Here is a 55,871-nt window from a genome sequence, read left to right on the forward strand (position 1 = left end):
CGTGGCGCGCCCGGGCGCGAGTAGGTGGAACCCGACGGCGGGCGGCCACGCGCGGATCGACGGAGGAAGCGTCGCGAACGGCCGCGGCTGGTCGAGGAAGTACGACCACACCGGGTACCCGCCGATCCCGCCGTCGGCGCCGAGCGTCACGAATCCCCAGAGGCTCACCAGCGTCGCGGTTCCGTCGCCGCCGGGCACGACCGCCATCGGGACCGCGAGCAACGCGGCGGCGAGGAGCCATTCGACGCGCCCGCTGGTCGACGGGCCGTCCGACTTCGACGCGGGTCGGGGCCTCGATTTCGCCTCCGGCCGTGCGGTCGATTCGGCCGACGACTGCGACCCCGACCCTGCCCCCGACCCCGAAGCGCCGTCCGGTCTCTCCATGCGAGCGGTTCGACGCCCGGAAGTAAGTATGGTCGGGGCGTCGGGGCGGCGGTGCGTCGGGTCGGCGGTGCGTCGGCGCCGCCGCGCGAGCGGTCCCCGTCAAGCGTAACTCATCGCCGCCCGTAAGCAGGGTGTGAACACTGACGACGGCGGCCACCACGACGCGGCGGTCGACGCGCTGGCGGCGCGAGCGTACGAGCGGGCGGGCGACCGCTACACCCGCGGGGGGCGACGCGTGCTGGCCGACCCGCGGCCGGAGGTCGACCCCTTCGAGCCCGACGAGAAGGGGTGGATCGGACAGGGGCTCCAACAGCTGCTCGCCGCGGCGGTCGCGTACCGCGTCGCGGGCGCCGACGGTCGCGCGACCCAGCGCGCGGTCGAGGGGATCGCCGCGAGCCGCGACTTCGGACGCGTCCTCGACGAGCCGGGGCAGGGGGCCTGCCTGAGCGAGTTCGTCGCAGACTTCCGGGTCGCCGGCGGGCTGGGCGGCGCCGACGACGCGTACGACGACGCGGCGGCGCGCTACGAGGCGGCGGGCGACGGCGTCGACGCGCCGCAGGCGCTCGCGACGACGCCGCTCTTCGAGGCCGCGGCCGCGACGATCAAGCAGGTCGCGCGGGGGCAGGCGGACGGCGAGATCGCGATCAAGTGGGAGGACCTCCACGGCGCCGACCCCGACCGCCCGGGCGATTTCCTCGCGCACCGCGCCCGATTCAAGAAGCAGCGGTTCCGCGGCCTGATCGAGCGCGCGGTTGATGACGGCCACCTCGCCGCGCCCCGAGGGACGACCGAGTACAACAACGACGGGAACCGCTGTCCGAACTGCGGGTCGACCCACGTGAACTGGGCCGGCACCGGGATCCTCTGTCTGCGGTGTTCGACGCCGACCGAGAGCATTTAACGGTCGGAGTCGAACCGGCCGATCGACACCGATGTCGCCCTCCATTCCCTCGTTCGGGAGCGACGAGCGGTCGGACCTCCCGTCCGACCACCTGGCGGTCGACGCGACGGGAGCGTACGTCGCGGAGAACTCGGGCGGATTCAACGATCCCACCCGGGGGCGCATGGTCGCGCTCGGTTCCGGCGGGTCCATGCGGTGGGAGGCGCCGTTTCCCGACGAGATCGAACCGCGGGCCCTGTTCGCCATCGGCGGCCGACTGGTCGCCGTCGAGCGCGAGAGCGCGTACGCGTTCCGCGCGGCCCCGGGCGAGCGCTGGTCGCCGCTGTGAGGACTGTGAGTTCGGGGCGTCGTCCGGCTACGCGGTGAGCGCGTCGAGCACATCCGGCACGTTGAACGTCGCGTTGGGCTGCCGTAGTCGGTCGATCGGAACCCACCGCGAGACGTGTTCGGTCCCTCGCTCCGGTTCAACGAGCGCGAACGAATCGCGGGCATACGGCCATTCCTCAGCGATTCGACCCTCGTAGACGCGCCACACCTCGTGGGCAGGCTCCCCGCCGCGCTCGAAGACGCGCTCGAAGGTACCGACCGCCGTCGGGTCGAGCGGCTCCACGCCGAGCATCTCGTCGAACTCGCGGACGACCCCCTCGCGGCTGTGTTCGTCGAACGGCGCCGAGCGCGACGAAGCGAACGCCGTCGGTCATCACACGCGATACGCCGTCCGCCCGGAGGGTGACCGTGTCGGATACGCCCGCCGCGGGACGGCGGCGTCGGCGAGGTCGCTACGACAGCAGGCTCTCGCCGTCGAACTCGGCGTCGGCGTCGACGTCGAGCAGGTCGAGCACCGTCGGCGTCACGTCGAAGAGGTTCGCGTCGGCCAGGTCGAGGTCTGGATCGGTCGCGTACAGCAGCGAGTTCTCGAACTTGTGCATCCCGTTGCGCGGTCCCTCGGTGAACACCGCCTCCTTGCCGGAGAAGCCCGACTTGAGGTCGAACCCGTCCGCGGGGATGACGACCAGGTCGGGGGCGATGTCGTCGTGGGCGCCGTCGAAGGCGTCCTCGCCTTTCACGATCCGCTTACACACCTGTCGGCCGTCGGGGCCGGTGAGCGATTCGAGGTCGTCGATGAGCTCCTCGCGCGTCGCCTCGTACTCGTCCTCGGGCACGACGCCGTTCGGCTCGCGGCCCTCCACGTTGAGGTAGAAGCGCCCGGGAATGAGCGAGTACGCGCGCGCCTCGTCGTCGATGTCGGTCAGCGAATCGTGGTCGTCGTCCTCGTATGAGAGCCACCCCTCGTCGGCGAGGAACTGGTTACAGTTCACCTCCCACTCCAGCCGAGTGAAGCCGTGGTCGGAGGCGACGACCAGGGTGGTGTCGTCGTCGAGCGAGTCGCGGATCGCGCCGATGTACTCGTCGAGCGTGCGGTAGAACTCGAGGAACTCCTCGGCGTACTCGCCGTCCGTCGCGTAGTCGCCGAAGAGGAAGTGGTTCACGCGGTCGGTGCTCATGAACACGCCGAAGAAGAGGTCCCCGTCGTCCTCGGCGAGGTAGTGGTCGAACGCCTCGTACCGGGCGTCGAGGGTCGCGTGCGCGTCTTCGATGAACTCCGTCTTGTCGTCGTCGTGGCCGAGCTTGGCGTTGACGTCGATCTTGTAGTCGAAGCCGTCGAGCGTCTCGCGGAGCGACTCGTCGCTCGTAGCCGACTCGAGGTCGGGCGAGAGGAAGCCGGAGGCCATCCGCTGGATCCGCGTCGAGGGCGGGAAGGTGACCGGGACGTTGAGGACGGTCGCGTCGCGCCCGGCGTCGGTGACGCGGTCCCACAGCCGGGTCGCCTGTACGTGGCGCCCGAGCGGGACGTACGTCTCGTAGGAGTCGACCTCGCGGTCCTGGAAGCCGTACACGCCCGTTTCGCCGGGGTTCACGCCGGTCGTGAGGCTCGGCCAGCAGGCGCTCGACTCCGGCGGCACGATGCTCTCCAACCGCCCGCCGGAGCCGGTCTCGGCGATGTCGGTCAGGTTCTCGAAGACTTCCGGGTGGTCCTCGACGAGGTCGAGCGGTACGCCGTCGATGCCGAGGAAGACGACGCGGTCGTCGTCCTCGCCGCGGAGCCGGTCGAACAGACCCATGACCGACGATTCCGGGGCGGTCGGCATATCCCTTGTGTTCCGCGAGGGCGCGGCGACGACGGCCCGGCAACGGACCGGCGGCCCCCGGCCGCGATTCAGAAGGCCTATCTCCTTTCGCGGCGACATCTCGGGCGTATGAGCGACGACTTCCCGGCGAGCGTCGACGTCGATTACGCCGACGGCGAGGGGGAGACCCCCGACGACTACCCGTCGATCCAGCACAAAATCGAGAAGGCGGTCGAGGTCACGCGCCGCGGGCTCGAACAGTACGACAACCCCGCCGTGATGTGGACGGGCGGGAAAGACTCCACGCTGACGCTGTACTTCATCAATCAGGTGGCCGAGGAGTACGGCTACGAGAAGCCGACGGCCGTGTTCATCGACCACTTCCAGCACTTCGACTCGATCACCGACTTCGTCGAGCACTGGGCGGACGAGTGGGAGATCGACCTCGTGTACGCCCGCAACGACGACGTGGGCGCGTACGTCGAGGAACACGGCCTCGAACCCGGCGACGACATCCCCGTCGACGCGCTCTCGGAGCACAACCAGCACCACATCCGGGAGATCCTCGAGTTCGAGGAGGACACGTTCCCGTTCCTGCTCGACACCTACGTCGGCAACCACCTGCTGAAGACGGTCGCGCTCAACGACGCCCTCGAGGAGTACGATATCGACGGCGTCATCTCCGGCGTCCGCTGGGACGAGCAGGAGGCCCGCGCCGACGAGACGTTCTTCTCGCCGCGCCACGACCCCGACCTGTTCCCGCCGCACGACCGCATCCAGCCTATCCTCCAGTTCGCCGAGGCCGACGTGTGGGACGCCTTCTGGAACTTCGTCGTCCCCGACACCGTCGAGGCGTTCCCCGACGAGGGGTACATCCCGCAGGCCGACGACGACCTGCCGGAGGGTGTCACGCAGGAGGACATCCCGATCTCGCCGAAGTACTTCGCCGGGTTCCGCTCGCTCGGCAGCGAGGTTTCGACCGAGAAGACGACCGAGGAGCCCGCCTGGCTCCAGAACCTCGAAGGCACGACCGAGCGCGCCGGCCGCGCCCAGGACAAGGAGGACCTGATGGAGCGCCTGCGCGACCTCGGCTACATGTAATCGACGGGCGGGAGCGGTCCGCCCGATACGCTTCTTTTACGACTCGCCGACCGCTGCGGTGAACCCCACGTCGCGGAGTCGCTCCGCGAGCGGGAGCCCGATCCCCGACGCCGGCGTCAACACGCCACCGTCGAACGGGGAGTCGACGTCGTCGCGCGCCAGACAGACGGCCGACTCGCCGAGCATCCGCGCCGTCGCGCCGTAGCCGGGGTCTCGGTCGGCCCCGAACTCGGCCTCGACGGTGAACGGCCCGTCAGCGCCCGTCCCGCGGCCCAACACCCGGATCAGGAAGCTCCCCGCTTCCGCCTCCTCCCGCGTCGGCCCCTCGCCGGGGTCGGGGAAGACGTAGCGCCGCAGCGCGTCGCGCACCGGCCCGACCGACATGGCCGCGGAGAACAGCCCGAGTCCGCCGGCGGCGGCGGTCGCGGTCGCCGCGCCGACCGGTCCCGACCCGGTCGGCACGACCTCTCCGCACTTGAACTCGCGGCCCCACGGGTAGCCGAGCAGGGCGTTGCTCCGCCGGACCACGCGCTCGTTCACCGGCGCCATCGGCGACGGGGCGGTCCACTCGCCCCGGAGCGGATCGCGCCGCGGCCAGCGCTGCTCGCCGGGGTCGACGCCGCTCCGCTCGCCGCGGGGGGCCAGCGAGTACGGGTTCCGGAGCGCCTCGCGGGCGAGCGGGTCGGTCGCGGCCGCCTCGAACAGCTCGCCGAAGCTCGCAAGCGTGCCGCCGCTGACGCTCCCGCTCCCGCCGTCGAGGTAGATCCGGACTGACTCGCAGGGCGCGCCGTGGGCCTCCGCCGCGAACGACTGGACGAGCAGCGTCCCGATGTCCGCCGGCACGGAGTCGAACCCGCAGCTGTGGACGATCCGCGCCTCGTTCTCGACGGCGGCCTCGTGGAACCGGTCGACCGTCTCGCGCACCCAGTTCACCTCGCCCGTGAGGTCGCAGTAGTCCGTCCCGGTCTCGACGCAGGCCTCGACCAGCGGCGTTCCGTACGCCGTGTACGGGCCGACCGTCGTACAGACGACCTCGGTGTCGCGGGCGATGGCGCGCAGGCTCTCCGGGTCGGTCGCGTCGCCGACGACGACGGGCACGTCGTCCCACGCGTCGCTCCGCCGCGTGAGGTCGTCGACGAGCGCGTCGAGCCGCTCTCGACTCCGCCCGCCGACGGCGAGCGAGAGGGCTTCGGGGTCGTATCGCTCGGTCAGGTACTCGGCCGCGAAGCGCCCGGCGACGCCGGTCGCGCCCCACACCACCACGTCGTGTTTCCGATCCGCGTTCGTCATCCGTGAGCGCGTACGGGCCGGCCGCCTAAACCAACGGGGGTACGCGTCGCCGGAACCGGGACGCCGCCGAACCCGACGCGGCAGGACGCTGTGACGCGCTACCTCTTTACACTGGCAGCCGCAACGGATCGCATGGCCGTTGGCACTCGGTTATCACTACAGCTCGCCGACTTCGGCACCCGATCGCTCGTCACCCACGCGCTCATGGCGGTGGGGTTCGTCGGCGCGGTCGTCACGGGGTTGTTCGTCGACGGACAGCTCGGCGTCGTCTCGATGGCGGCGTTCATCAACTTCACCGCCGGCTTGTGGATCTGCCAGTCGATCCACTCGCTCGGCAACGCCGCCACCGAGGACGAGTATCAGGGCGTGCTCAAGGAGATATTAAATCGTGTCTAGCGAGCCCGGCATCGACACGGGCCGTTTCGGGCGAACGCTCGTGCTCATCGGCTTCGTCACGACCGTCTTCCTGTTTCTCATCGCCGAGCGCCTCTCCGGCGACACGTTCCGGATCGGCGCTATCGCGATCGGGACGGTGGCGCTGATCACCGCGATCACCGGATTCCTGATCGCCGCTGGCAGCGCGGTCGAGGGGCACTAGCCCGGCCGCGACCCGCGACGCGCCCGTCTCGACAGGAGCAGCCCCCGCGCGCTCGCGTCGCCGCACGCGTCGGCCCGCATCGCCGTGCGCGTCGGGCCGCGCCGGAAATTGTCGGATCACCCGCGTTCTGCCCGAAATATTATTGTGTAGTGACCACAATAATATACACGATGATACGGCGGTTCCTCACAGGGATCAAGTCGAACCTGATCTACGTCGTGGTCGGGTCGCTGGCGGCGGGGCTGATCGTCGGGCAGTTCACCGGGGCGTCGTTCAAGCGACTCCTCCAGTCCGCGGTGGTCCCCGTGCTGTTCCTGATGATCTACCCGATGATGATCAACATCGACCTCAGGGAGGTGGTGAACGTCCGCAGCCACGCGCGGGTCGTCGCGCTCAGTCTCCTCGTCAACTTCGGGGTCGCCCCGCTACTCGCGGTCGGGCTCGCGCGGCTGTTCTTCGACGGGAGCGTCGGCTACGCGTTCGGGCTCTACTTCATCGCGCTCATCCCGACCTCCGGAATGACCGCCGCTTGGACCGGGCTCGCCAACGGCGACTTGGAGTCCGCGCTCGTGGCGATGGCGGTGAACCTGCTGGTCGCCGTCGCGGTCCTGCCGACGTACCTCGCCGCGCTGATCCCGGCGAGCGTCGGCTTCGACGCCGCCGCGCTGTACGGGCAGCTCGCCCGCGTGGTCGTCCTCCCGATGATCGCCGGCACGCTCACGCGGCGGGTGCTGCTCGGTCGGCTGGGCGCGGACGGGTTCAGGCGACTGAAGCCGACGCTCGGCGGGCTCAGCTCCTTCGGCGTCATGCTGATCGTGTTCATCGCCATGGCGATGCGATCCGAGAGCATTCTCGCCGACCCCGTCGCATCGGGGGCCACGATCGTCCCCATCGTGGCGTTCTACGCGCTCCTGCTCGCCGTCGGGTCGGGGCTCGGACGCGCGCTCCGGGACGCCGCCAGCGGCGTCGCGCTCGTGTACGCCACGAGCATGCGCAACCTCTCGATCGCGGTGGCGGTCGTCGTCGCCGCGCCGGCGGTCCCCGAGACCGCCGTGCTGCCGATCACGTTGGCCTACGTCGTCCAACCGCCGCTGGGCGCGGTGTATATGCACTACCGCCGCGACGTCGCCGACGGCGACGCGTCGCTCTCCGACGCGGTCGCCTCGATCATCTGAGCCGTCGAGCGGCCGGTCGTCGCCGGAGGCCGCGGCCCTCCCTACCGGGCCGTCGTCGCGCTACTGATACGGTTCGCAGACCCTCTCGACGCCCTCCTCGAAGCCGATCTCGGGCTCCCAGCCGGTGGCCTCGTGGAACGTCGAGTAGTCGGCCATCGTGTCGTGGACGTAGCCGTCGAACGGGCACTCGATGTACTCGGGGTCGACGTCCGTCCCGAGCACGTCGTTGATCATCGCGACCATCTCGTTGAACGTGTACGCCTCCTGGGTGCCGACGTTGTACACGCCCGTCAGCTCGTGGTCGGCGGCGAGTTCGCAGGCGCGGGCCACGTCCGAGACGTGCGTGAAGTCTCGGGTCTGGCTCCCGTCGCCGAACAGCTCGGGCGCCTCGCCGGAGGCGATCGCGTCCGCGAACTGCGCGACCGTGTTCGCGTACTCGCCCTTGTGCTCCTCGTTGCCGCCGAAGCCCTGGTACACCGAGAAGAAGCGCAGGCCGGCCACGTTCATGTCGTGGTGGTTGGCGAAGTACTCGGCGTAGCGTTCGCGGGCGAGCTTCGAGGCCTCGTAGGCGGTGTGCGCCTCCACGTCCATGTCGACGGGCGAGGGCTCGGTGCGGCTCCCGTAGATCGAGGAGGTGGAGGCGTAGACGACCGTCTCACAGCCCGCTTCGCGGGCACGCTCGACAGCGTTGACGAACCCCTCGACGTTGACGCGGCAGCCGCGCTGGGGGTCGTTCTCGTGCATGTTCCGCGAGGAGAGCGCGGCGAGGTGGAAGACGACGTCGACGTCGACGGGGTAGTCGTCGTCGACCACGGAGGCCTCGACGAACTCGACGGCGTCGTCGAGGTTCTCGGCGGCGCCGAGGTAGAGGTCGTCGACGGCGATCACGTCGTTATCGACCGCGAGGCGGTTCGCGAGGTTCGAGCCGATGAACCCGGCGCCGCCCGTGACGAGGACGCGTTTGCCTTGCATGATCGAGTGTCCTCGGAGGCGACAATTCAGCGCTTCGGTTTCGCGCGGGAGCGCAGGTCGCCGCTGTCGACAACGGCGACGCCGACGGCTCACGCCCGGATCGTGATGTCGCCGTCGCGGGTCCGGGCTGTCACCGCGGCGTCGCCGCCGTTGACGGCCGCTCGGAGCCGAGACTCCGTCCGCTCGCGGACGCTGACCGCGCCGCCGCCGTCCGTGACGACGAACTCCCCGTCGTCGGTTCTCGCGGTCAGGGTCGCGCTCAGATCGTCGCCGAGCCGGAGCAGGAGGTCGCCGTCGGTCGACGCGACGACCGCGTCAGACGCCGCGGCGGGCACGTCCGCGACGACATCGCCGTCCCGCGTCCGCAGGGCGTCGACGCGGGCGGGGTCCCGCGCGCGTATCTCGCCGTCCACGGTCGTCGCCGAGAGCGTTCCGTCGGTCCCGTCGACGAGAACGTCGCCGTCGCGGGACTCGGCGCGCACGTCGCCGCGGGCGTCGGTGACCGACACGTCGCCGTCCGTCGTCGCCAGCGTCGCGCCGTCGGGGACCGACTCCGCCCGCACGTCGCCGTCGGCGGTGCGGACCTCGTCGACCGCGACGCTCGGCGGCGCGCGGATCTCGAGGTCGACGCGGCCGCCGCCGAACCCGACGACCCGCGGCTCGTCCGTCGTCACTTCGAGGCGGTCGCCGACGGTCCGCACGGTCACGCCGAGTTCGTCGAACGAGACGCGGCCGAGGGCGCGCTTCCGGGCGACGACCGCGATGTCGTCGCGGGACTCCGCGCGGAAGTCGATATCGCCGGTGGCCTCCGTCACGGCGAGCGTCGAGACCGTCGAGGGGTCGACGCTGCGCCGCTCCGTCTCCGTCCGGCGGTCGACGTCGACGACGCCGCTACAGCCGGCGAGGGTCGTTCCCAGTCCAACACCGACCGCGCCGAGCAGTCGCCGCCGCGTCGACGACCCGTCGGCTGCCGAACGGTCACGCATCGGCCGCCTCCGCGGACCGCGCCGCGCCGCCGAGCAGCGCGTCGGTGAGGAAGCCGCCGAACCGGGCGACGCCGTTGGTCACGTGGAGCGACACGAGGACGAGGAGGACGCCGAGGCCGCCCCCGGCGACCGCCTCGCCCAGCGTGTCGACCACGTACGGGCCGAACGTGTAGGTGACGCCGGGCGCGTCGTAGAGCGCCGGCGCGGCGAGCAGCGTCGCAGACACCGCGAACGCGGTGACGAGCGCGGTGAACGCGACGACGCCGTAAACGAACTTGAGCCCGACGAGCAGCAGCCCGGTCCACGCCGCCGGCGCGGTGAGGACCCGCTTCGTCGTGCCGATCGCCTCCTCGACCGACCCGAAGGCGAGTTCGATCCCTCCGTCGTCGCCGTCGACCTCGACGTCGAGGAGGTGGTCGGCGAGCCGGCGCTCGAACGAGCTGATACCGAGCGTCACGACCAGCGTCGCGAGGACGATCGGGACGCCGGCGAACGTGACGAGGAGCCCGAGTCCCGTCGAGAGGCCCGTCGTGACGACGGTGAAGTAGGCGATGCCCAGCGGGAACGCTAACAGGAGGTACGCTAGGTTGCGATACGTCTGCGCGTCGAACGGCACACCGACGAAGCGCGCGAGCGCCGCGACCGGTGAGCGTGGGGACCAGCGGTGATCGCTCATGCTGTACCTACCGCTTGCGACCGAGCTCACATATAAAGAATCGAACGCTGCTCAGCGGGCAACGCCACCAAAAATATAAGTACGATGTTTTTCGCAGCGGGCGAACGCCGGGTCAGTCGTCGCTCACCGGCGAGGTGCCAGCGCCGAGCGCGAACTCTGCCCACCGCGCGCAGAGCCAGCCGGCGGCGCTCACGACGTTCAGCCCGACGAGGGCCGCCAGCACGCCGAACAGAGACATGAGGAGCGCGCCCGGCAACGTCGACACCTCCCACGACGTGAGTCGGACGATGAACGAGACGCCGACCTCGAACTGCTCCCACGGGACGACGACCGACAGCTCCCGACGGATCGGCTCCGGGAGGATGAGCCCGACGGACGCGCCGGGCGCGTCGTAGTACAGCGGCGCCGCCAGCAGCGACGCGCCGACGCTGAGCACGACCGTGAGGAGCGTGAAGCCGGCGACGCCGATGATCAGCTTCGACAGGACGAACAGGAGGGCGCCCCACACGGCGAGGTCGGTCGCCGCGGCGAGGGCCCGGTCGGCGATGCCCGACGCCTCCGTCACCTTCCACGACGGGTCGGCGATGTCGGCGCCGAGGAGCCGACGAGCGAGCACGCGTTCGCCGATCGACACCAGCACCACGCCGCCCAGCGTCGCCGCGAGGATCGGTACGCCGACGAGGAGTACGGAGAGGCTGACACCGAGCGACAGCCCGACCACGGTACAGACGAAGTACGCGATCCCGAGGGGAAACGACAGCGCCAGGTACGCCGCAGCGGCGTAGGTCCGAATCCGGAACGGCGCTGAGAGCACCGCTTCGGCGACCCGTCTGTTCGCGGGGGGATCCGAGAGCGCGTCCGAGAGGGCCATCGGCTGAGTGGAGCGTCGGCCAGCAGCCGTAAGAAATCTCGGTCTCGTCAGCGATCCGACGGTTCTCGTGACGCGGACCGACGCTGCGCGCCGGACTGCGGCGCGACCGAACTCAGTCCTCGGCGGGAAGACTAAGTTTCCCGATTACGAGGTTCGACCGAATGGGCACGGAGGCGTCGGTCGATCCGCGGGAAGTGTACTCGCTGCTCGACGACGAGTACGCCCGGCAGATCCTCATCGAGACCTACGAGGAGACGCGGTCGGCGAGCGCGCTCAGCGAGGCCTGCGACGCCTCCGAGGCGACCGTCTACCGCCGGCTCGAACGCCTCCGCGAACAGGACCTCGTCGAGACGGTACAGGAGGTCGACCCGGACCGCGGTCCCCAGCAGGTGTACGCCGCTCGGCTCAACCGCGTCTCCGTCGACCTGACCGCGAGCGGGTTCGAAGTGAGCGTCGACTACGTCGAGGAGACGGCCGCCGACCGACTGACGCGGCTCTACGAGGAGCTTTCGGGATGATCGGAACGTGGCCCGTGGCGACGGCGCTTGCGGCGGTCACGGAGCAGAGCGTCTCGGTAATCGGGCGACAGAGTCTCCCGATTCAGGTCGACGTGGTCGGCGGCGGCGGTGGGCTCGCCGCGATCACGATCGCCGCGTTCTTCCTCTCGGTGCTGCTCGCGGTGTTCGTCACCTACCGCTTCGCGCGTGGATACCTGCGAACGCGCCGCCGGCCGCTGCTGTTCCTGACGCTCGGGCTACTGCTGTTGGCGCCCCTCCCGATGTTCCTCCGGCTGGCGTCCGGCAACGTCGCGTGGGTGACCGCCACCGAGCGGACCGTGGTCGTGACCGCGAGCAAGCTCTGCGGGCTCCTGCTGATCCTCGGGGTGGTCTACCGGTGACGCTCTCCGTCGTCGCGACCGCGGGCGGGGTCGCCACCGCCTGCCTCGGGGCGTACGTGTCGTACCTCGCCTACGACGGCTGGCGCCGGAACGAGAGCCGGACGATGCTGCTTCTGGCCGTCGGCGTCGCCTGTATCGCGGTCCTCCCGTACGTCGTCGCGTACGGCCTGACGCCGCTGTTGGGGCTCTCCGACGCGGCGACCGTGTTCGGCGTCACCGTGGCGCACCTAATTGGACTCGGCGCGCTGGCGCGGTCGGTGACCGACTGACGCGGTCGGGCGTGCCGGCGGCCCGTCGCCCCCTCGACGGCCGGAGCGCCGCGGCCGATCAGTCGGGGTCGAGAATCGCGTCCCGTAGCGGCGGGAACGCCTCTAATTTGGCGCGCCCGACCAGCGCGTAGAGGTACGCCTCCAACCGTTCGCGCCACATCGGCCGGTCGCGGCCGCCGCCGAACCCGACCTCCGCGACCTGGAGGTCCTCGACCGCGCGGCCGATCTGCGTGACGAGCAGGGGTTCAGGGGCGGAGCCGACGACCGACTCGTAGGTCGCCTGCGCCCGGCGCTTCGCGGCGAGGGTGTGGCCCGAGTCGAACGCGGTGTCGTCCGGCTCGACGACGAGCCGGTCGACTGCCGTCCCGTGGGCACGACGGCGCGCTACCCCGATCGAGAGCGCGACGGTCCGCAACGCGAGCAGGTCCGTGTCGATCGGCGTCCGCCACGGAACGGGCGCGGTCGATCCGAGACACCACCGCGCCAGCCGCGAGTGCGCGAACTCCCACGGCCCGTACTCGTCGACCTCCCCGACGTACCGGTCCCGGACATCGTCCCGGGACGGGTACTCGCGGAGGTCGGCGCGGAAGCGCTCGGCGGCCGCGCGCAGCGCCTCCGCGTGCGGGCCCGTGTCGCTCCCGAGGCGGTCGAAGAGGGTGTCGCGGTACCGCTCCGCGGTCATGGCGTCGACCTCGCCTCGGAGCAGCGCGGCCGTCACCTCACCTGCGACTTCCGGGTCGACCGCGTCGGCGGAGGCGTCGCTTTCGCCCCCAGAATCGGCGTTTTGCCCTGAGTCGGAATCGTCCGTGAGCGCGCGGGCCGCCAGCGCGCTCGCCGACTGCACCTCGCCCTCGATGCGGACGTACCCCCCGAGGTCGCGCGCGGGATCCGTCGTCGGGTAGGGCTTCAGGTCGTCCGCGACCGCCCGCGCGCGGTCCGTCAGTACGGCGGCGCGGTCGCGGAGCGTCGCCCGGTCGACCGCGTCCTGCTCGGCGCGGGCGTACCCCAGCGCCTCGCCCGCGAACTGGAGGCCGTACCGCGCTCGGAACAGGGCCGTGTCGTGGTCGGCCTCGTCGAGCGCCTCGCGGGCGTCCTCGAGCCAGCCGCCCGCATCCGTCGTGATCGGCGCGGCGTCGTCCCCGACGGAGTCCATCTCGGCCCACCGGCGCCGGCTCTCCGCGACCGTTTCCGCGAGCGTCTCGACGGCCTCGCGGGCGTGCGCCTCGGTCACCGGCGGCCGCCAGAGGGCGCCGACCTCCGGCGGGGTCGGGTAATGCGTCGTCGCCGCGTCCGTGATCGAGTCCGGCAGCGCGGTCGGTTCCGTCACGCCGACGACCGCGGTGCCGCCGGCGAGTACCGCGGCGCCGCCGCCGAGCGTCGCCAAAACCGTCCGTCTGCTAACCGAGGAGGGGTCGGGGACCATGCGCGAGGCTGCGGGGTTCGATCGGTAAAAGCCTTGGAGCGATTCCGTTCTGGCCGCCGTCCCGAACCGTCTTTGCGGTGGCCGGCGATCGCCTCGGTATGTTCGGCACCAGCGGCGTTCGCGGCCCGGTCGGCGACGAGGTCACGGCGGCCCTCGCGCTCGACGTGGGGCGCGCGCTCGCGACGGACGGCGCGGAGACGGTCGTGATCGGGCGCGACGCCCGGGACAGCGGCGCGATGCTCACGCGGGCGCTCGCCGCGGGACTCACCGAGTGCGGGAGCGACGTGATCGACGTCGGCGTCGAGGCGACCCCGACGGTTGCGCGCGCGGTCGCCCGGGAGGGCGCGAACGCCGGCGCCGTCGTCACGGCCTCGCACAACCCCGCGCCCGACAACGGTATCAAGCTCTGGACGGCGTCCGGGCGCGCCTTCGACGAGGACCGGAACGATCGGGTCGCCGAGATCATCGGGACGGAGGCGTTCGATCTCGCGGGCCACGACGGGATCGGCACGGTCGAGACGCGCGACGCGGTCGCGGGCGGCGACGCGCGACGACGCCACGAGCGCGCGCTGCGCGAGACCGTTCCGCTGCCGGACGACCTCTCTGTCGTCGTCGACCTCGGCAACGGCGTCGGGCGCGTCACCGCCGACGCGCTCCACGCCGCGGGCTGCGACGTCGAGACGCTCAACGGGCAGCGCGACGGTCGGTTCCCGGGGCGACCGAGCGAGCCGACCGCGGCGAACTGCGAGACCGCCTGCGAGGTGGTCGCCGCGACCGACGCCGACCTCGGGCTGGTCCACGACGGCGACGCCGATCGCCTGATGGCGGTCGACGAGCGCGGGCGGTTCGTCGCCGGCGACGCGCTACTCGCGCTGTTCGCCCGCCGCGAGGCCGGCGCGGGCGACCGCGTCGCGGTCCCGGTCGACACGAGCCTCCTCGTCGCGGACGCGCTGAGCGAAGTCGACGCCGCGGTCACGTACACGCCCGTCGGCGACGCGTACGTGGCCGCGGAGGCGGCGAAGCCCGGCGTCGCCTTCGGCGGCGAGCCGAGCGGCGCGTGGATCTGGCCGGACCGGACGCTGTGTCCCGACGGCCCGCTCGCGGCCTGTATCCTGACCGCGCTCGTCGGCGCGGAGGGATCGCTGGCGGCGCTCGTCGACGGCCTCCCCGAGTACCCGATCCGCCGCGACTCCGTGCGCACGGGCCGGAAGTCCGAGACCGTCGAGCGCGTCGGCGAGGCCGCGGCCGCCGAGTACGACGACGTGTCGACCCTCGACGGCGTCCGTGTCGAGACGGACGCGGGCTGGTTCCTCGTGCGCGCGAGCGGAACCGAGCCGCTGGTGCGGATCACGGCCGAAGCGCGCGACGAGGCCGACGCAGACGCGCTGTTCGAGACGGCGCGCGGGCTCATCGATCGAGCGGACGCGCGCCTCGACTGACGCCCCGGATCCGACCGCAGTCAATAAACCTCGGCCCGCCGTCGGCTCCGCACATGTACGGAGTCGTGCTCGCGGCCGGCCGCGGGACTCGGATGCGACCGCTGACGGACCGCCGCCCGAAACCGCTGCTGCCGGTCGGGGACCGCTCGCTGCTCGAACGGGTGTTCGACACGGCCCGCGACGTGGTCGACGAGTTCGTCGTCGTGACGGGGTACCGCGGCGACGCGATCCGCGATGCCGTTGGCGAGTCGTACCGCGGCCGCCCGGTCCACTACGTCGAGCAGGCCGAGGCGCTGGGGACGGCCCACGCCGTCGCGCAGGCCGAACCGGTCGTCGACGACGACTTCCTCGTGCTCAACGGCGACGTGGTCGTCGACGCGTCGCTCCCGGACGCGCTCGCCGAGGCCGGCGCCCCCGCTATCGCCGCCACCGAGGTCGAGGACCCACGGGCGTACGGCGTGCTCTCGGTCGGCGACGACGGAGCGCTCGCCGGGATCGTCGAGAAGCCTGACGACCCGCCGACGACCCTCGCGAACGTCGGCTGTTACGCGTTCGAACCGGAGGTGTTCGAGTACATCGAGGACACCCCGGAGAGCGAGCGCGGCGAGTACGAGATCACGACGACGATCGACCGATTGCTCGGTGACGGTCGGCGGATCGCGGTCGCGACCTACGACGGGACGTGGCTCGACGTGGGGCGCCCGTGGGAGCTGTTGGAAGCGAACGAGCTGGCGCTGGCGGCACTCGACGACGGAACGGCGATCGGCGGTACCGTCGAGGACGGCGTCGAGCTCCGCGGCCCGGTCGTCGTCGAAGACGGCGCGCGCGTCCGCTCGGGGGCGTACGTCGAGGGGCCGGCGCTGATCCGCGAGGGCGCGGACGTGGGGCCGAACGCCTACCTGCGCGGGGCCACCGTTGTTGGACCGGACGCCCACGTCGGCCACGCCGTCGAGGTGAAGAACTCGGTGCTAATGGCCGGCGCGTCGGTCGGGCACCTCTCGTACGTCGGCGACTCCGTGCTGGGCCGCGGCGTCAACTTCGGCGCGGGAACGAACGTCGCCAACCTCCGCCACGACGGCGAGAACGTGCGGCTGACGGTGAAAGGCGAGCGCGTCGACACCGGGCGCCGCAAGCTGGGCGCGATCGTCGGCGGCGGTGCGAAGACCGGCATCAACACCGCCCTGAACGCCGGCGTCCAACTGGGGGCCGGCGAGACCACCGGGCCGGGTGAGTCGCTGACGCGGGACCGGCTCTCCGAATAGGGGGCTCGGGTCGCGCTCGGCGACGCGTGAACCGGGGTCGGCCGCTCGGGACGCCTGCGCGGCGACCGCTCGCGTTATTCTCCGTTCGCGTAGCGCCCGAACACGTCGCCCACGATCCGACCGGACTCCTTGAGCCGTTCCGTGTACGCCGGTCGGTCCCACGTCGGCGGCTCGAACCGGAGGGAGCGCAGGCTCCCGTCAGGGACGCCCGGAACCGCGTGCGTCAGGTTCGTCTCGGCGTCGAGTTCGGCCGCGGTCCCGTCTGCGTCGACCGGGACGTAGGAGGCCGCGGCGACGTCGATCGCCTCGAACGTCTCGTAGTCGTCGAGTCCCTCGCTCCAGAAGTCGCCCAGCCGACGGCGGCGACTCGGGTCGGCGACGTTGAGCAGCTGCCAGGGGAGCCTGACCTCGATCGCGTCGTTCGACGGCGAGACGTGGACGTCAGCGAGCGAGTCGTACCGGTCGGAGTCCGGGTTCCCGTTACCGTAGCGGAGCCGTCCGGTCTCCACCGACTCGAACGGAACGCGCTCGCCGGTCTTCGGAACCGTGTAGCCGCGATTGATCACCAGCCGCAGCGGCGAGAAGACGCCCGGGTCCGGCTCCCGGTAGCGGTCGAGGTCGAGCCCGGCCTCTGCGCCGTACTCGTACGCGAAGGCGTCGTAGCGGGGACGGACGGTCACTCGAGAGGCATCGGGACCGCCGAGGCGGACGACGAAGTCGGCCGGTGCCGCCGCACCGAGACCGTGCGGGAGCGCTCGCTCGCCCCGGTCGGTGAGCCCGATCGCGAGGAGGTAGTTGGTCGCGTCCCAGTCGACCCCGCCGCCGAGGGCGTCCGCTTCGATCCTGACAGAGAGGTACGCCGCGTCGCTCGTGACGCGGAGCCCGGTCAGTTCGCGGCTCGCGTCCGCGCCGTCGCCGAGCCGGACGGGGTCGCGCTCGGGCGTCGCGGTGGCCGCGTCCGCCCACGCGTCGGCCGACCCGTCGAGCGGAACGGCGCCCGCGGGGTCGAACGCGAGCAGGCCGAACCGCTGTTCGGGCGTCTGGACGTTCGACCAGAACGGCCGACGGTCGGAGTCGGAGAACGGGGCGAGGTTCCACGTCCGCTTGAACCACTCGTCGTGCCAGCTGAAGGCGATCCCGCCGAGCGTGCCGGCCTCACGGATGTCCTCGTACATGGCGGCGAGGATCTCTCCCTGCTCCGTCTCGGTGTGTCGGCCCTGATCGCGGCCGTGAACGTCGCGCTGGGCGATTCCGCGGGAGGCCGGGACGCCGAACTCGGCGACGAGCAGCGGGTGGTCGGTCGCGCCGACGAGGTCGTTCAGGTAGCCGGCGTAGCTGTTCGGCTCGCCGCGGTGGTCGACGTAGTTCGCGTACTCGGGCGTCTCGTTCAACAGCGGCGGGTAGTAGGGGTACACGTGGTACGCCGCGAACGTGCCGGCCTCGGACGCGTCGGTCGCCTGGATCGCGTCGGGGTCGACGGAAACGGAGTCCTCGTCGTGGAACGGCTCGTACGGGTGTTCGAGCGGGTCGGTCGTCACCCAGTTCGTGAACGCCGCCGGGCGCTGCGCGCCGTACTCGTCCGCCTCGTACGCGACGGCGGCGTCGAGGCGGGCCGCGAGCCACGCCTCGAAGGGGCTCGCCGCTGGCGCGGCGAAGAACTCGCCGTCGTAGCCGGTCGCCTCGCCGAGCCGGTCGGTCTCCCGAACGACCGCCGGCGGCCACTCGATGCCGACGACGTAGCCGAGGACGGCGTTGCTCACGTCGGCGTCGTACGTGCCGCTGGCGTACCCGGGCTCCGGGTCGATCGTCGTCGCGCCGTGGACGGCGTCGACCACCTGCCGCATTGAGCGGTCGAACGAGGGCGACAGCGCGGTCGCGTCGCCCGCCTCCCGGAGGGTCTCCTCCCCGATCCAGTTGCCGTGGATGACGTAGATCGGGTCCGCGTGCGACCGGTTGTACGCCGCGAGCGCCCGGTAGAACGCGGGCGGGTGGACGGTGTACACCCTGACGACGTTGACGTTCAGCTCGCCCATCAGCCCCAGCCACCGGTCGTACTCGGCGCGAGTGATCGCCGCCTCGCCGGGGAACCGGCCGGGCTTGGCCATCCCGAGGTTCACGCCGCGGACCGACAGAGAGTCGAACGCCCCGCCGTCGACCGCGACCTCGAACCCGTCGTCGCCGACGCGGAACCGGCGCGGCGGGCCCTCGCTCAAGCCGAGACCGCGGAAGCCGCAGCCGGCGGTCCCGACCGCACCGGCGACCCCGACGCGACCGAGGAATCGGCGTCTGCGCATGAGGGCACGTGTCGGCGGACCGGAATAAGGCTGTCTTCGGCCCGGTCCGAGATGCGGTTTTATGCCGGACCCGCGACAAACCGGATCCTAGCCAGCGACCCGCTTCACCATGGTATCTGACACGTCTCGTTCCGAACCGTTCAAGAGCCTGCTACAGCTGACCGCGACCGACCAGTCGACCGAGGAGCGCCTCCTGAAGGCGATAGACGTCGGCCGGGAGTACCTCGGCGTCGACAACGGCGTGCTCTCGTACACCGGCGAGGGGCGCTACGAGGTGGTCGAGACGAACATCCAGACCGGCCCCTACACCCAGGGGGGCGTCGTCGACCTCGACGGGACGTGGTGTCGCCACGTCGTCGAAAGCGGCGAGGCGATGGGCTTCGCGGACGCGAGCGAAACCGAGTACCGCGACGACCGCGCGCTGGAGACGACCGGGCTCCACTGCTACGTCGGCGCCGAGGTGACCGTCGACGGAGAGACGTACGGAACGCTCTGCTTCTCCGACGACGTTCCGCGAGACGACCCGATCACAGACGCCGAGCGCGACTTCGTCTCGGTGCTCGCGCGGTGGGTGAGCACCGAGCTCGAACGGCGGAAACACTACGCGGAGCTGCGCGAACAGAACGAGCGCCTCGACGAGTTCACCGGGATCGTCGCGCACGACCTCCGGAACCCGCTGTCGGGGGCCATCGGCTTCGTCGAACTCGCGCAGGAGCGCGTCAGCGGGCAGACGGCCGAGTTCCTCGACCGCGTCCGGGGGGCGCTCGACCGGATGGAGTCGATGATCGCGGAGTGCCTGATCCTCGCGAAGGAGGGCGCCGACGTGGGCGAGCGGAGTTCGGTCGCGCTCGAACCCCTCGTCAGAGAGGCGTGGGACACGGTCCAGACGCGCGACGCGACGCTGACGGTGGACGTGGCCTCCGAGACGGCTATCGTCGCCGACGAGATGCGCCTCCGACGGCTCTTCGAGAACCTCTTCCGCAACAGCGTGGAACACGGCGGGCCGGGCGTCTCGGTGACCGTGACCGGCGACGCGGACGGCTTCGTGATCGCGGACGACGGGCCCGGGCTCCCGCCGGCGGTCGAGGCGGCGCTCACCGCGGCCGACGCGGAGAATGTCAAGTCGTTCGGGCTCGGGCTGTTGGTCGTCCAGCGCGTGGTGACGGGCCACGGCTGGGACCTCGCCGTCGACAGCGACGACGACGGGACGCGGTTCGCCGTGAGCGACGTCAACGCCGCGGAGCCGGTCCACAAGGCGCTGCGCTCGGACTAACTGCCCCCGTCGAGGACCCAGACGAACCCCTCGTCGCCGGCGCCGTCCAGGGGGTCGCGAGTCCAGACGAATCCGCCGTCAGCGGGGCCGAGCGACGGGTCGGTGACCCAGACGAACCCGCCGTCACCGACCCCTTCCGAGAAGTCGGTCGTCGCCGCGGGCCGCGCGGATCCGTCGTCGTCGAGCGCGATGACGAACCCCCCGTCGCCGGCGCCGAGCGACGGGTCGGTGACCCAGACGAATCCCCCGTCGCCGACCCCCTCCGAGAAGTCGGTCGTCCAGACGAATCCCCCGTCGCCGGCGCCGGCGGTCAGCTCCCCGCTCGGGACGAACCGGCCGGTGCTCTCGTCGGCCGCGACCCCGGCGAGCCAGCGGAACCCGTCCGTGTCCGACGCGTCGACGAGCCGGTCGACCCAGACGAATCCGCCGTCGTCCGCCGCCGCCGCGGCGGCACCCGTTTCGGACGCCGAATCGTCCGGTCCGGCCTCTGAGTCCGTCGCCGCGGCCGTTGCGACACCTGGCCCGGCGGCGCCCGCCGCCTCGGCGCTGTCGGTCCCCGCATCGCCGAAGCCCCGCCGCTCCATGGCGCCCCACGACTGGTCGCCGCGGAGGTACTCGATCAGGCCGTGCCAGGCGACGATCGTCTTCCACTGGCGGTAGCCGAAGTTCTCTAACACGCCGTACCAGAGCAGTCGGAGGACTTCCCACGGGGACTCGTAGCGGTTGTAGCTCCACACCTCGCTGAACACGCCGAACCAGGAGAGGAACACGCCGGCGCCGACCGTGAGCAGCAGGAAGAGGAGGAAGAACTCGACGTTGAGGATGCCGAGGTACCACCCCAGCGGAAGCAACACGTAGCCGAACCCCTCGATGAGCGGGCCGAGCGCCTCGGCGGCGGTGAAGAACGGTAACACGACCGTGCCGACGCGACCGTACGCCCGACGGAAGAACATCCGCCGGCTCGCGACAACGGTCTCCATCATGCCGCGGTACCAGCGCCGCCGCTGGCGCCCCAGCGTCCGGAGCGTCTCCGGGACTTCGGTCCACGCGACGGGCTCCGGGACGAACTCGATCCGGTAGTCGACGTCGTTGTCCGAGAGGTGTTCGTGGAGGCGGACCACCACGTCGAAGTCCTCCGTGATCGTGTCGTGGCGGTAGCCGCCGATCTCGCGGACGCGGTCGGTCCGAAACACGCCGAACGCGCCGGAGATGAGGATCAGCCCCTTCAGCCGGGCGAGCCCGAGCCGCCCCGAGTAGAACGCCCGCAGGTACTCCATCACCTGAACGCCCGCGAGCCCGGTCTTCGGGAGGTTCACCTCCTTGACCTGTCCGTCCTGAACGACGCACTCGTTCGCCACGCGGATCGTGCCCCCGCTGGCGACCGTCCGCGAGGGCTCCTCGAGGAACGGCGCGACGACGTCTAACAACGCGTCGCGGTCGATCACGGTGTCCGCGTCGACCGCGCAGAACAGCTCTTGGTCGGTGAGCCAGACGCCGGCGTTGAGCGCGTCGCTCTTCCCGCCGTTCTCCTTGTCGACCACGAGGAGGTCCTCGTGGGTCGCGGAGCGGTACACGCCCCGGATCGGCTCCGAGGGCACGTCGTACGGCACCTCGGCGTCGACCGGGCGGAGCCCGAACGCCTCTTCGAGCCGTTCGAGCGTGGCGTCCGAGGAGCCGTCGTTGACCACGACGATCTCCTGGTCGGGGTAGTTGAGCGCGAGCATCGAGCGCACGCTCTCGACGATGCTCGCCGCCTCGTTGTACGCCGGCACGACCATCGCGACGCCGGGGTAGAACGGGCTGTCGAACGCGCGGAACGACGGGGTCCACTCCGACTCGCGGACGCTGTCCCGGAGCTGTACCAGCGCGAGCACGTGGATCAGCAGGTAGCCGACGTTGATCAGCAGGTAGTACGTGACGATGAACACGCCGGACCCGACGACGAGCGTCGTCCCGAGGGCTTCGAGCGTCGTCATCCGCGCACCTCGTCGTGGAGCCGGTCGCGGTCGCGGGAGATGTCTCGCGCGAGCCGATCGAAGCGGGCGTGCTCGACCGCCCACGCCCACGCGACGTCGAATGCGGCGGTCTCGTCGACGGAGCGACCGTTGGCGGACGCGGTTCGGTCCGCCCCGAGGTCGGCGCGCGGCGGGTCGTTCGGGTCCACCGCTTCCGCCGAGGTCCGCTGTGAGACCAGCGTCTCGGCCGCGGTGACCCGCGCCCGCGCGTCGGGGTCCGCGGTCCCGGCGGCCTCGATCGCCGCGATCGCCTCCGCGTCCCCCCACGTCCCGAGCGCTCGGTACGCGCTCGCGCGGACCGGCGGGGTCGGGTCGGCGGCGATCGCGGCGAGGTCGACGGTGTCCCTGACCGCCCGGTTCCACCCGTACGCGCCCAGCGCCCGCCACGCTGCCGACCGGACGCTCGGGTCGGGGCTCGACAGCGACCCGACGACCCACGAGAGATCGGCATCCCCGACCACGGTGGTGAGGTGGCGGACGACGAGCAGCGCCTGCCGCTGGAGCGCCGGCGGCCACCTCGCGAAGTCGGCGGCCGCCCGCTCGAAGAACGGGCTCGGGTCGCGCTCGGCGACGCGGTACAGCGTGTCGACGCCGAACACCGAGAACGACTCCGGCTCGTCGCGGAGGAGCAGGTCGACGCCGGTCGTCGCGCAGTCGTCCGTCTCGGCCGCGTACAGTATCCGAGCGGCCGCGGCGCGCTCCCGCGGCGTCTCGGTACAGTGCGTTCTGAGCAGGTCGCGGTCGGGCGCGTCGCGGAGCAGGGCGAGCCAGACGAGCGCGTGGGTGCGGTCCCAGTAGCCGCCGTTCGCGATCTCGCGGCGGGCCCGCTCGTGGACGCCCAGTGCTCGCCCGAGTCCGGCCAGCGCGTCGGCGTCGCGACCGTCGAGCTCGCGGAGGTACACGTCGAGCAGCGACTCCAGTTCGTCCCGCTCCGCCGCCGAGAGGCCGGCGACCCACTCGTCCCACGCCGGGTCGTCGCGGCCGTAGAGCCGGTCGAGGAGCTCCGACCGCAGCGCGGCGCGCATCGGGACGCGACGTCGACGTCGCCGGGCCGCGAGAAGCGAGTACCCGAGCGTGAGGACGGCGGCCGCGAACAGCAGCGAGCCGAGCACGACGACGGCGAGCGAGAGCGTCCCCGACTGAGGACCCGCGAGCGGACCGTACACGGACGTCGCCGTGGTCGGGGCCGCGAGCGGCACGGTTACGCCTCGACCAGTCGGTCTATCCGGGCCAGCAGTTCGTTCGGGCTGAACGGCTTCGTGGGGTACTCGTCGGCGCCGGAGTCGAGCCCCTTCAACACGTCGGCCTCTTGGCCGCGCGAGGTGAGCATCACGACGGGGACCTCGGGGTCGACCGCGAGCTCGCCGCGCCGGATCGTCCGCAGCAGCTGAGTACCCTTCATCCGCGGCATCATCACGTCGAGGACGACCACGTCGGGGGCGGCGTCGGCCTCGTCTAACGCCTGCCGGCACTCCTCGCCGTCGAGACACACCGTTAGGTCGTACCCCGCGTTCGACAGTTTGTACTGGAGGATCGACCGGATCGTCTCGTCGTCGTCCGCGATGACGGCCGATTTAGCCACGTCAGAAATATGTTCGGTTGGCCACTTTACTTTTCGGCACCGACGCTCGGTCCCACGAACGATTTAAATCGCGGCGGACGGACCGTTCCCGTATGGGAAGCGAATCCGTGACCGCGGTGATCCTCGCCGCGGGCGAGGGACGGCGCCTGACGCCGCTGACGAACCGGCGGCCGAAGCCGATGGTGCCGGTGGCGAACCGGCCCCTGCTCGAACACGTGGTCGAGGCGATCACGGCGACGGCGATCGACCGGATCGTCCTCGTCGTCGGCTACGAGCAGGAGCGCATCCGGAACCACTTCGGCGACGGCGACGACTGGGGGGTGACGATCGAGTACGTCGAGCAGTCGACCCAGCTGGGAACCGGCCACGCCGTGTTACAGGCCGAGCCGGTCGTCGACGGCCCGTTCGTCGTGCTCAACGGCGATCGGATCGTCGACCCCGCCGTCGTCTCGCAGGTCCGCGACCGGGCGATCGACGACGACCTCCCCGCGATGGCCGTCACGACCGCCGCGAACCCGCGCCAGTACGGCGTGGTGACGCTCGACGGCGACCGCGTGACTGACATCGACGAGAAGCCGGAGGGGGCCGTCGAGACGAACCAGATCAACGCCGGCGTCTACGCCTTCTCCCCGGCCGTCTTCGACGCGATCCGCGAGACGCACGTGGCCGGCGAGCTGGCGATCACGGCGACGCTCGACGACCTCGCCGCGACCGAAACGCTGTCCGCCGTCCGGTACGACGGCCGCTGGCTCGACGTGTCGAACCTGTGGGACCTTCTGACCGTGAACGCGGCACTGATCGGCGATTTCGGGGCGTCGGACGCCGACGGTCCCACCTTCGGCGACTCGGTGACCGTCGCCGACGACGCCGCGCTCGCGGGTAACGTCCGCGTGGGCCCGAACGTGACGATCGGCGGCAGCACCGCGGTCGGCAGTAACGCGACCGTCGAGGCGGGCGCGGTCGTGGAGAACGCCGTGATCTTCCCCGACGCCGTGATCGGCGCCGGGGCGGTGGTCAGGGACGCGATCGTCGCCGGCAACGCCCGGATCGGTCCGAACGCGACGGTCGCCGGCGGCCCGGCGACGGTCGTCGTGGGCGACACCGTCCACCGCGGCGTTGAGCTCGGCGGCGTGGTCGGCGACAACGCCACCGTCGGGAGCGGCGCGACGCTCGCCGACGGCGCGGTCGTCGGCGACGACGTCACCGCCGACGCGGGGGTCGTGATCGACGGGCGGATCGAGTCGGGCGCGGTCGTTCGGAGGGGATAACGATGTGTGGAATCACCGGCTACATCGGCGACGGTATCGCGCTGGACGACGGAGAGTCGGCCGCGAACGACGGGGCGACCGGCGACGCCGCGGGCGACGGGGGCGGGTTCGCCCGCGTGGGCGACATCGTCCACGAGGGGCTCCGCAATCTAGAGTACCGCGGCTACGACTCGGCGGGGGTCGCGCTCGTCGGCGAGGCGAGCGGGCTCACCGTCGCGAAGCGGTCGGGCGAGGTCGACAACCTCACCGTGCCCGACGTGGCCGACGCGGCGCTCGGGATCGGGCACACGCGCTGGAGCACGCACGGTCCGCCGACGGATGAGAACGCCCATCCGCACACCGACTGCGTCGGCGACATCGCCGTCGTCCACAACGGGATCGTCGAGAACCACGAGGCGCTCAAGACGGAGCTGTCCGACCACGAGTTCACGAGCGACACCGACACCGAGGTCATCCCGCACCTGATCGAGGAGGAACTCGCGGCGGTGTCGGGCGCCGGCGGCCTCCTCGACGCGGTGCGGGCCGTCGAGAGCCGGCTGGAGGGGAGCTACGCGATCTGTGCGGTCCGCGATGGCGACGACCGGATCGTCGTGGCGCGCCGGGGCAGCCCCCTCGTGTTGGGCCACGACGAGGACGCCACCTTCGTCGCCAGCGACGTGACGGCGTTCCTCGAACACACCCGGGACGTGACCTACCTCGAAGACGGCGACGTGGCGTCGCTGTCGGCCGAGGGCGTCGAGGTCTACGCCGACGGCGAGCTGGTCGACCGCGAGACGGAGACGGTGACGTGGGAGGCCGACGCGGCCGAGAAGGGCGGCTACGAACACTACATGCGGAAGGAAATCCACGAGCAGCCGGAGTCGCTGCGCCAGACCATCGCGGGACGGCTCGACGTCGACGCCGGTGACGCCGACCTCGACGTCTCCTTCCCGCCGGGCTTCCTCGCGGACCTCGAAGAGATCCAGATCGTTGCCTGCGGCACCTCAAACTACGCCGGGCGGTACGCCGCGCGGCTGTTCGAGGACCTGTCCGGCGTGCGCGCGACCGTCGAGACCGCGAGCGAGTACGAGTTCGGCGCCGGGCGCAGTCCGGACCGGACGCTCGTGGTCGCGGTGACACAGAGCGGTGAGACCGCGGACACGCTCGGCGCGGTCCGGCGCGCGAATGCCGCCGGCGCGCGGACGTTCGCCGTGACGAACACCCTCGGCAGTACCGTCACACGCGAGGTCGACGATACCGCGTTCATCCGCGCCGGCCCGGAGATCGGCGTGGCCGCGACGAAGACGTTCGCCTCGCAGGTGGCGACGCTGACGATGCTCGCGGTGGCGATCGGCCGCGAGCGCGGGGCCTTGGCCGCCGCCGACGCGCGGCCCGTGCTGGAGGGGCTCCGCGACCTCCCCGGCGCGGTCCAGCAGGTGCTTGACAACGAGGACGCGGTGCGCGAGGCCGCGACCGAGTACGGCGACAGCGGGGCGTTCTTCTTCGTCGGGCGGCAGCTCGGTGTGCCCGTCGCCCTGGAGGGCGCGCTGAAACTCAAAGAGATCTCCTACGACCACGCCGAGGGATTCCCCGCCGGCGAGCTGAAACACGGCCCGCTCGCGCTCGTGACGCCCGACACCCCCGTGCTGGCCGTCTTGACCGACGGCGCGCGCGCCGATGAGACGATGAACAACGTGACCGAGGCGCAGACGCGCGGCGCGCCCGCGATCGGGTGTGTGTCCGCTGGCGAGGAGTACGCCACGCTGGACGTGTCGCTTCCGGTCCCGGACGTTGGGATCGCAGAACCGCTCGTCGCGAACGTCTACCTCCAGCTGTTCGCGTACCACGTGGCGAACGATAAGGGCCGATCGATCGACAAGCCGCGGAACCTCGCGAAGAGCGTCACGGTGGAGTAGTCGAACAGCATTCCGGCTCTTACCAGGTCAGCCCTTCATAGATAATCCCGTCGCGGCGCTCGATAATCCGCCGCCCGTCGACGACGATCGGGGTCGCCATCGCGTCGAACTCCTCGTCGAGCGCGGCGAACTCGTCCCAGTCCGTGACGATGACTGCGCCGTCGGCGCCCTCAAGCGCCGCCGCGGCCGAGTCGACGTAGGTCACGTCGTCGACGTAGTCGGGAGCGTTGTCGGCCGCGACCGGATCGTAGGCGGTGACCGTCGCGCCGCGCGCCTGAAGATCGCGGATCACCGGAATCGCGCGTGAGTTCCGCATGTCGTCGGTGCCGGGCTTGAACGCGAGGCCGAGGACGGCAATCTGTGCGCCCTCGAACTCCCCGTCGAGATGGTCCGCAAGCAGGGCAACTAGCCGTTCCGGCTGTCGATTGTTAACATCGATAGCCGCATTGAGGACTGCCGGATCGTAGCCCGTCCCCTCCGCAGCCGAGATTATTGCGCGAACGTCTTTTGGAAAACAACTCCCCCCAAACCCCACGCCGCTCTGAAGGAACTGCTCGCTGATCCGGTCATCCAAACCGATCGCGTCGGCCACCTCGTACGCGTCGACACCCAGCTCTTTACAGATGTTCCCGATGTCGTTGATGAGACTCACCTTTGCCGCGAGGAAACTATTGTTAGCGTATTTGATCATTTCGGCGGTCCGCGTATCGGTCTCGACGACCGGCGCGTCAGCCGCCTCGACGAGCGGGTCGAACACCGATCGCATGTCCTCGAGCGCGCGGTCATCGTCCGCGCCGAGGACGACCTTGTCCGGATTGAGGAAGTCATGGACAGCCGTGCCTTCGCGCAGGAACTCCGGATTCATCCCGACGCCGAAGTCCTCGCCGGCGGTCTTGCCGCTTTCTACCTCCAGGATCGGCGTGATCGTGTCCGGGGTTGAGCCGGGAACGACTGTGCTCTTCACGACGACGGTGTGCCAGTCAGCCGCGTCGGCGAGCGTCTCGCCAAGTTGGCTGGCTCCCGCTTCCATGATCGACAGGTCGATACTGCCGTCGTCATTCTGCGGGGTCGGGAGACAGAGGAACGTCACCTTGGTGTCGACCACGGCGTCGTAGTCGGTGGTCGCGCGGAGGCGACCGGTGCCCTCAGGCCCGGCGTGTTCGACGATGAGTTCCGAGAGGCCTTCCTCGTGGATCGGGGCCTCGCCGGCGTTGATCGTCTCGACGACCGTCTCGTCGATGTCGATGTTGATCACGTCGTGGCCGAGGTCCGCGAAACACGCCGCGACGGTCGTCCCGACGTAGCCGCTGCCGACGACGGAGATGCGCATCTTTGCCGTCCCTTCGGGAATCACCGATAAGAAACGTGTGATCGGGGGAGCGGCCGTACGGTTAGTCGGGCGACCGTACCGTATTCGTAGAAACGCTTACGAACGACGATCCCCTCGAGCGGTCACCCGATCACGCGGCTGGTACCGGGTCTCACCCGTCCGATCCATCTACCAGTTCCTCTTTCAGGTCAGCCGTCGCCCGCTCGAACTGGTCAGCGAGATACGGCGTCCCCGACTCTATCCGTTCCTCGAGGAAGGCGACGGCGTCCGTGGCTCCGTCGGCCTCTCGGTCTGCGGCCGCCGCGCAGTCGACGTACCCATCGAGCGCTCGCGTGAACGCCCGCGAGAAGTGGTCGTACGCGCCGTCGACACGCTCCATGTTGTCGTCAAGCGACTCGACGAGCGCCCGGTAGACCGCAGCCGCCGACGCGTCACGGCCCTGCTTACGGTACTCGTCCGCGAGATCGAACCACTCCGAGAAGTCGATCGGCTCGAAGACGACGTAGTACTCGGGGTTCGTCTCCTCGAACCGCCGATCGATGGCAGCGCGCAGCTCGTCGACCGACCGCGTCGAGGACTCCCCGAAGCTGGCGAAAAACTGCTCGCGGAGGGCGGCGTCGGTCGCCAACGCCTCGCGAAAGAACTCTCGCAAGGCGTCGGGGTCAGCAGGGTCGAGCGCGGCGTCGAGACGGTCTCCCTCGTCGGCCGGAAGGTCGTTGAGACAGCAGAGCAATACGGCGACGACGTGCTTACATGCTCCCGGTCCGTCGTACGGACAATTGCACCACGGGTCGAATCCGTCGGCCGCGAAATCGACGCGAACGTCGTACTGGCGGCTCCCGCTCACGACGGCGGTTACGGTAGTGTCGACGCGGTGGATCTCGCGGATACGACCCTCGGTGAGGTAGTTCTCACCGCGCTCGAAGACCGCATCCGTACAGATTTCCCGAATCGCATCCTCGGTCACGCCCATGGTCGCAAGGAATATTCCGTCGCCACCTCGAAAAATTTGCGCTTGGATCGCTAGAACCCGTCAGGATCAGCGTCGTTGCGGATCTTCAGGACAGCGGGCAGCGACTCGATGGCCTACACGGCGTGTAAATCGGTGCGACCGCCCGCGCACAGTATGGATCGGTTCTGACGGCGAACATCGATCACTTCGAGCGTCTCGAGAACATGCGGGTGATCGACTGGACTACGACTACGTTTTGGCGCGTGGCAGCTGGGACTGAAAGAGTCCATTTCGTTTGTCTTTGCCGAGTGTCACAGAGAGAGCCGTGTCAGCTTCATGGCGTTTTTCGAGGGCAATCTCCGGATCGAGATCGGCTTGGTACCCGCAGTACCAAACACCGTCTTTGTTGTGGGTAAGTCTGCTTGGCAGCGATACTATGGCTCTCGGACACCCCTCGTTTCGTCTGTTCTCCGGTATAGAACTAGTATGATTCGATCGAAGTCGGCCAGCATGGGAAGAACAAGCTAGATACACCCAGTTTTACAAGTGAAACTGGGACGAGTGGACCTGAAGAACTAACTTCACTTACAAAGGTGAAGTGTCTCTCGGCTTTTGACAGCGTGTCACCCAAGAGTGAGAGAGTACGTTTCGTCTGTCTTTGTGAGTAGCTTTTTGCTGTCATCCCGCTATCGCTGTCACAGACAGACGAAACGTACTCTCTATTGTGGGGACGGGGAGAGTACTTTACTTTTAAAGACTACAACACTCTACCGCCGGTCGATAGTGATCTCGAGGTCTCGAACACCCCTCGTTTCGTCTGTTCTGTTCTCTACAATGAGTGGTGGCTCTGTCTCATTCGAATCACACCCCTCGTTTCGTCTGTTCTGTTCTCTACAATGAGTGGTGGCTCTGTCTCATTCGAATCACACCCCTCGTTTCGTCTGTTCTTCGGTTTAAACAGCTACGGCTGATTCTCAATCGACTCGCGCGTCTCCAGGATAATGTCGGGATCTAACGCGAGTTCGTATCGGTAGTGAACACCACCTGCGCGTCCTTCGTTCTGTTCGGTTCGTTCGAGAAACCCGAGCATCGTGAGATCCGCGAGATGGTTCTGGATACTTTTTAATGTAGTCAGCGGATCGTGATCCCAGTTTCGTGCGACGCGTTCGTACGCCGCCTGAATCTCTTTTGACCGTGCAGGAATATCCTCGTTCACTTCGATCCGTGCGAGCGACTCTAAGATGAGCTGCCCGTGCATGGTCTGGTCGCGCAGCTTGTCTTGGACACGGCCTCGCTGGACACGCGCCGCAGCCACCTCGATATGGTCGTCGGTGATCGCCGTCGCTCCCTGTTCTTCAGCGACATCGCCGCCCTCGCGGAGGAGGTCAATCGCCTGCCGTGCGCTTCCGGTATCTTTCGCGGCCTTCGCGGCTGCGAGCCTAATAGCGGAGTCTTCACATGCTCCATCAACAAGTGCCTTCTCAGCTCTAGCGGTGAGGATCGACTGGAGTTCATCTGCGTCGTACGGCGAAAAGGCCAGTTCCTTCTCCATCAGCGTGTCTTTGACTTTGGGACTCAGTGACGAGCGAAACGTGTAATTATTGCTGATCCCGATCACGCCGACTCGCGCCGCGTTGAGGTGGTCATTCGCTCGTGCACGAGGGAGTTCGTACAGTAACGAATCAGGATCAGAAAGGTGGTCGATCTCGTCCAGAATGAATAGAAACGTGCCACCACGCGACTCCATTTCCTCGTACAACGTTTCGAGGGCGTGCGACGTCGAGAGGCCGGTTTCCGGAAATTTCTCTCCGGCATCTCCACGGAGACTATTTATAAGCGATCGAACCGTTCTGTACACGCTGTCGTCGTTACAGTTCCGGAAATGAACGTGGAGTTCCTCGGCTTCATCCCGCCGCTTTACTTCCGTCTGGAGGGCGCTCATCATGTACTCCGTGACCGCCGTCTTCCCGACACCGGTTTTCCCATAAATGAACACGTTTGCGGGATTTCGGCCGAAAAGCACGTCTTTGAGTGCCGATCGATACGCGTCAATTTCATCGTCTCGTTCGACGATAACGTCCGGACGATACTCCTCCGAGAGAATAGATTTGTCCTCAAAAAGGGTTTCAGTCATCTCCGTGAAGAGATCTTCAGACATTGTTGATATTCTGAGTAACACTACTTACTAACTTAAGAGTGACGTTTGTCTGTTTACTGTGTTTCGTCTGTTTTCTCGATACAGCCGGAGGGAGGATCAGTACCCGAACTCCGTGATACAGAACAGACGAAATGAGGGGTGAGGTTGATCGCCACCAGTGATGCACCCCATCGCCCTACTGCGAGAACAGACGAAATGAGGGGTGTCTGCCCGACATGCCCCGACCCTCGGTTACTAACACGGAAACAGACGAATTGGCATCTTCTCCGCCCTGAAGGCGGGGTTTTAGCCTTGTAAGTTCCATACTCTGCTCGACCTCGTAGCCGACGACGGTGAGTTCGGTGGCTTCCGAGTCGATCAGGCTCTCGAAGACATCCTCTATCAGGGACGTTCCGATACCTTCGACGAGCGCCTTCGGCTTGTCTTCCGTGAGGGCTGGAGGCGCGTACTCTTGCTCGCGGCGAGGACGACTGCTTGCATGGGTGCGAGGTCTGACCGTTCTCCAAACGTCCACATGCGGCGCAACATGTATTGTGTGTGAGCTTGGACTGCTGCGTATGGCGACTGAAGGAACTCCCGAGGAAACCAAGGTCAGCGATCGGGGTATGGTCACGATCCCGGCGGACCTCCGTCGACGTCTTGACATCGAGCCCGGCGACAAACTCCGGTGGAACGTTGATGAAAAAGGGAACCTCTCTGTGGAGATCGTCAAGCAGTGGTACGGCTCGTTCGACGACTTCGATCCAGTCTCGATGGAGGGCGGTGGGTCTGAAACCCATGACCTCGCAGGTCACGAGGACGATCCCGTCTTCTCGGAGACCAACTGATGACTATCCTACTGTTCGGTTCGATCGCTTGCCATCGTTAGCGCCGTACTCGAGGATGACGTCGACATCAGCGATCGGTTTACGGTCGACGGGGTGCCAGACACTATCGGTCCATTTATCGACGACACGCCACCACCCCGGGCCGTCGTGACGTTCAACGAACCGTATTCGGTAGCGTCCGGAGTCTTCGAGTGTGTACTCGATGGTGGCTTCCTGGATATCTGCTGGCTGTTCACGGTGGCCGCCGTCACTCCAGATTGCGTCCGCGTTGAACTCGCCATTGGAGTCAGTGACGTCTCGTTCGTATCGGAGATACGACGTACTCCGGGGGGTGCCGTCGTCGTCTCCGTACCGCCACGCAGCTTCTTTTGCTGTCAGCTGTGGCGTCTCGGCGTATTCTTTCCGGTGGGCGTTCCACGCATGCCGATCCGAGATTGGGAGCTGGCGGTGCCACTGCCGGTACGGCGGCTCGTCTACCCGGTGGATATGGACATGACAACTCTGACACAGCGGGATGGCGTTCGCGACTCGATCATCTGTATCGTCGCCGTTGAGATGGTGTAACGAGAGTTTGTCCTGTTGTCCCCCGCCGACAGCCGCTTGGAGCCAGCCTTCCGGCGACCGCCCGCAGATCAAACACTCACGGCCCCATGCATCATACACTGCTTGTCGGAATTCGTCTGTCATCGTGATCGAGCTGGTGAGCCGTTCAGATGTGAGCCCCACACGGTACCGGTCGCGTTGGTTGATGTCGATTCAGGTGTCCATAGCACGCCCGAAATCGACAAACGAGATACGGAGCACTCGCTGTCAATTTGAGGCGTGACTCGTTGGGTGTTCCAACTCATTACACTGAGGGGGCGAACGGGAGGCTTTGCTTCCCCTTTCTTTCGCCCTCTCACTTTCACCGAGGGATACAAACAGATCGGCTGGACCGATCTCGAAATACGGGATATCCACCTATATATAGAGATCAGGCTGATACCTCCAGCTCTAGGTGGAAGTACAGTCCATCGAGTTCGTCTCTTTCTTTTTGGCCGATCAGAAGAGAACACTCACTGTACTATACTCACAGATAGTCGAAAAATACCACTCAAATTAGGGTACTCCAGCGGTACTTCTAGTATGTGTTAAGCTTATACTTAGTGTGAGAAGGGTGAGTACCATTCCACGCTAAATCCCATGACGGGGTGGTTCACACACTATCTGTGACCGATTGAATATAAGAATAACAACCCCCTCACCGGAACTGAGTGTGAGAAAGCCACCAAGCCAGCGGGCCACCACGGAGGGAAAAAGAAACAGATCGAACGCACCCAGACACCGCCATCTAGAAAACCCTCCCACTAGCGTCGGCGACGGCGTCCGTACAGGCTGACGGGATCGACACCCGTAGAAACGACCCCACGACTGTACTGCGACGCAAGGATAGACATCCCACCTGACGGGCCCCCGCTCTCACGAACGGACTGGGTAATCGAATCCCCGTGCTCCCAAAGCGGTCCTGACTCAGAGAGACCGATTGGACGCATGACACAGACGCATCGATGATGGTGGCGGCGTGTTCACCAATCCTGGCTTGCGAAGGGCATTCACACCGATCTGAGAACCACCGTGGTGTTACTTTTTTTGCTGCGTGTTGAGATACTGCGACGACCCTCGATCTCCCCTCCGATTACCGACATCGGCTATCCGTTCACTAGGGGGTGGGTGCACCAACAACTGCGGTTTAGATCAGCGAAATACTCAGATTTTATAGATACGGGATCGAGACTCAGAACTTTCCTGAAGAGCGCGGGTGAAACCCGAATCGGATCTGCGTTGGCGCCCGCCAGCATCTACCATTGGTTGTGTTGGTTGTCCCTTTTTGCTTTTGATATCACATCTCAGATATATAGTGCGACAGCAGGTGGATTCCTTTGGCTGGTTGGTCATTGTTATTCTTATATCCAATCGGTTCCAGCTAGGATGACTCGCTGTCGTCTTGCGGTTTAGTGTTCTGTAGGGTGACGCGTGTACACCCTACTCTGTCGTAGATTCACCCTAGTATATGGAGGCCTCACAGTAGTATGTCCAGCTGATCGTCTCCGAAAGAGAATATGTTTCTGCTGTCTGGACCCTCGCTGTCGTCGCAGTTGTCACCAAGCGCTGTCTAAGCCAATAGTCGATCCACAAGACGACGATTCGATGACGGCAATATCAACACGACTCAGAATATTGATATCCTGCCTTCAGCTGATCGAGAATCTCGACAAACGCGGCAGCGATTCCGATCGAGAACATCGCCCAGAGGACACCGGCGACGGGGAGTGTCACAGTTCCGTCAGCGATCGTGATCAGTCCAACGGATAGGGCTGTCAGTGCCACACCGGCGGTGCTGAAGCTCATCCCAGCGCCCCAAGGATTCGAAAGCCGACCACCCGCGAGTTGCGCGGGAATCACTGCTGGTCGATCAGCGGTCTCAGGGAGGGGCCAGACTGTCGTCTTGACGTCGTCTCTTGGGCTCGGATCGTCCATCGTGATCTGATCTCGGATGTCGTCAGGGTGTGTTCGATCAAAGGCTGGGGCGACGTCCCGTTCCGCTGGGAGCCCCAATTTCTTATCTGAGCCGTCTTCGACCTGTTCGAGAATCCCAACCGCAACCAAATTCTTGAATGTCGTCCTGTTGGTGTCTCTCCCTGGTTTTTTTGTATGGTTGAGCTGGAACTTTTTGTGTTGATCAATGAGGGTCTGGAGCCGAAACCACCGTTGATCTGTCGCACCCGTCCGCAGTTGGACTAAATGGAAGGCGGTTATTGGATAGAAACAGTGGTGGCGTTGTCCTTCCGTACGGATGCCTGCTAGGCTCGGAAAGATATCCTTGAGGGCGTGTGTCTCGCTCTGGTCAATTTCATCGAAGACCCAGTCTGGTAAGTGATCGCCCAGATCCTGATCGAGTGCTCGATCAATATTGATAGTGTCTGTAGTCATTAGTTTCTGTACCGCAGTGCGTCGTTTTGAATCTTTTTCTGAAAATGATAGACGTGTGACTAGCCCGCATATGTGTGCTGCGGGTTTTGATCTCGATCGTCTTGAGAACAGACTCTCCATATTTCACAGAAGATTATTTCTATCACTAGATAGTTCTCCGAGAAAATCGGATGTTGTCGTTTTCTCCTTCTGAATATTGACGTATCGGTTCTCTTTGCTCACTAAACTAATGAGTGGTTAGTGTCCTCTATCAATATAAATACATCGACTAATAGAGACTCGTCGATCGGTCGGCGCGGATTATCTTCCTCCCGTCACTCTCTCTAGTCACACGAGAGGGCAACTGCCACACCAACGGACGAACCGAGAGCTCACAACTGACTGCGTCGGCAGACTCTAACGCACCGACACTCCGATATACATGACCAATTACACTGTCGCTTTCCCCCCACGCCGGCTGGCTGCGGCGAGGATGACCCAACTGGCAGCACCGGGGAACACGATCGGCAACGACCAGAACGCCGCGCTCGCGAGAAGGATCGACACCATCACCGACGGACGCCTCGGGCACCGCTAACCGAGCACGGATACACTGTACAGATGTTCAAACGCGTTCCAAACGCGGCTGATCCGCCGGACGCACAGACGCCAGCGATCGCGCGACATGGCGCAGTTCACGCTTGCGAAAGCGGTGTCGACGATCCCTCATACCGGATCTCTACGTCGCTTGCTCTGGCACTATCCCGGGTCCTGACACGCGGACTCGGAGAAACAGGGTATCCGTCGATCGAGCTGCTCGGGCTGACCGGCGTCGAGGTTCCCACTGTCGTGCTCCACGGGAGCGGAACAGAGATGCATAATACGGGGTGGATAGGTCCCGTGTCGACGCCGTCGACACAAGAGCCGAGCGAGGCGTTAGCGGCGATCTGTACCGAGGAGTTCCCGGACTGGTACGGCATCGAAACGGGAACGCTCGTTCTCGATACGGTCGGGCTGGCCGCGGTCCCGACAAGTCGGCTCGTCGTTCGCGAGGGGGCACCTGATGCGGCAACGCTCGATTCGCTACTGCGGACGATTCTCACCCGTAACCACAATCGCAACGTCCCGACGCTCTGTCAGCTGCTCGTCCGTCTCGCAGGAACCGATCAGTATCAGGTGACGGCTCGCGTCGCCGAACTCGGGGTCCCGTGCCGCCCCCTCGGTCGGTACGGGCTGGCGTCGTCGCTGGCGTCGCCGGCGCCCTGTCCGATCGATCGCGAAACGCCGTCGGAGATCACCTCTAGTCGGTGTCTGGCGACCGACAGGTGGGAGACCAGCATTGAGTCCGGTCATACTCGGACACCAGGGCTGGCGGCGAGCGACGGACTCACGCCCGCATCGGACGCGGCGGTGACGGCCTTAGAGCTCCGGACCAGCACCCACGAGTTCGCGTCGTTGCTGGCGGGGACGGCGGGTGCGGAACCGTATACATCGCTGGGGGTTGCGCCGACGATGACCCTCTCGGAGCCGGGGTTGGCGGCGCTTGTTGACGTCACGCCGCACTACGAATCCTGCGACTGGCCGGTAGCACCGTCACGGTTCGCGCCGCGGTTCATCCGCGACACGGTCCATTCTGACGCCGCTGGGACGGACAACGAGTCAGTCCTCGCCGGTCCACAACGGCTCATGACGTTGCTTGGCGTCCAAGACGGGAACTCGATTCCCGACTTTGTCGACGGGTGGCTCTCGGAGAGCGGTATTACTCACGAGTCGGTCGCTGACCGCTCACGTGGTGACCCGCACTTTCGGGGACATCCGCATGACCCGGAGGGACCTGTCGTGGTCGCCGACCCGGAGGCCGACCCGACGGAGAATATCCTCACGTCTGCTGGGGGACTCATTATGGCGGCGAATCGGGCGCGCCGATCAGACGCACATCTCCTCGTGATCACGCCCTCAGAGCAGACTGCCGAGTGGGCCAGAGACGTGCTGACAGTCCCTTATCTTCGCCGTCAGGGCGATACCGCGCAGCTGTACACCGTCCCGATGGACATCCAGACAGTACAAGGTGATGTCGTCGTTGCTCCCCGGGAGTCGGACCCCGTCTACTGGACCGTCTCCGATACTGGCCGCCGAGCGGTCTATCAAGGGGATCGGTGTCTCGCGTCGGGGCCGGTGACGGAGCCGATCGCCTCGTACGCCTTCGAGGCGCCGCGGGTGCGCAAGCGCGACGGCTCGCTGTACGTCATGACTCCCGAGGGAGACGTTCGAAAACGGTTCGCCTCTGCCGAGGCTCTCCATGCCGAGTATTTGGGCGTGCCGCGTCCGATCATGCCAGTCCGACCGCTGTTCTGTACGGATGTCACGGTCGCCGCCCGGGATGGCAGTTCTCTCCGTGAACCGCCCGTCCCATTCGGCCAGTTCGAGGGGTCGGATCACCAGCGCCGCCCAGAACATTACAAGCGCGGACTCGTGGAGTTCATCGAGACTTACACGCGACGGACATCGACGCAACCGTCCGCTGACACCAGCACCGCACCGCGGTTCGTCGAGCAGTTCCGGCGTTGGTATGACGGACATTCGACCCGATCACCACCGTCGCGATTGCGCGTTGCTGATCAGATAGATCAGCTCCGGGGGCGCAGCGAGATCACCGACGCCGGGGCATTGACCCGCCATTCGTGGTGGACCCCGGCTGACTCGCTCCCGCTCGCACTCGCACACGGCCACGCTGACGACACAATCGTCGCAGCTGACCACCCGAACACAAACTAACCACTTCATGAACAACACTGAACTCGAATTGATCGATCTGCTAAGCGGGAGTCACCACAGCCTATCACGGCTGGGGGGGCTCCACGCTCTGCGGACATCAGTAGCACGACGTATCGTCCCCGATCGGCGGCACAGCTATCAGGCGTTGCTGTGCCTATCTGTGCTTGCCGTCGTGATACCGACGCAGGAATCCACCATCAGATAATGCAACGAAACCCCAGCAGCCGACTGTATGTTGATAAAAACGGGAATCTTCGGGCGTATCGGCTTGATGCCGTTCGACTGATCTTCCCTGGGATTGCCGACGATACCGACGAGCGGCGCCTCGATGGCCTGCTGCCGTTGGACGATGTCGCCGAAGATATTCTTGACGAGTACGGGATCGACCTGCTTGAGTTGTTGACGTGGCCCGGGAAAGCCCAGCAGGAGTATTTCCTGATCGGCCACAGTAGCCAGGGCAGAGCAGACTCCCGACTTAAGAATCCGGAGGAATCGGAATCAGACACTACCGATGACGCTGATGTGAGTACCACGGACACGCAAACGACGCTCTCAGCCGCAACCGACGGTGGCAACGGTGAAGACGATGCCGACAGTGAGGGTGACACTACGGGATCGTCGGACGGAGAGCCCGACCAACCCGTCTCAGACGGGCGAGACGGAGACCGAGACACGCGGGCTGAGCGCATCAAAGCGATCGTCGACGATCACTACGGTGATAAACTCGGCACTGAGATCTGTACCGTCGATCTCGGCCCCATCGGGAAGATGCCGGTTCCCACAAGTCGGCTGCTCCAACCGGCAAATCTCTCGATCACGTCGCCAGAGGTCTCTCGAAAGTCCGCGACGGCTGACCTCGTTCACGACCTCAACGACGAACGGATTTCGTATCTACACCAGAGTCTGCTGGGGCCGGCCGGGAGTTCGGCGCCGCACGATTATCTCATTACCTCACGACTCGCGCCGTTTGGAACCGGCCACGGGATCGTCACCGAAGACGACCTCACGCGGCATGTTGAGGCGGACAACGACTACCGAATCTCCGATTACGTGCCGGGGCCGTCCACAGATAACTGGGGGCTCCCAATCGAGAAACACAAGCGATACGCGAACAAGCAGACCACACACCCGTCGCAACTCGAACAGCTCGATGAGATGAGCCTCCGCGATGGATCGATCGAAGCACTTGCTGCGGGCGACCCCGAGTTCCGCGCGATGCTTGGTGGGCGCGTCCATAACGACGATCGCTACGAAGAACTCTTCGGGGCCTACGGCCGGATCCCAATTGAGAAATCCGAACTGAAACACCTCTTCGCCGCCCTCCCCACGTATTTCGAGGCGAGTTCGTTTGGCCGACTCACGACCATCGATGAACCAGACTTCTCGACGGAGCAACTCGGGAGCCATGCACCCGGTACGCGTCAGTCCTACGGCACGGATCATCCCGGTGATTCGACAACACTGTCTGACAGCTCTGACGAAGAGTCAGACAGGCACAAAGAGTTGGTCATCGAGCGGATCAAGTTTCTCCTTCGGCACGGTCACAAGATTATAGCCGTGGATCAGGACGTTATCGAGGTTGACCTCTCAGATCCCGATCCAACCGAGTCACAATATCTGAGCGGCGAGTCTCGGCCTGATATTGTGAGCAAAAAAGACGGCGAGATTCTCTTTCATGAGATCGAAGTCGAAAACGACTCGAAGCCGGCAGCGCTGCTCACGAATCTCGCACGGGGCGTCTATCACGATCATCCTGTTCACGTCATCACCGAATCCCAGTCTGAGGCGCAAGGCAAACTGTGGTCGGATCCGCCCACCGCCAAAGATGGTCCTGTCAGTATGGCATTCAAAGACACTGACGAGAGAGGGACAATCATGTACAACCAACAGAAAGATGTCTCGACTGAAGCGTGCTGGTATCTCTTGCCCCGCGATCTCTCCGAATCAACGTGGCGGGTACTACCAACGGATACTGTCCAGTTGGTTGGCAAAGACGGATCCATCCTCGCAGAAGGCGACGCGGAACAGCCGGTTGAGTCGTACGAGTTCCACACGCCCCGCGTGAAAAAAGACGGCAGCGACTGGGTACTGGAGTCGGCCTCCGGCGAGGAACTTCGCCGGCGACGGAGAAAAGACGCCGCCACAAGCGGCTACACGTTCGTCTGGAAGCCGCTTATTCCGACGCAGTTCGAGTACCTCGCGAACACGACCGTCGAGTTCCAGTCGGAGAACGGCTTCACGATCTTCGAGAAGCCCCCGCTGTGGGAGCAACCACAGCAAAACGCGTCAATTCGGTACGAAGATGCTGCGAAAGCATTCGTCGAGTTATTCACGATCGAAGACGAAGGCGCCGAGATCCCAATTCCCACGCTTCGCCGGCGGTTCAAAGCCTGGTACACCGAACAGACCGATCTGAAGGAGCCGAATGAGACCTGGTTCGGGCGCGCACTCCGCGCCTACTTCGAGGTTGACGACGAGGACGATCACAACAAGACCCTCGTCGGTCGGACGTTCCGGTTCTCTGAGGGGCTCGAGTCACCGGATCTGTCCTTTATCGAGGACGCCGAGTAGAACCACACCGTTTCCGGAACCCTCCGGAAACCCAGTCAACGGTGTGGGGCGCGCTCTAGGATATCGAAGATGTCGACTGCTTTGTACTCCCGGTTGCGCTGTTGGCCAGTTACCTCGATAATCAAGCCCTCTGTTTCGACTTCTTCGATCGAGTTGTAGGCTGTCTGTCGGCTCACATTAAATCGCTCCGTAATATCGTTCGCAGTGAAGTAGGGAAGCTCGAATAGATTTCACACGAGTTTGTGACTCGTCTTTTGAGCCGAATATTATGTTTCGTACTCTCGGCGAAGTTCGATCAGCTCGAACGTCCGCTCGTAGGAATTGCGGGCTTGATCTTCAATGCCGTCAATAAAGAACGTAATCCAGTCACGCCAGTTGCCCTCTTCGCTGACCGCCCGCATCTTTACAACGTACTCCTGCTTGTTCCGATTGAAATAGGCACTCGGATAGAGATACAGATCGGACAGATAGCTGGCCTCGAGGAGTTGTAACACGATCAAGATGCGTCCAAGGCGCCCATTGACATCTGACAGGGGTGAATTGTCTCGAAATGGTAATGAGTGATCGCCAGGTCAACTAACGGGTGATACTCGCCCCCTATCTGAATGTACGCCTCCAGTAAGTCCATTAACTCTGTGACGGTACTTGCTGGCGGCGGGACAAACGGCGACTGACTTCGGTGTGGTGACGGAATGTGAACGTCGCTATCTCGCCACTCTCCGACAATTTCACCTTCATTCCGGACCCCTTTGAGAAGTGTTTCATGGAGGGATTTGAGTAGTGCTACCGAGATCGACACTCCGCTTTTGATCGCATCAGCCCCGTCTCTGAGAGCTTGTTCAGCGTTGAGTGCTTGTTGTAAGTCACGACTTACATTCTCGGTGTCGCCGGACTTGCCTCGTGTGTGATACGCGTACACCTCATCCATATCGACATCTGCGCCTTCAATTTCGGCAGTTTCGAGAGCCTCGAGGCTGAGAAGCGACGTGTACAACACCGACGAGAAATCGGTTGTTGGACTGACTCCATCAATGCGACCGAGCGGAAACGTCGCGTCCGATATCGTCGCTGTGAACTCGTCATCGATCTCGATTGGGGATTAGACGGACAACTTCTCTGGAATGTAGTAGGGACGAGGATGTGACTCCCGGTAGTGTCCCGGTGCCTCCGAAAGCAAATATTGCGTTCTCATTTTGAATTAGATTTTGTGTGACGTGTCTTAATCATACTATTTATAAACTAGTTTGAATAGTGGGTGCCATATCTGACACTAAGTGTAACGGGCCGTCGCTCCGCTAGCCCGTACAGGTCACAGGGTCCGATCGTATCCGCTTCCAGTAGTCGTGGAATCGCAGTCTAACGATACTCCTGAGCGATCAAAGTACCATGCTAGGATTCACGGATCTGTACTATAAAACCCAACATGTATGAGCGAATCTAATGATCACACCCCATTCCCGGTCCTTCCTGATACGGACGAGTATACAGTCCTCAGCTTTCTCGTCCGATACAGCGGTGAGCGCTTTACTCCACCTGAGATCGTCGAGCAGACGACTGTTAGTGAACGAGAAATTTCCGAAACGATGGAGTACTTACTCGAACACCAACTCATCTGCCACTCTGCGGAGACCTACTACGTCGATCCAGATCAAGGACCTGAACTCAAACGCAGACTCAAATCAATTGATGCTGTGGTACGTCTGTTTGAATATACACCCGATGATGATATCTATAGTGAAGGAGGGTGGGAGGACCAAGTGGAATCGATACTGTAGTATATTCGGTTCCTCAGCGAAAAGACCCAGATCTAGAGCCCGAGAGTGGAGATCGCACGAGGCATTTTTGAGTCACCGCAGTCGTACTGGTTTCGAACACGGTAGTTTGGTCAGCCACCGTGATCAGTACATTCAGCTTCCCGTTCAGGCCGTGTCGTGATCTCCCGTCTCTTCGTCGAGATACCGCCAATCTTCAGTGTCCAAACGACCTTCGAGATACGCCTCGCCGTCTTCAGTGATCACATAGACCCCATTTCCAAGATGATCGACTAATCCCTCTTCAGCTAATTTCTTACATCTCCGATCCACTTGTTGACGTGAATATCGGATTGGACCTTCTCGCTTCATCTTGGTGGGTGACCCAGATTTATGCTCAGATAGATACTCTAGAATACGGTCATCTGCCGCAGTCATCCAACTACCCGCATATCTCATAGGTCTCTCTGTTGTTCCAAGGTCTATATTACGGTCGGATCGCACTCTTGAGTATTGGTGGCTACTAGAATTGTCGCCGTCATATTAATAAGACAAGAGCGTATGTGATTAATCACGGAACCCAAGTGACGAATCTTCGGCTCGTGAGAAAGTGTAGAAACCCCGACCGCGGTGCTCCAACACCCGGCCGGGACGGGTTCTGTGCAGTAACACAGAACCATGCTAACGCTGGCAACTGCGGGGCTTAAGCCCTGCGAGACGACTGACGGATCGAACAGCAACAGCACCACCTGTCGCCGTTGTACAAACACCGCTGATGGGTACGACGCTGTCGTCGATGGCCCACTCTGTACGACATGCGCTGAAACACGCAGTGTCGACGAAGAGACCGTGGAGGGGGACGATGCCTAACTCCCACGCCGAAAGCGACACCGCACATCCACTCGCCGGTCTCTCAGCCACCCACCGCGACCTGCTCTGGCTACTCTCACAGACTGGCCCGAGTGAACTCCCTCCACTCCGGCAAGCACTCGCCGACTACTACACCGACGGTATCGATCGAACCCACTGCTGTGACACACTTGAGGCTCTCAGAGAACGCGACCTCATTGCCAAACAGACCTACGACACCACCACGTACCGGCTCACCGAGTCGGCTCGACGCGCACTGTCTGCCCGGCAAGCGTGGCAGGCTGGCAATCTTTCCACCACGGAGAAGGAGGACGAATGACGCGGCCCACCGCCGACAGGACAGTCGCAGATCGCCAGCAACTCGCACGCATCTCACTCGATACCGACAACCTGATCTGCCAAGTGTGCGGGCAACCGCTTCAGGAGGGTGCCGACGTCACCGCCTACGCCTACCGAGCGGCAGGTGACCCCGCGTACGAAATCGGCTACGTCATGTGCGGAGGCGACGGTCACGAACATCCGACCGTCTTCACCCGCGGGGTTCGCGAGGAGGTTCTCATAGGTCACATCGGAACCTGTGCTGACGTGCGTACCCAGTCGACGACGTACATCCTCCTCGATCCAACCGTTGTCGTCAGGAGTCCGGCAAGGAGCTCGGAGCCGCACGTCCAGTCGGCCGCTCCAACACCCCGCACCCCAATCCACCCACCACAGCAGGAGCCAACGCCGTTGCTTACTGCCGTTCGCGAGCACGCCCGCTCTGATGGTGGTACGCCACGTGGAGGATCGGAATGATCCTGGCCGCTGTCGCCCACCAGCACATTCGTCGGTGATCGCTCGTGGGACCACGCCAGCCTGCGGGTCGTGAGCGGGGGATCCGGCTCATTAGCCATGAGACGGAGCGTTCCACCGAGGGACCCGTCTGTTCAGCGGTCTCGCCGCGGCTGACCGAGTGGGTTCCACAGCTACTCAGTGAGCTCCACCCGCACACCGAACGGACGATCCGTACCTCCGCTACCGACACAGATCCGTGACGCGCAAGTACACAAATCCTCTCGGAAAACTGCCCAGCGTGGCAGGATCTCGACCAGCCGTGGACCGATGATGTCGCCGAAGCCGTCGCGTACACCCGCGCGGTCACGGCACTCGCGCTCACCTATGAGGATGACCCCGTCAAGGAATGCTCATCGCATCACCGCCACCGACATGACGAGCTGGCTGACACCGTCACCACCATCGGGACGGGCCGTGGCCCAGTCAATGCCGGTCTCGGCGCACTCGCGAAGGGACCGGTCGCAGTACACCGCGAACTCGCCGACCAGCCTCGCGTCCTCACACTCTTGTTGGACGGCGAGGCGTGGACCACGCTCACGGGTCGACTCACGGGCGTCCGCGCAGTCGCGGCGATCACCGTGCTCGCCGACGGATTCAATGTGAGACTCGTCGCCTCGCCCGCCGTGCGACGACACCTCGCCAAGCGGTATCCTGAGTGGACCGGGATTCACCTCGGTCTTACTGAGCGCCGGGATCGGTCCCTACAGGGTAGGCGTTCCACGCAGTGTACTCCCACCGAGACCACGGTCGATACGGTTTGGGAGGCGATCTGTGATCTCGATAGCGAGCCGGGAAAACGACGCCTCCTCAGCAATCTCAAGCGCGCCAACGGTCGAGCCTATCGCGACCTCGCTCACGACGACGCGATCGATATCGCTCACGGCACCGTCAGCCGGTACGTCCTCGACCTCGAAGCGCGCGGCCTTGCGACTGTCGACAGTCGCGGCCAGCACAACACCGTCCGGCTCACCGATCTGGGCCACTTGGCCGTCCAAGAGTGCCTCGACGGCGACTCTGCCCTCGTTCACCCGAATCAGCCTCGACTCGATGGGGGTCTTACTGTAACCCCTCACGAACTCACAAGTACAGTGTCGTCCCACCGGAGGGGACCAGAAGTGACTCCCAGTAGCGACGAGTGGCTGGCGACGACCGGCGACCCAGACGCGGACGCTGACTACGTCCAGTAGCTCACCGGCCCGGAGCGCACCTGCGACCACCGGCTTCACGAGCGATTCGCCACCGTCGCCACCGACGACGCGCTCACGCTCGTCGACGACCAGCCGCACTCGTTCGACGACGGCCGTGTCGCGTACCTCAGTCACAGAAACGGTGAGACGCTCATCGTCCTCTAGTGGGGCGGGCCCCTCGCCACTTTGGGACGTCTCGCGGGCACCTTACTGGGCGAGAAGGCACTCTCGACAATTCTGACGCCCTCGCGACTCGGCCACGAATTCGACGCGATCGATGAAGGCACCCACGAGTATCCCACCGACCGCATCCTCCGCCGGGGCCACCAAGTCGGGTGGTACAGCGACGAGGAAACCACCTACGGGGCGTGGCGCGGTCGGATCACGACCGTTCGCGACCGCCTCCTTGAACGAGTCGCCGCGCTCATAGGGAGTGATGACACCGCCGCGCGCAGCGAACTGTTTGAAGATCTCCACAGCCTCATCGCCTCGGCGACGCAGCTGTACCACGCGGTCGGCATCGATCTCACAACGACGATCAGGATCCCCGACACCGACGCGCTCGCTCGCAACGAGACTCGGCGTGCGGACCTCTGTGGGTTCCTCGCCAAAACGGCGCCCAAACAGTCCGTCTACGGGATCCACTCTGGGTACCGGATGCTGTTCGAAGACCGGCCCGCAAAGCTGTGCCGGCGGCTCCCCTCCGAAATCGATCGCAACGCGACGATGGATCTCACGATGTCGTGGGTGCTCACCGGTCCGACGGTCACTGAGCTCCGCGACGAGATCGCTGACACCCTCTCGACAGAGCTCACGACGGTCCGCGAGTCGATCGCCGATGGCACCGAAGCCGCACCGACTCTCGAGATTCCGGTCGTCGACGGGATGACCTACCCCGCCATCCGGCGGGTGATCGACGAAATTGCGATGAGCCACAGTGTTCAGTAGACCGCCCGCGAGCGCCAGCGGCTAGTTCGGGTGTGTCTGCGCTCGTTCGGCCTGTCGGACACGACCCCAAGAGCGTGTCCGTACGACGTTGTAGCGAGCCTCCTGCGAGCGCTGAACGAGTCTCGGACGCCGATGTGTCTCGACGTGGAACGGGCGGCGGCCACGCTCCCGCCCACGCGCTTCCGGCCCGATCTCACGCCGACGGCCACCACCCTGTACGCCGCCCTGCTTCGCGCCGGCCGGCCGCTCGGTCGGACCGACCTGATCGAGCGAGCCGGCATCTCGGCGAATAGCTACGATCGCCGTCTGAGTGCCGTCCGCAATCTCGGTCGAGTGGTTGCCGTCCAGGTGGATGGCCACCGCCGGTGGAGCACCGGCGACGCGGCGCCAGCGCCGGTCGGTCACTCACGCTCCACCAGCAAGGGGTTCATACAGGGCAGGGGCAGCTCCACCTCGAAGCCGCTGGTGCCGTCTCGGCGGCCAGCTACTCTTGTGGAAGTCCGTGGTGTTCAGACGGAGCTCCAGCCACGAAGGCATACGTCGCTTCCGGCGGGTCAAAACTGGCACCCATGGGCAGTCGCGAGCGTTCACCCCGACCAGCCGTCGCGAGTCGCACAGATCGCTCACCACTCCCTCGAACATCCAATGACGAACCCACCCACCTCGACGACAGTCGCATCGACGACAAACGCACAGCCGACGACGAGCGAGGATCCGCAATGAGCGGCCCGGCGATCGACCTCGAGACAACGCTCGGCGCGCGGCGAGAACCGTTCGTCCGGGAGTTGCGTGATCGGCTGCTGCTGTTGCACCGTCGAAGCTCCCTCGACATCGAGGCGCCGGTGTTCCCTGGAGCAAGCTACGGCCCGTGTTACCTCCCCGATCGGACGGGCAACAGCGAGGACGTCGGCGCCCGTGACAACGACTACGAGATCAGGTGAAAATGGTCCCTAAAGGGTTGTGTAACCGTCGATATCCATTCTTTCACCAGTATCGTGAAACAGTACTTTTAGTATGGGGATCTATGAATGTGTCGACCGATCGGCGATGTTCGATCCGTCATAACCCGCATGTGTTTATGGCCTGATCCTTCGAGTGCCGATGAACGGCAAGCACACAGCTGAGACAGTCGAAAAGTACGCGGCCCGGAAGTCCCTCACACGGACTATGCGGGAGATGTCGAAAGAACCGCACACCGTATCGCACGTTACCGGATCGGAAATTACCACGACCGCGCTCGAAGACGATGGAGTCGATCACATCGAGAGTCTGCTTGAGAGGACAGAGGTGTGGCGGATCGAACCCTGCCTCAACGATATCACGGCGGCCGTCGAGATCGCTGAGACGGTCGTCGCTCATCCAGACACGATCAACACGGAGGTGCGGATCTGCTACGCAGACGATGACACGATCCGCGACCTCCAGCTCTTGGAGACGGACGGCTCACAGAGAGAGGCATATGAGACTGCCGTCGCACAGTTCATCTCCGTGTTCACCGAGCACGCGGAGGGGGAGTCACTCAGTATTGACGAGCTGTCCGACGGCCTGAATCGCTGGTATTCGAACTTGACTGGCAACTCAATCGGTCCGTCGTGGATTAGTCGATCGCTTCTAAGTCTCGATATCGAGGTGAGCGACCTTGCGATCTCCGATCGGCGTTGGGCCGACGGTGCCCAGATATTGACGTCCGTCCGGCGCCCAACAGGAGATTCTGAACCTCTCGACGCGGCGGCTATATATGTACGACAGGGATGACCCTATCTTCAGTACCGATCGAGAAACGCAGCGAATTCGCGGGCCGGCGATCGGAATCCCGCCTCGTCGATCCAGCGTTTGAAGTGCGTATCTGCGGTCTCCGCATCGAGGTCGCCTGACTCGATGGCCCGGATGAGAACGCCGATCGACCCGGTCACCGCCACTTCGCGTCGGCTCGCGATCTCGCGTGCGTCGCCATCGTCGGTGACTATCGTGCCGTCGCTCGCGTCGGCGACCGCCAGCGCTTGCGTCTCTCCCGGATCGAGGGTCTCACGCAGTTCCGCTTCGATACGCGCCGCCGCGAGTGACGGCGCAACGACCGGGACGGTTGCGTCGAGGGCCGTGAGGGCCGTGTCGAGATACGGGTGCGTTTCGACCCCCGATGCGAGCTCTCGTTCGACGGCAGCAACGGTGACGACGCGGGGAAGGCTCGCGAGGAGGTCGAGTTTCCATCGACGCTGCGTATCACCTCGCTCCCAGCTGAACAGGCGCAGGCGGCGGCAGTAAATCGCGCTGAACAGTGGGAACAGGGCGATGATATCCCACACGTCGTCAACTTCGAAGATCGTGCTCGGCTTCGTCAGCTTCTCACGGATCGGCAGATGGAGCTACTCGAAGAGGTGATGGAGCGACCACCGGAGAGCATCCGTTCACCGGCCGACCGACTCGATCGTGACGTACACGATGTTCACGACGATCTCAACCTGCTGGCTGAGTACGACATCATCCACTTCGAAGAGGGGGGTCGTGCGAAGAAACCGTATGTCCCGTACGACACGGTCCGGCTTGAGTTTGAGTTTGGCCTGCCGCGCGATGAAGGGTCAGGCTCGGCCGCATCCGCGTGAGCTGTAAGTTGTTTCAGGAGATATCCTCTGAGAGTCCTGTTTATAAGCCCGATGGGGGTAGCGGGCTGACAAGAAAATCTCGCTATGTGATGAGCGACCATACAGAACAGACGCCGGACAGCGGCGTCAACAATGAAAAGCAAGATGACGAACCGTTCGCGATCGAGTACACGCCTACACGCGCAGGTCGATGTCGAACACGATTTGAACCACGCTCGGACGGCCCGGGCTGGTGGCGGATCGAAGACAAGTGGACCGGCTGTACGTGGCGGCCGGTCGGCCGTGAACCAGTTGAGGATATCTGTCTCCACGACGGACGGGTCAGCGATCTGGGGGGTTCGAGTGAAGCAACTACAGACCGTCGTGATGAGTGACGAGACGTACGACGGACCCGGCGAGGGGTCGGAACTCTCACTGCTCCGCGATGATGACGTGTTCTACTTGCTGAGCCATCATCGCAAGCGGGCCGTCTTGTTGCTACTTGCGGCTGCCCCGCATTCGCGGGTTCATCTACAACAAGTGGCCCAGACGCTCACCGCGCTTGAGGAGGACTGTACACTAGATCAGGTGAACCGCCTCGGCGTCAAGCCCCGAGGCTTCCCGTGGGTCAGTCGGACACTCCCACGACACCATCGGTCTGATACCCTCTAGCGGTGTCGTGGGTCACGGTCGGGGCGTCCACGGCCCCCGATGCCTGCCGTCGCACCGTCCGAACAACGGGAAGGCTGTTGAGAGCAGGCACATTCCAATCGAGTTTCTTGCTGCCTTTCACGGCGATATTGACGCTTGCACCACGGTCGCTGTGGTCTTGATGTTCACAGTCCTTGCACTTGAACCGCTTCTTATTGCGGTTCGCACGCTCCGTGTGTCCGCACATCGGACACCGCTGGCTCGTGTACCCGGGGTTAATCCACGCGGTCGGAATGCCTCCGAAAGCCGCCTTGTACGACGTATAGAACTGGAGAGCGCGGAAGGGGAGGTGATGCAAGCGTCGGTTCATTCGCGTGCCGTAGTCGATACTGTCGCGCATCTCTTTGAGGTCTTCAAAGACGATACACGGTTTCTCGAACTGACGGCTCCACTCCACGATATGCTGAGACACCTTGTGGAGTCGATCGCGGACAAACCGTTCTTCGCGCCCTTTGAGGGTGTCGTGGATGCTGTCTTTCCCCGCGTTCTGCACACGCTTCCGCATCGTGAAGTAGCGGTGACGCTCGAACTTGATTTCGGGGAAGCTGATGACCAACGTGTCCTCAACGCCATCTTCGGACAGAGCGGTGAGGGCTACGTTGTCCTCGTTCACGTCCACACCGACGACCGTCCGCGAGTCCTGCTTGCCTCGAACGGTCTGTTCGGTGTTGGTGACGTTGACGTGCAACTCAGGGGTATCGTTGTGGAACAGGGCTTCAGCCGTCCCAATCTTCCACTCGTCGCTTTCGAGTGCGGTCTGGAGAATGTCGAGGTTGGCGTCACTTCCTTTGAGGACGCCCCTGACGTGGTTGTACGGCTTCGCGCTGATGCGGAACACCACGTCACCGCCATCGGTGAGCGACAGATTGTACCCTTCCTCGTAGTTCGCACGAAGCGGGTACGCACCGTCCTTGGTGTGACTTGGCTGGCCGAAGTCGTCGTACTCGTAGTAGTTCTCCATCGCTCCGAGTGCTTTGGCGACGACGCGCTGAGTCGTGTTCTTCACGAGGTTAGCGTCGTCGGCTACTCGGTCGGGAATGGTGTCCCAGTCCACGCCATCTTTGGCGAGTCGGATAGTTTCGTTGTATACTGAGCGGGCTTCGAGGGTGGCATCGTATAGCAGGCCCCCGTTGTCACTCTGGATGTCGAGTTGGAAGTCCAGCGTCTTGACGAGGGCCTGTGCGTCGGTCATCCTCCGGATTCGTCGAGCCAGTCGTTGACGAGTCCGCGCACTACGTCGGACTTGGTTTCGTCAACCTCGATGCACTTCTTCGAGAACTCCTTGTACACATCGTCCTCGAAGTCCACGGACAGTCGTTTCGTCATCTCACACTCTTACTGAAATACTTAATTCTTGTCCAAGTACTGTCTGTATGGGTGAGAAGCGGTCTAACCACACGGTGTACAACGTCAACTACCACTTCGTGTGGTGGCCGAAGTACCGCCACGCGATACTCGCACCAATCGAGAAATCGCTGGAAGCAAGTTTCCGCGACGTGTGCGACGAATACGGCTACGAGATACTGTCGCTACACATCTCGCCCGACCACGTACATCTGTTTGTCTCCGCTCACCCGAAGCACTCACCGAGCGAGATTGTACGGACGGTCAAAAGCATCACAGCGCGGGAGATGTGGGAACAGCACGAAGCGTTCTTGGAAGACTACCTGTGGGGCGGTGGATTCTGGGAGGAATCGTACTACGTTGGGACGGCAGGCGATGTTTCGACCGGCACTATTGAACAGTATATCGAGCGAACGGAACACGTTTAGCGGAGCGTACGGCCTTCACCCTCGGGGTCAAGCCCCGAGGCACTCGGCCTGCTCCGCCTGTAGACGGCCGTCAGTTCGTAATCGGTGGCGGCCTACTCTCCAGAAGGATTTTCATCGCGATCGTCCGAGAGGCGCTCCCAGATCTCAGTACAGCCCGCTCCATCAGGAATGTCTGCGAGGTGAGCGTCGTCGTCTTCAGAGGGCGTATGGTTACTCATTTTCTGAGTAACCGTATTAGACGGTGGCACATAATTGTTCCGGCGCCACCAGTACGTACTTACGGAACGAATGAGCACGAACATCCATGGCTGATTCCGCAGACGACCTCTTTTCGTTGCTTGATCTGACGGAGTACGAGGCCGACGCCTTAGAGGAACTGCTACTGTTGGGGCGGACAACAGCGCCCGACCTCGCTGAGGCGACTGGCATCCCAAAGGCGCGGATCTACGGCGTACTCGACGCGCTCTCAGAGGCGGGGTACGTGAAGGTGATTCCGGGTCGGCCGAAACAGTACGAGCCACACGAGCCGGCAGCGATCGCTGAGCGGGCGGTCGAAAACCGTCGGCACGCATATGAGCGGTTCCGTGAGGATGTTGAGGCCGTCGAGGAAGCGTTCGTTGATGAATACACACCAGTCCGGGACCGCGGCGTTGATGAACTCAGCCCGACAGAGGACCTATTTCACGTGGTCGACGTGGGCGAGCCGAGCGAACAGGAGACGCGGCGGCTCTTTCGCGACGCAGCGGAGGCGGTGTACGTGCTTTCGAAGAGCTTTGGGTACATTGACGCGGTCCGGCCTGCGATCCGAAATGCGGTTGACCGCGGCGTCACGGTCGACGTCCTGTTGTTACATCCCGACTCGTTGTCGCCAGACAATCGGCAACGGCAGGCCGAGATCCGTGAACTGCTCGCCAACGAGTTCCCGTCAGTTACTGTCCGCGTTAGCGACCGCATGCTGCCATGGCGGGGTACGTTCGCTGATCCGAGTCTCTCGTATGAGTCGGGCCAAGGACTGCTTATGGTCGAACAAGAAGAGGTGCCGAACCACCATCGACAGGCCGCCGTCACCGAGAACCCATCGTTCGTAGCCGGGATGTGGCAGTATTTCGACCTACTGTGGCGCCATGAGAGCGTTCCAGCTGACCCAGACCCATCAGCCAGCGATACCGTTAGGGAGTGAGGCGACCGCCGCGATTCTGAATGGGGCGTTACCAGCGAACAGGATCAACCGGAAAGCCTTTACTCGTAGTTACTCGACTATCGAGTAACCATGACGGTCCTACTCACCGGTGCCGATGGCTATCTCGGCTGGCCGACCGCGCTGCGACTAGCGGATCGCCTCGACGAGCGCATCCTCTGCGTCGACGACTTCTCGCGGCGCGACTGGGTCGCCGAGTCGGGGAGCGTTTCCGCGACGCGAATCGAGAGCCCCGAGGAGCGCTTCGAGCGCGTCGAGAACCTCAGCTTGGTCGAGGGCGACCTCGCTGACCGCGACTTCGTGCTCCAACTGCTGGACACCCACGAACCCGACACCGTGCTACACGCGGCCGCCCAACCCAGCGCGCCCTACTCGTCAATCAACGGCGAGCGCGCGCTGTACACCCAGCGCAACAACGTCTCGATGACGCTGAACCTGCTTCACGGGCTCCACGAGACGGGCCTGTCGAACACACACTTCATCGAGACGACGACCACCGGTATCTACGGGGCGCCGCACTTCCCGATTCCCGAAGGCGGGCTGGAGGTCGACCGGAAGGACGGTTCTGATGAGGTGCCGTTCCCGGCGATGGGCGGCAGCTGGTACCACCAGACGAAGTCCTTTGATGCGGCGAACATGCGGCTCGCGGAGTCCCAGTTCGACTTCCCGATGAGCGAGGTGCGGACCGCCATCGTCTACGGCACCGAGAGCGACGAGACGCGTGCCCACGAGAGTCCGACGCGGTTCGACTTCGACTACTACTTCGGCACCGTCGTCAACCGGTTCTGCGCGCAGGCCGTCGCCGGCTACCCGATCACGGTGTACGGGAAAGGCGAACAGCGCAAGCCGATGGTGAGTCTTGAAGACGCCGTCGAAAGTCTGGTTCGGTTGGTCGAGCAGGGCCACTCCGGCGACGACGGCATCGACGTGTACAATCAGGTCACCCGGCCGATCGCGATTGTCGAACTCGCCGAGACGATCGCCGAGGTTGGTGCGGAGTTCGACCTCGACGCCGAGGTGAAACACTACGAGAACCCGCGTGAGGAGGACGAGGAACACAAGATGGAGATGGAGAACGAGCGGTTCCTCGACCTGGTCGGCGGCCAGCGGCAGGAGCTCGAAGCGGGTATCCGCGACGTGCTCGGGACGCTCGTCGAGGAGCGGGACCGGATCGCGGCCCACGAGGACCGGTTCCTGCCGGGCGTGCTGACCGATGAGTGAGTCGGGCGAGACCGACGCCGCCCGCGGCGACGGCCGGCGCGTCCTCGTCACCGGCGGCTGCGGCTACATCGGGAGCGCGCTCGTCCCGCGCCTGCTCGACGATTCCCGCGTGAGCGATGTCGTCGTCCTCGACTCGCTGGCGGCGGGCTCGCCGGCACATCTCGCCGGTTGCGTCGGCGACCGGCTCGACTTCCGCCGCGGCGACGTGCGGGAGTACGGCGCCGTCGAGAGCGCGACTCGCGGCGTCGACGCCGTGATCCACCTCGCGGCGATCACCGGCGCCGCGTCGACGCACGACCGGCGCGAGGAGACGTTCGCCGTGAACCGCGACGGCACCGAGAACGTGCTCACGGCCGCGGGGAAGTTCGACGTCGACAGCGTCGTCGTCGCCTCCTCGTGTAACAACTACGGCCGCGCGGCGAGCCGCGACATCGACGAGACGACCGAGCAGAACCCGCTCAACCCGTACGCCGAGTCGAAGGTCGCCTGCGAGCGCCTGCTCGACGAGGCGGTCGAGGCGTACGACTTCGACGCGACCGCGCTCCGCATGAGCACGAACTACGGCTGGTCGCCGGGGGTCCGCTTCAACCTCGTGGTGAACCACTTCGTTTTCCGCGGGCTCACCGACCGGCCGCTGACGGTGTACGGCGACGGCTCGAACTGGCGCCCGTTCATCCACGTGCGCGACGCGGCGAGAGCGTACCTCGACGCCGCCTTGGATCCGGACGCGTGGCCCAAGCGGGTGTACAACGTCGGCTCGAACGAGGGCAACTACCGCATCGCGGAGATTGCGGAGATCGTCCGCGAGGAGCTCGACCGCGATCTGGACGTGACGTACTTGGAGGACGAACAGCCCGGCCCCTCGTATCACGTGAACTTCGACCGCTTGGCCGAGACCGGCTTCGAGACGGAGTGGACGCTGCGGGAGGGCATTCGGGATATCGCGAACGAGCTGACCGGTACGGAGGCGACCCAAGCATGACAGACACGACACAGACGGAGACGGACGGTGGGACTGGCAACAAGGAAATCGAGTCGCCGACGGTCGCGGTGACGGGCGCGGCCGGTTACATCGGTAGTCGCGTTGTCGTGGAGTTCCAGGAGGCGTATCCCGACTGGGAGCTCATCGCGATCGACAACCAGTATCGCGGGCAGGTGGATTCGATCGGCGACGTCGACATCGAGCACGTGGACGTTCGGAACCGGGACCGGCTGGAGGACGCGCTCGCTGGCGCGGACGTGGTGTGTCACCTCGCGGCGATCAGCGGCGTCGACGACTGCGACAAGAACCCCGACCTCGCGTACGAGGTGAACGTCACCGGGACGAACAACGTGGCGTGGTTCTGCCGGAAGACGGGCGCAGCGTTGGCCTTCCCGTTCAGTATGGCCGTGTTAGGCGATCCCGAGGAGTTCCCGATCACGGCCGACCAGCCGCGGGATCCGTTGAATTGGTACGGGCGGACGAAGTTGCTCGGCGAGCGGTCGATTGAGTCGTTCGCGGACGGCGCGTTCCCGGCGCATCTCTTCCTGAAGTCGAACCTCTACGGCGAACACGGGGTTGACGGAACAGAGGTTGGGAAGCCGACCGTGATCAACTTCTTCGTGAACCGGGCGCTCGCCGGTGAAACGTTGACGGTGTACGAGCCCGGGACGCAGGCGCGGAACTTCGTTCACGTGAAGGACGTGGCGCGGGCATACGTGCGGAGCGCGGAGCGGCTGTTGGGGCAGTTGGAGCGTGGGGAGACCGGGACGGAGACGTATGAAATTGCTAGTGACGAGGATATGAGCGTGATGGAGGTCGCGGAGATTGTGCGGGAAACGGCGTCGGAAGAGTGTGGGATCGACGTGGACGTGGAACTGGTCGAGAATCCGCGGAGCAACGAGACGATGGTTGGAGAGTTCGGGGTTGATATTTCGGATGCGGGAGAGCAGCTTAAATGGAGAATAAAAGCGTGTGTGGCGGCATCAGTTCAAGAACTATTGAGAGCAGAGCAAGGCACAAAAGAATGGGAAGGGTAGAAAACAAGCTTCGAATTTCGCTCTTGATGGGATGAAAGCCTGCTAAGTCCCCAGCGCATGGAGTAAGAATGGGGTGCTAAAGGCCGATGCTACACAGGCGTCTTCGAACGCGTGCTCTTGATTAGTCTACGTGCCAAGGAAGCCGCATCATGGGACGCCGCCCATCTGTCTGTCCGACAGACGGGCGGCAAGCCCGAATAGGTGTGTCTCTACTCCATGCACTCCCACTCCAGAGGTCACCATGTACTACCTCGGAATCGACCTTCACAAGGACGAATCACACGTCGCTGTTTTGGACGATGATGCCGAGGTTGTCGAATAGATTCGTGTCAAAAACGCGAAGCTCGACGAAGTTGCCGAAGAATACGCCGGAGCTAAAGAGGTGATCAAAGCAACCAGCAACTACTACACGGTCTACGACACCCTCGACGAACACCTCGACGTGGTTGTCGCAGATCCGAGCCAAACCAAAGCGATCGGCTATGCTGAGGTGAAAAACGACCGGCCCGACGCGAAGT

General features: G+C 65.0%; 54 protein-coding genes and 3 pseudogenes (1 of these 57 running past the window's edge). 31 read left to right on the forward strand and 26 right to left on the reverse strand.

Annotation, left to right across the window (positions count from 1 at the left end; genetic code table 11):
• Positions 1-384 (reverse strand): annotated as a pseudogene (locus tag B9H04_RS02115) (TIGR04206 family protein); the annotation flags it as partial.
• Between the two features lie 133 nt (positions 385-517).
• Here B9H04_RS02115 and B9H04_RS02120 point away from each other — a divergent pair.
• A complete protein-coding gene (locus tag B9H04_RS02120) occupies positions 518-1,285 on the forward strand; it encodes a hypothetical protein (protein WP_049929691.1) in 768 nt (255 codons plus the stop codon).
• A 31-nt stretch (positions 1,286-1,316) separates the two neighbouring features.
• Positions 1,317-1,613 carry a hypothetical protein gene (locus tag B9H04_RS02125; RefSeq protein WP_049929692.1) on the forward strand — a complete coding sequence of 99 codons (297 nt, stop codon included), beginning with the start codon at positions 1,317-1,319 and terminating at the stop codon, positions 1,611-1,613.
• A gap of 27 nt (positions 1,614-1,640) precedes the next feature.
• Here B9H04_RS02125 and B9H04_RS02130 read toward each other — a convergent pair whose 3' ends face one another.
• Both B9H04_RS02130 and B9H04_RS02135 read right to left on the reverse strand, forming a co-directional pair.
• Entirely contained in the window at positions 1,641-1,904 is a 264-nt protein-coding gene (locus B9H04_RS02130; RefSeq protein WP_080508534.1) for an NUDIX hydrolase, read from the reverse strand.
• Between the two features lie 160 nt (positions 1,905-2,064).
• Complete coding sequence (locus B9H04_RS02135; protein ID WP_085682404.1) at positions 2,065-3,408, reverse strand: alkaline phosphatase family protein; 1,344 nt, start codon at positions 3,406-3,408, stop codon at positions 2,065-2,067.
• Here B9H04_RS02135 and B9H04_RS18525 point away from each other — a divergent pair.
• Together B9H04_RS18525 and B9H04_RS02140 are read left to right on the forward strand one after the other, a co-directional pair.
• Positions 3,407-3,547 (forward strand): hypothetical protein, encoded by a 141-nt coding sequence (locus tag B9H04_RS18525; RefSeq protein ID WP_155120026.1) that lies wholly within the window; start codon positions 3,407-3,409, stop codon positions 3,545-3,547. The two genes, B9H04_RS02135 and B9H04_RS18525, sit on opposite strands and share 2 nt — an antisense overlap.
• The gene (locus B9H04_RS02140; protein WP_049930091.1) at positions 3,544-4,515 is read left to right on the forward strand and encodes a phosphoadenosine phosphosulfate reductase family protein; all 972 of its coding nucleotides are present in this window, start codon (positions 3,544-3,546) and stop codon (positions 4,513-4,515) included. The genes B9H04_RS18525 and B9H04_RS02140 overlap by 4 nt, the downstream gene beginning before the upstream one ends.
• A gap of 36 nt (positions 4,516-4,551) precedes the next feature.
• On the opposite strand, the gene B9H04_RS02145 is transcribed toward B9H04_RS02140, so the two are convergent.
• Positions 4,552-5,805: a saccharopine dehydrogenase family protein gene (locus tag B9H04_RS02145; RefSeq protein WP_049929694.1), complete on the reverse strand. Its 1,254-nt coding sequence runs from the start codon at positions 5,803-5,805 to the stop codon at positions 4,552-4,554.
• 132 nt (positions 5,806-5,937) lie between these two features.
• Between B9H04_RS02145 and B9H04_RS02150 the strand changes: the two genes are divergently transcribed.
• From B9H04_RS02150 to B9H04_RS02160, 3 genes are all read left to right on the forward strand, one after another.
• A complete protein-coding gene (locus B9H04_RS02150; protein WP_049929695.1) occupies positions 5,938-6,201 on the forward strand; it encodes a hypothetical protein in 264 nt (87 codons plus the stop codon).
• Positions 6,194-6,403, forward strand: a complete 210-nt coding sequence (locus B9H04_RS02155) for a hypothetical protein (protein WP_049911035.1) — start codon at positions 6,194-6,196, stop codon at positions 6,401-6,403. The genes B9H04_RS02150 and B9H04_RS02155 overlap by 8 nt, the downstream gene beginning before the upstream one ends.
• A gap of 170 nt (positions 6,404-6,573) precedes the next feature.
• Positions 6,574-7,578 (forward strand): arsenic resistance protein, encoded by a 1,005-nt coding sequence (locus tag B9H04_RS02160; RefSeq protein ID WP_049929696.1) that lies wholly within the window; start codon positions 6,574-6,576, stop codon positions 7,576-7,578.
• A gap of 60 nt (positions 7,579-7,638) precedes the next feature.
• Here the strand turns inward: B9H04_RS02160 and B9H04_RS02165 are convergent, their stop codons facing one another.
• From B9H04_RS02165 to B9H04_RS02180, 4 genes are all read right to left on the reverse strand, one after another.
• Positions 7,639-8,550: an NAD-dependent epimerase/dehydratase family protein gene (locus tag B9H04_RS02165; protein WP_049929697.1), complete on the reverse strand. Its 912-nt coding sequence runs from the start codon at positions 8,548-8,550 to the stop codon at positions 7,639-7,641.
• 89 nt (positions 8,551-8,639) lie between these two features.
• On the reverse strand, positions 8,640-9,536 hold the full coding sequence (locus B9H04_RS02170) for a DUF4097 family beta strand repeat-containing protein (protein WP_049929698.1): 897 nt from the start codon (positions 9,534-9,536) through the stop codon (positions 8,640-8,642).
• Entirely contained in the window at positions 9,529-10,212 is a 684-nt protein-coding gene (locus tag B9H04_RS02175; protein WP_233125175.1) for a sensor domain-containing protein, read from the reverse strand. Before B9H04_RS02175 ends, B9H04_RS02170 begins: the two co-directional genes overlap by 8 nt.
• A 112-nt stretch (positions 10,213-10,324) precedes the next feature.
• Entirely contained in the window at positions 10,325-11,083 is a 759-nt protein-coding gene (locus B9H04_RS02180; RefSeq protein ID WP_049929699.1) for a sensor domain-containing protein, read from the reverse strand.
• A 161-nt stretch (positions 11,084-11,244) separates the two neighbouring features.
• On the opposite strand from B9H04_RS02180, the gene B9H04_RS02185 reads away from it, so the two are divergent.
• From B9H04_RS02185 to B9H04_RS02195, 3 genes are read left to right on the forward strand one after another with little or no spacing between them, the layout of a single operon-like run.
• Positions 11,245-11,601, forward strand: a complete 357-nt coding sequence (locus tag B9H04_RS02185; protein ID WP_049929700.1) for an ArsR/SmtB family transcription factor — start codon at positions 11,245-11,247, stop codon at positions 11,599-11,601.
• Entirely contained in the window at positions 11,598-11,981 is a 384-nt protein-coding gene (locus B9H04_RS02190; protein WP_241987189.1) for a hypothetical protein, read from the forward strand. Before B9H04_RS02185 ends, B9H04_RS02190 begins: the two co-directional genes overlap by 4 nt.
• Positions 11,978-12,250 (forward strand): DUF7521 family protein, encoded by a 273-nt coding sequence (locus B9H04_RS02195; RefSeq protein ID WP_049929701.1) that lies wholly within the window; start codon positions 11,978-11,980, stop codon positions 12,248-12,250. The genes B9H04_RS02190 and B9H04_RS02195 overlap by 4 nt, the downstream gene beginning before the upstream one ends.
• 58 nt (positions 12,251-12,308) lie before the next feature.
• On the opposite strand, the gene B9H04_RS02200 is transcribed toward B9H04_RS02195, so the two are convergent.
• Positions 12,309-13,673, reverse strand: a complete 1,365-nt coding sequence (locus tag B9H04_RS02200; RefSeq protein ID WP_085682405.1) for a hypothetical protein — start codon at positions 13,671-13,673, stop codon at positions 12,309-12,311.
• Positions 13,674-13,771: 98 nt separating this feature from the next.
• Between B9H04_RS02200 and glmM the strand changes: the two genes are divergently transcribed.
• Positions 13,772-15,112: a phosphoglucosamine mutase gene (gene glmM, locus B9H04_RS02205; RefSeq protein ID WP_085682406.1), complete on the forward strand. Its 1,341-nt coding sequence runs from the start codon at positions 13,772-13,774 to the stop codon at positions 15,110-15,112.
• A gap of 53 nt (positions 15,113-15,165) precedes the next feature.
• Positions 15,166-16,374, forward strand: a complete 1,209-nt coding sequence (gene glmU / locus B9H04_RS02210; RefSeq protein WP_085682407.1) for a bifunctional sugar-1-phosphate nucleotidylyltransferase/acetyltransferase — start codon at positions 15,166-15,168, stop codon at positions 16,372-16,374.
• Positions 16,375-16,448: 74 nt separating this feature from the next.
• Here the strand turns inward: glmU and B9H04_RS02215 are convergent, their stop codons facing one another.
• The gene (locus B9H04_RS02215; protein WP_049929705.1) at positions 16,449-18,668 is read right to left on the reverse strand and encodes a hypothetical protein; all 2,220 of its coding nucleotides are present in this window, start codon (positions 18,666-18,668) and stop codon (positions 16,449-16,451) included.
• 109 nt (positions 18,669-18,777) lie between these two features.
• Between B9H04_RS02215 and B9H04_RS02220 the strand changes: the two genes are divergently transcribed.
• Positions 18,778-19,941, forward strand: a complete 1,164-nt coding sequence (locus B9H04_RS02220; RefSeq protein WP_211216851.1) for a sensor histidine kinase — start codon at positions 18,778-18,780, stop codon at positions 19,939-19,941.
• Here B9H04_RS02220 and B9H04_RS02225 read toward each other — a convergent pair.
• The 3 genes from B9H04_RS02225 to B9H04_RS02235 all read right to left on the reverse strand — a co-directional run bounded on the left by B9H04_RS02225 (position 19,938) and on the right by B9H04_RS02235 (position 23,538).
• Complete coding sequence (locus tag B9H04_RS02225) at positions 19,938-21,917, reverse strand: glycosyltransferase family 2 protein (protein WP_085682408.1); 1,980 nt, start codon at positions 21,915-21,917, stop codon at positions 19,938-19,940. The genes B9H04_RS02220 and B9H04_RS02225 overlap by 4 nt on opposite strands.
• Positions 21,914-22,981: a HEAT repeat domain-containing protein gene (locus B9H04_RS02230; RefSeq protein WP_049930097.1), complete on the reverse strand. Its 1,068-nt coding sequence runs from the start codon at positions 22,979-22,981 to the stop codon at positions 21,914-21,916. The genes B9H04_RS02225 and B9H04_RS02230 overlap by 4 nt, the downstream gene beginning before the upstream one ends.
• Before the next feature lie 176 nt (positions 22,982-23,157).
• Positions 23,158-23,538 carry a response regulator transcription factor gene (locus B9H04_RS02235; RefSeq protein WP_085682409.1) on the reverse strand — a complete coding sequence of 127 codons (381 nt, stop codon included), beginning with the start codon at positions 23,536-23,538 and terminating at the stop codon, positions 23,158-23,160.
• Between the two features lie 92 nt (positions 23,539-23,630).
• Between B9H04_RS02235 and B9H04_RS02240 the strand changes: the two genes are divergently transcribed.
• Entirely contained in the window at positions 23,631-24,806 is a 1,176-nt protein-coding gene (locus B9H04_RS02240; protein WP_080508535.1) for a sugar phosphate nucleotidyltransferase, read from the forward strand.
• A gap of 2 nt (positions 24,807-24,808) precedes the next feature.
• Positions 24,809-26,701 carry a glutamine--fructose-6-phosphate transaminase (isomerizing) gene (gene glmS / locus B9H04_RS02245; RefSeq protein WP_049929708.1) on the forward strand — a complete coding sequence of 631 codons (1,893 nt, stop codon included), beginning with the start codon at positions 24,809-24,811 and terminating at the stop codon, positions 26,699-26,701.
• 19 nt (positions 26,702-26,720) lie between these two features.
• Here glmS and aglM read toward each other — a convergent pair whose 3' ends face one another.
• The 3 genes from aglM to B9H04_RS02260 form a co-directional block, all read right to left on the reverse strand.
• The gene (gene aglM / locus B9H04_RS02250) at positions 26,721-28,031 is read right to left on the reverse strand and encodes a UDP-glucose 6-dehydrogenase AglM (RefSeq protein WP_049929709.1); all 1,311 of its coding nucleotides are present in this window, start codon (positions 28,029-28,031) and stop codon (positions 26,721-26,723) included.
• A 151-nt stretch (positions 28,032-28,182) separates the two neighbouring features.
• Positions 28,183-29,004: an SWIM zinc finger family protein gene (locus tag B9H04_RS02255; RefSeq protein ID WP_085682410.1), complete on the reverse strand. Its 822-nt coding sequence runs from the start codon at positions 29,002-29,004 to the stop codon at positions 28,183-28,185.
• 940 nt (positions 29,005-29,944) lie between these two features.
• A complete protein-coding gene (locus B9H04_RS02260) occupies positions 29,945-31,141 on the reverse strand; it encodes an orc1/cdc6 family replication initiation protein (protein ID WP_049929711.1) in 1,197 nt (398 codons plus the stop codon).
• 557 nt (positions 31,142-31,698) lie between these two features.
• Here B9H04_RS02260 and B9H04_RS02270 point away from each other — a divergent pair.
• Complete coding sequence (locus B9H04_RS02270; protein WP_049929712.1) at positions 31,699-31,968, forward strand: AbrB/MazE/SpoVT family DNA-binding domain-containing protein; 270 nt, start codon at positions 31,699-31,701, stop codon at positions 31,966-31,968.
• Between the two features lie 3 nt (positions 31,969-31,971).
• Here B9H04_RS02270 and B9H04_RS02275 read toward each other — a convergent pair whose 3' ends face one another.
• Both B9H04_RS02275 and B9H04_RS02280 read right to left on the reverse strand, forming a co-directional pair.
• Positions 31,972-32,655 (reverse strand): HNH endonuclease family protein, encoded by a 684-nt coding sequence (locus B9H04_RS02275; protein WP_080508536.1) that lies wholly within the window; start codon positions 32,653-32,655, stop codon positions 31,972-31,974.
• Positions 32,656-34,167: 1,512 nt separating this feature from the next.
• Positions 34,168-34,938, reverse strand: coding sequence for a hypothetical protein (locus B9H04_RS02280; protein ID WP_049929714.1), 771 nt, complete (start codon positions 34,936-34,938; stop codon positions 34,168-34,170).
• An 879-nt stretch (positions 34,939-35,817) separates the two neighbouring features.
• Here B9H04_RS02280 and B9H04_RS02285 point away from each other — a divergent pair.
• Positions 35,818-37,692 carry a hypothetical protein gene (locus tag B9H04_RS02285; protein ID WP_211216852.1) on the forward strand — a complete coding sequence of 625 codons (1,875 nt, stop codon included), beginning with the start codon at positions 35,818-35,820 and terminating at the stop codon, positions 37,690-37,692.
• Positions 37,693-37,830: 138 nt separating this feature from the next.
• On the opposite strand, the gene B9H04_RS19040 is transcribed toward B9H04_RS02285, so the two are convergent.
• Positions 37,831-38,139, reverse strand: coding sequence for a hypothetical protein (locus B9H04_RS19040; RefSeq protein WP_241988183.1), 309 nt, complete (start codon positions 38,137-38,139; stop codon positions 37,831-37,833).
• Between B9H04_RS19040 and B9H04_RS02290 the strand changes: the two genes are divergently transcribed.
• Positions 38,035-40,263, forward strand: a complete 2,229-nt coding sequence (locus tag B9H04_RS02290) for a hypothetical protein (RefSeq protein WP_394334716.1) — start codon at positions 38,035-38,037, stop codon at positions 40,261-40,263. The genes B9H04_RS19040 and B9H04_RS02290 overlap by 105 nt on opposite strands.
• A 35-nt stretch (positions 40,264-40,298) precedes the next feature.
• Here the strand turns inward: B9H04_RS02290 and B9H04_RS19555 are convergent.
• Positions 40,299-41,455, reverse strand: a pseudogene (locus B9H04_RS19555) (Fic family protein).
• 235 nt (positions 41,456-41,690) lie between these two features.
• Here B9H04_RS19555 and B9H04_RS02305 point away from each other — a divergent pair.
• Positions 41,691-42,038, forward strand: a complete 348-nt coding sequence (locus B9H04_RS02305; RefSeq protein WP_080508537.1) for a hypothetical protein — start codon at positions 41,691-41,693, stop codon at positions 42,036-42,038.
• Between the two features lie 144 nt (positions 42,039-42,182).
• Here B9H04_RS02305 and B9H04_RS19060 read toward each other — a convergent pair whose 3' ends face one another.
• A complete protein-coding gene (locus B9H04_RS19060) occupies positions 42,183-42,473 on the reverse strand; it encodes a winged helix-turn-helix domain-containing protein (protein WP_080508538.1) in 291 nt (96 codons plus the stop codon).
• 403 nt (positions 42,474-42,876) lie between these two features.
• On the opposite strand from B9H04_RS19060, the gene B9H04_RS02315 reads away from it, so the two are divergent.
• Positions 42,877-43,203, forward strand: a complete 327-nt coding sequence (locus B9H04_RS02315; RefSeq protein ID WP_080508539.1) for a PadR family transcriptional regulator — start codon at positions 42,877-42,879, stop codon at positions 43,201-43,203.
• Positions 43,200-43,679: a hypothetical protein gene (locus tag B9H04_RS02320; RefSeq protein WP_080508540.1), complete on the forward strand. Its 480-nt coding sequence runs from the start codon at positions 43,200-43,202 to the stop codon at positions 43,677-43,679. The genes B9H04_RS02315 and B9H04_RS02320 overlap by 4 nt, the downstream gene beginning before the upstream one ends.
• Before the next feature lie 740 nt (positions 43,680-44,419).
• Here the strand turns inward: B9H04_RS02320 and B9H04_RS19490 are convergent.
• A complete protein-coding gene (locus B9H04_RS19490) occupies positions 44,420-45,040 on the reverse strand; it encodes a hypothetical protein (protein ID WP_321163280.1) in 621 nt (206 codons plus the stop codon).
• Positions 45,041-45,091: 51 nt separating this feature from the next.
• Between B9H04_RS19490 and B9H04_RS19495 the strand changes: the two genes are divergently transcribed.
• The 3 genes from B9H04_RS19495 to B9H04_RS02335 all read left to right on the forward strand — a co-directional run bounded on the left by B9H04_RS19495 (position 45,092) and on the right by B9H04_RS02335 (position 47,608).
• On the forward strand, positions 45,092-45,853 hold the full coding sequence (locus B9H04_RS19495) for a hypothetical protein (RefSeq protein WP_321163281.1): 762 nt from the start codon (positions 45,092-45,094) through the stop codon (positions 45,851-45,853).
• Between the two features lie 719 nt (positions 45,854-46,572).
• A complete protein-coding gene (locus B9H04_RS02330; protein ID WP_049929716.1) occupies positions 46,573-46,794 on the forward strand; it encodes a hypothetical protein in 222 nt (73 codons plus the stop codon).
• A 160-nt stretch (positions 46,795-46,954) separates the two neighbouring features.
• Complete coding sequence (locus B9H04_RS02335; RefSeq protein WP_049929717.1) at positions 46,955-47,608, forward strand: hypothetical protein; 654 nt, start codon at positions 46,955-46,957, stop codon at positions 47,606-47,608.
• Between the two features lie 8 nt (positions 47,609-47,616).
• Here the strand turns inward: B9H04_RS02335 and B9H04_RS18530 are convergent, their stop codons facing one another.
• Entirely contained in the window at positions 47,617-48,156 is a 540-nt protein-coding gene (locus B9H04_RS18530; RefSeq protein ID WP_162141804.1) for a twitching motility protein PilT, read from the reverse strand.
• Between B9H04_RS18530 and B9H04_RS19500 the strand changes: the two genes are divergently transcribed.
• Entirely contained in the window at positions 48,067-48,453 is a 387-nt protein-coding gene (locus B9H04_RS19500; protein WP_080508549.1) for an HVO_A0114 family putative DNA-binding protein, read from the forward strand. The two genes, B9H04_RS18530 and B9H04_RS19500, sit on opposite strands and share 90 nt — an antisense overlap.
• Before the next feature lie 607 nt (positions 48,454-49,060).
• On the opposite strand, the gene B9H04_RS02350 is transcribed toward B9H04_RS19500, so the two are convergent.
• Both B9H04_RS02350 and B9H04_RS02355 read right to left on the reverse strand, forming a co-directional pair.
• Positions 49,061-50,335 carry an RNA-guided endonuclease TnpB family protein gene (locus B9H04_RS02350; RefSeq protein ID WP_049929719.1) on the reverse strand — a complete coding sequence of 425 codons (1,275 nt, stop codon included), beginning with the start codon at positions 50,333-50,335 and terminating at the stop codon, positions 49,061-49,063.
• Positions 50,332-50,469: a plasmid partition protein ParG gene (locus B9H04_RS02355; RefSeq protein ID WP_080508541.1), complete on the reverse strand. Its 138-nt coding sequence runs from the start codon at positions 50,467-50,469 to the stop codon at positions 50,332-50,334. Before B9H04_RS02355 ends, B9H04_RS02350 begins: the two co-directional genes overlap by 4 nt.
• 47 nt (positions 50,470-50,516) lie before the next feature.
• Between B9H04_RS02355 and tnpA the strand changes: the two genes are divergently transcribed.
• The gene (gene tnpA, locus B9H04_RS02360; protein ID WP_049929720.1) at positions 50,517-50,915 is read left to right on the forward strand and encodes an IS200/IS605-like element ISHez3 family transposase; all 399 of its coding nucleotides are present in this window, start codon (positions 50,517-50,519) and stop codon (positions 50,913-50,915) included.
• 92 nt (positions 50,916-51,007) lie between these two features.
• On the opposite strand, the gene B9H04_RS19395 is transcribed toward tnpA, so the two are convergent.
• Positions 51,008-51,133, reverse strand: coding sequence for a hypothetical protein (locus B9H04_RS19395; RefSeq protein ID WP_276325162.1), 126 nt, complete (start codon positions 51,131-51,133; stop codon positions 51,008-51,010).
• A gap of 86 nt (positions 51,134-51,219) precedes the next feature.
• Between B9H04_RS19395 and B9H04_RS02365 the strand changes: the two genes are divergently transcribed.
• The 5 genes and pseudogenes from B9H04_RS02365 to B9H04_RS02385 all read left to right on the forward strand — a co-directional run.
• A complete protein-coding gene (locus B9H04_RS02365) occupies positions 51,220-52,095 on the forward strand; it encodes a TrmB family transcriptional regulator (RefSeq protein ID WP_049929721.1) in 876 nt (291 codons plus the stop codon).
• Positions 52,096-52,185: 90 nt separating this feature from the next.
• Complete coding sequence (locus tag B9H04_RS02370) at positions 52,186-53,334, forward strand: NAD-dependent epimerase/dehydratase family protein (RefSeq protein ID WP_049929722.1); 1,149 nt, start codon at positions 52,186-52,188, stop codon at positions 53,332-53,334.
• Positions 53,327-54,316: an NAD-dependent epimerase/dehydratase family protein gene (locus tag B9H04_RS02375; RefSeq protein WP_049929723.1), complete on the forward strand. Its 990-nt coding sequence runs from the start codon at positions 53,327-53,329 to the stop codon at positions 54,314-54,316. Before B9H04_RS02370 ends, B9H04_RS02375 begins: the two co-directional genes overlap by 8 nt.
• Positions 54,313-55,353, forward strand: a complete 1,041-nt coding sequence (locus tag B9H04_RS02380) for an NAD-dependent epimerase/dehydratase family protein (RefSeq protein WP_049929724.1) — start codon at positions 54,313-54,315, stop codon at positions 55,351-55,353. Before B9H04_RS02375 ends, B9H04_RS02380 begins: the two co-directional genes overlap by 4 nt.
• A 241-nt stretch (positions 55,354-55,594) precedes the next feature.
• A pseudogene (locus tag B9H04_RS02385) lies at positions 55,595-55,871 on the forward strand (IS110 family RNA-guided transposase) (it continues 731 nt past the right edge of the window).

This window comes from Halorubrum ezzemoulense DSM 17463 (assembly GCF_002114285.1).
Classification (GTDB): Archaea; Halobacteriota; Halobacteria; order Halobacteriales; family Haloferacaceae; genus Halorubrum; species Halorubrum ezzemoulense.

Bases quoted from the DNA above. Each gene is read 5' to 3' on its own strand.
- B9H04_RS02125 (WP_049929692.1), top strand. From the start codon at position 1,317: ATGTCGCCCTCCATTCCCTCGTTCGGGAGCGACGAGCGGTCGGACCTC.
- B9H04_RS02130 (WP_080508534.1), bottom strand. From the start codon at position 1,904: ATGCTCGGCGTGGAGCCGCTCGACCCGACGGCGGTCGGTACCTTCGAG.
- B9H04_RS18525 (WP_155120026.1), top strand. From the start codon at position 3,407: ATGACCGACGATTCCGGGGCGGTCGGCATATCCCTTGTGTTCCGCGAG.
- B9H04_RS02135 (WP_085682404.1), bottom strand. From the start codon at position 3,408: ATGGGTCTGTTCGACCGGCTCCGCGGCGAGGACGACGACCGCGTCGTC.
- B9H04_RS02140 (WP_049930091.1), top strand. From the start codon at position 3,544: ATGAGCGACGACTTCCCGGCGAGCGTCGACGTCGATTACGCCGACGGC.
- B9H04_RS02145 (WP_049929694.1), bottom strand. From the start codon at position 5,805: ATGACGAACGCGGATCGGAAACACGACGTGGTGGTGTGGGGCGCGACC.
- B9H04_RS02150 (WP_049929695.1), top strand. From the start codon at position 5,938: ATGGCCGTTGGCACTCGGTTATCACTACAGCTCGCCGACTTCGGCACC.
- B9H04_RS02160 (WP_049929696.1), top strand. From the start codon at position 6,574: ATGATACGGCGGTTCCTCACAGGGATCAAGTCGAACCTGATCTACGTC.
- B9H04_RS02165 (WP_049929697.1), bottom strand. From the start codon at position 8,550: ATGCAAGGCAAACGCGTCCTCGTCACGGGCGGCGCCGGGTTCATCGGC.
- B9H04_RS02170 (WP_049929698.1), bottom strand. From the start codon at position 9,536: ATGCGTGACCGTTCGGCAGCCGACGGGTCGTCGACGCGGCGGCGACTG.
- B9H04_RS02175 (WP_233125175.1), bottom strand. From the start codon at position 10,212: ATGAGCGATCACCGCTGGTCCCCACGCTCACCGGTCGCGGCGCTCGCG.
- B9H04_RS02180 (WP_049929699.1), bottom strand. From the start codon at position 11,083: ATGGCCCTCTCGGACGCGCTCTCGGATCCCCCCGCGAACAGACGGGTC.
- B9H04_RS02185 (WP_049929700.1), top strand. From the start codon at position 11,245: ATGGGCACGGAGGCGTCGGTCGATCCGCGGGAAGTGTACTCGCTGCTC.
- B9H04_RS02190 (WP_241987189.1), top strand. From the start codon at position 11,598: ATGATCGGAACGTGGCCCGTGGCGACGGCGCTTGCGGCGGTCACGGAG.
- B9H04_RS02200 (WP_085682405.1), bottom strand. From the start codon at position 13,673: ATGGTCCCCGACCCCTCCTCGGTTAGCAGACGGACGGTTTTGGCGACG.
- glmM (WP_085682406.1), top strand. From the start codon at position 13,772: ATGTTCGGCACCAGCGGCGTTCGCGGCCCGGTCGGCGACGAGGTCACG.
- glmU (WP_085682407.1), top strand. From the start codon at position 15,166: ATGTACGGAGTCGTGCTCGCGGCCGGCCGCGGGACTCGGATGCGACCG.
- B9H04_RS02215 (WP_049929705.1), bottom strand. From the start codon at position 18,668: ATGCGCAGACGCCGATTCCTCGGTCGCGTCGGGGTCGCCGGTGCGGTC.
- B9H04_RS02220 (WP_211216851.1), top strand. From the start codon at position 18,778: ATGGTATCTGACACGTCTCGTTCCGAACCGTTCAAGAGCCTGCTACAG.
- B9H04_RS02225 (WP_085682408.1), bottom strand. From the start codon at position 21,917: ATGACGACGCTCGAAGCCCTCGGGACGACGCTCGTCGTCGGGTCCGGC.
- B9H04_RS02230 (WP_049930097.1), bottom strand. From the start codon at position 22,981: ATGCGCGCCGCGCTGCGGTCGGAGCTCCTCGACCGGCTCTACGGCCGC.
- B9H04_RS02240 (WP_080508535.1), top strand. From the start codon at position 23,631: ATGGGAAGCGAATCCGTGACCGCGGTGATCCTCGCCGCGGGCGAGGGA.
- glmS (WP_049929708.1), top strand. From the start codon at position 24,809: ATGTGTGGAATCACCGGCTACATCGGCGACGGTATCGCGCTGGACGAC.
- aglM (WP_049929709.1), bottom strand. From the start codon at position 28,031: ATGCGCATCTCCGTCGTCGGCAGCGGCTACGTCGGGACGACCGTCGCG.
- B9H04_RS02255 (WP_085682410.1), bottom strand. From the start codon at position 29,004: ATGGGCGTGACCGAGGATGCGATTCGGGAAATCTGTACGGATGCGGTC.
- B9H04_RS02260 (WP_049929711.1), bottom strand. From the start codon at position 31,141: ATGTCTGAAGATCTCTTCACGGAGATGACTGAAACCCTTTTTGAGGAC.
- B9H04_RS02270 (WP_049929712.1), top strand. From the start codon at position 31,699: ATGGCGACTGAAGGAACTCCCGAGGAAACCAAGGTCAGCGATCGGGGT.
- B9H04_RS02275 (WP_080508536.1), bottom strand. From the start codon at position 32,655: ATGACAGACGAATTCCGACAAGCAGTGTATGATGCATGGGGCCGTGAG.
- B9H04_RS02280 (WP_049929714.1), bottom strand. From the start codon at position 34,938: ATGACTACAGACACTATCAATATTGATCGAGCACTCGATCAGGATCTG.
- B9H04_RS02305 (WP_080508537.1), top strand. From the start codon at position 41,691: ATGAGCGAATCTAATGATCACACCCCATTCCCGGTCCTTCCTGATACG.
- B9H04_RS19060 (WP_080508538.1), bottom strand. From the start codon at position 42,473: ATGAGATATGCGGGTAGTTGGATGACTGCGGCAGATGACCGTATTCTA.
- B9H04_RS02315 (WP_080508539.1), top strand. From the start codon at position 42,877: ATGCCTAACTCCCACGCCGAAAGCGACACCGCACATCCACTCGCCGGT.
- B9H04_RS02320 (WP_080508540.1), top strand. From the start codon at position 43,200: ATGACGCGGCCCACCGCCGACAGGACAGTCGCAGATCGCCAGCAACTC.
- B9H04_RS02330 (WP_049929716.1), top strand. From the start codon at position 46,573: ATGAGCGGCCCGGCGATCGACCTCGAGACAACGCTCGGCGCGCGGCGA.
- B9H04_RS02335 (WP_049929717.1), top strand. From the start codon at position 46,955: ATGAACGGCAAGCACACAGCTGAGACAGTCGAAAAGTACGCGGCCCGG.
- B9H04_RS02350 (WP_049929719.1), bottom strand. From the start codon at position 50,335: ATGACCGACGCACAGGCCCTCGTCAAGACGCTGGACTTCCAACTCGAC.
- B9H04_RS02355 (WP_080508541.1), bottom strand. From the start codon at position 50,469: ATGACGAAACGACTGTCCGTGGACTTCGAGGACGATGTGTACAAGGAG.
- tnpA (WP_049929720.1), top strand. From the start codon at position 50,517: ATGGGTGAGAAGCGGTCTAACCACACGGTGTACAACGTCAACTACCAC.
- B9H04_RS19395 (WP_276325162.1), bottom strand. From the start codon at position 51,133: ATGAGTAACCATACGCCCTCTGAAGACGACGACGCTCACCTCGCAGAC.
- B9H04_RS02365 (WP_049929721.1), top strand. From the start codon at position 51,220: ATGGCTGATTCCGCAGACGACCTCTTTTCGTTGCTTGATCTGACGGAG.
- B9H04_RS02370 (WP_049929722.1), top strand. From the start codon at position 52,186: ATGACGGTCCTACTCACCGGTGCCGATGGCTATCTCGGCTGGCCGACC.
- B9H04_RS02375 (WP_049929723.1), top strand. From the start codon at position 53,327: ATGAGTGAGTCGGGCGAGACCGACGCCGCCCGCGGCGACGGCCGGCGC.
- B9H04_RS02380 (WP_049929724.1), top strand. From the start codon at position 54,313: ATGACAGACACGACACAGACGGAGACGGACGGTGGGACTGGCAACAAG.